Annotated in this window: 58 protein-coding genes and 1 tRNA gene (2 of these 59 only partly in view); 31 read left to right on the plus strand and 28 right to left on the minus strand. The window is 68.6% G+C overall.

Translation table 11 applies throughout. The features are described from left to right. A protein-coding gene (locus ABD235_RS11720; RefSeq protein ID WP_344173707.1) for a sulfite exporter TauE/SafE family protein crosses the window boundary here: on the plus strand, positions 1-364 show its 3' portion. 362 nt of this gene lie to the left of the window's left edge; only the last 364 of its 726 coding nucleotides appear in the window; its start codon lies off the left edge, out of view; its stop codon occupies positions 362-364. Positions 365-435: 71 nt separating this feature from the next. Here the strand turns inward: ABD235_RS11720 and ABD235_RS11725 are convergent, their stop codons facing one another. Together ABD235_RS11725 and ABD235_RS11730 are read right to left on the minus strand one after the other, a co-directional pair. Next, positions 436-1431, minus strand: coding sequence for a GNAT family N-acetyltransferase (locus ABD235_RS11725; protein ID WP_344173015.1), 996 nt, complete (start codon positions 1429-1431; stop codon positions 436-438). Positions 1432-1455: 24 nt separating this feature from the next. Then, positions 1456-2226, minus strand: a complete 771-nt coding sequence (locus ABD235_RS11730) for an SDR family NAD(P)-dependent oxidoreductase (RefSeq protein WP_344173017.1) — start codon at positions 2224-2226, stop codon at positions 1456-1458. A gap of 173 nt (positions 2227-2399) precedes the next feature. Between ABD235_RS11730 and ABD235_RS11735 the strand changes: the two genes are divergently transcribed. From ABD235_RS11735 to ABD235_RS11745, 3 genes are all read left to right on the plus strand, one after another. Beyond that, a complete protein-coding gene (locus ABD235_RS11735) occupies positions 2400-2768 on the plus strand; it encodes a GNAT family N-acetyltransferase (protein WP_344173019.1) in 369 nt (122 codons plus the stop codon). Positions 2769-3014: 246 nt separating this feature from the next. After that, entirely contained in the window at positions 3015-3434 is a 420-nt protein-coding gene (locus tag ABD235_RS11740; RefSeq protein ID WP_344173021.1) for a GNAT family N-acetyltransferase, read from the plus strand. Between the two features lie 39 nt (positions 3435-3473). Further along, positions 3474-4118: a TetR/AcrR family transcriptional regulator gene (locus tag ABD235_RS11745; protein ID WP_344173023.1), complete on the plus strand. Its 645-nt coding sequence runs from the start codon at positions 3474-3476 to the stop codon at positions 4116-4118. Between the two features lie 78 nt (positions 4119-4196). On the opposite strand, the gene ABD235_RS11750 is transcribed toward ABD235_RS11745, so the two are convergent. Together ABD235_RS11750 and ABD235_RS11755 are read right to left on the minus strand one after the other, a co-directional pair. Then, positions 4197-4916, minus strand: a complete 720-nt coding sequence (locus ABD235_RS11750) for an SDR family NAD(P)-dependent oxidoreductase (RefSeq protein ID WP_344173025.1) — start codon at positions 4914-4916, stop codon at positions 4197-4199. Positions 4917-5001: 85 nt separating this feature from the next. Continuing rightward, positions 5002-5637: a TetR/AcrR family transcriptional regulator gene (locus ABD235_RS11755; RefSeq protein WP_344173028.1), complete on the minus strand. Its 636-nt coding sequence runs from the start codon at positions 5635-5637 to the stop codon at positions 5002-5004. A gap of 166 nt (positions 5638-5803) precedes the next feature. Here ABD235_RS11755 and ABD235_RS11760 point away from each other — a divergent pair, with 166 nt between their 5' ends. From ABD235_RS11760 to ABD235_RS11770, 3 genes are all read left to right on the plus strand, one after another. Beyond that, positions 5804-6244 carry a DUF5709 domain-containing protein gene (locus ABD235_RS11760; RefSeq protein ID WP_344173030.1) on the plus strand — a complete coding sequence of 147 codons (441 nt, stop codon included), beginning with the start codon at positions 5804-5806 and terminating at the stop codon, positions 6242-6244. Positions 6245-6312: 68 nt separating this feature from the next. Beyond that, on the plus strand, positions 6313-7176 hold the full coding sequence (locus tag ABD235_RS11765) for an alpha/beta fold hydrolase (protein WP_344173032.1): 864 nt from the start codon (positions 6313-6315) through the stop codon (positions 7174-7176). Continuing rightward, positions 7122-7367 carry a DUF427 domain-containing protein gene (locus ABD235_RS11770; protein WP_344173710.1) on the plus strand — a complete coding sequence of 82 codons (246 nt, stop codon included), beginning with the start codon at positions 7122-7124 and terminating at the stop codon, positions 7365-7367. Before ABD235_RS11765 ends, ABD235_RS11770 begins: the two co-directional genes overlap by 55 nt. 22 nt (positions 7368-7389) lie before the next feature. Here the strand turns inward: ABD235_RS11770 and ABD235_RS11775 are convergent, their stop codons facing one another. Further along, positions 7390-7989 (minus strand): sulfite oxidase-like oxidoreductase, encoded by a 600-nt coding sequence (locus tag ABD235_RS11775; protein ID WP_344173034.1) that lies wholly within the window; start codon positions 7987-7989, stop codon positions 7390-7392. A 51-nt stretch (positions 7990-8040) separates the two neighbouring features. Then, positions 8041-8709, minus strand: a complete 669-nt coding sequence (locus ABD235_RS11780) for a sigma-70 family RNA polymerase sigma factor (protein ID WP_344173036.1) — start codon at positions 8707-8709, stop codon at positions 8041-8043. 184 nt (positions 8710-8893) lie between these two features. On the opposite strand from ABD235_RS11780, the gene ABD235_RS11785 reads away from it, so the two are divergent. Then, positions 8894-9505, plus strand: a complete 612-nt coding sequence (locus ABD235_RS11785) for a uracil-DNA glycosylase family protein (RefSeq protein ID WP_344173038.1) — start codon at positions 8894-8896, stop codon at positions 9503-9505. On the opposite strand, the gene ABD235_RS11790 is transcribed toward ABD235_RS11785, so the two are convergent. From ABD235_RS11790 to ABD235_RS11805, 4 genes are read right to left on the minus strand one after another with little or no spacing between them, the layout of a single operon-like run. After that, positions 9502-10092: a hypothetical protein gene (locus ABD235_RS11790; protein ID WP_344173040.1), complete on the minus strand. Its 591-nt coding sequence runs from the start codon at positions 10090-10092 to the stop codon at positions 9502-9504. The two genes, ABD235_RS11785 and ABD235_RS11790, sit on opposite strands and share 4 nt — an antisense overlap. 14 nt (positions 10093-10106) lie before the next feature. Beyond that, positions 10107-10490: a nuclear transport factor 2 family protein gene (locus ABD235_RS11795; protein ID WP_344173042.1), complete on the minus strand. Its 384-nt coding sequence runs from the start codon at positions 10488-10490 to the stop codon at positions 10107-10109. A gap of 46 nt (positions 10491-10536) precedes the next feature. Continuing rightward, positions 10537-11133 carry a sulfite oxidase-like oxidoreductase gene (locus ABD235_RS11800; RefSeq protein WP_344173044.1) on the minus strand — a complete coding sequence of 199 codons (597 nt, stop codon included), beginning with the start codon at positions 11131-11133 and terminating at the stop codon, positions 10537-10539. Then, positions 11133-11327 (minus strand): hypothetical protein, encoded by a 195-nt coding sequence (locus tag ABD235_RS11805; protein ID WP_344173049.1) that lies wholly within the window; start codon positions 11325-11327, stop codon positions 11133-11135. The genes ABD235_RS11800 and ABD235_RS11805 overlap by 1 nt, the downstream gene beginning before the upstream one ends. Before the next feature lie 176 nt (positions 11328-11503). On the opposite strand from ABD235_RS11805, the gene ABD235_RS11810 reads away from it, so the two are divergent. From ABD235_RS11810 to ABD235_RS11830, 5 genes are all read left to right on the plus strand, one after another. Next, positions 11504-12052, plus strand: a complete 549-nt coding sequence (locus ABD235_RS11810) for a carboxymuconolactone decarboxylase family protein (protein ID WP_344173051.1) — start codon at positions 11504-11506, stop codon at positions 12050-12052. 95 nt (positions 12053-12147) lie between these two features. Then, a complete protein-coding gene (locus ABD235_RS11815) occupies positions 12148-12942 on the plus strand; it encodes an isocitrate lyase/PEP mutase family protein (RefSeq protein WP_344173053.1) in 795 nt (264 codons plus the stop codon). 60 nt (positions 12943-13002) lie between these two features. Next, positions 13003-13650 (plus strand): nitroreductase family protein, encoded by a 648-nt coding sequence (locus ABD235_RS11820; RefSeq protein WP_344173056.1) that lies wholly within the window; start codon positions 13003-13005, stop codon positions 13648-13650. A gap of 14 nt (positions 13651-13664) precedes the next feature. After that, on the plus strand, positions 13665-14582 hold the full coding sequence (locus ABD235_RS11825) for an NADP-dependent oxidoreductase (protein ID WP_344173059.1): 918 nt from the start codon (positions 13665-13667) through the stop codon (positions 14580-14582). Between the two features lie 76 nt (positions 14583-14658). After that, positions 14659-15894, plus strand: coding sequence for an MFS transporter (locus ABD235_RS11830; protein ID WP_344173061.1), 1236 nt, complete (start codon positions 14659-14661; stop codon positions 15892-15894). A gap of 79 nt (positions 15895-15973) precedes the next feature. Here the strand turns inward: ABD235_RS11830 and ABD235_RS11835 are convergent, their stop codons facing one another. Together ABD235_RS11835 and ABD235_RS11840 are read right to left on the minus strand one after the other, a co-directional pair. Then, positions 15974-16894 (minus strand): alpha/beta fold hydrolase, encoded by a 921-nt coding sequence (locus tag ABD235_RS11835; RefSeq protein ID WP_344173063.1) that lies wholly within the window; start codon positions 16892-16894, stop codon positions 15974-15976. Positions 16895-17144: 250 nt separating this feature from the next. Then, a complete protein-coding gene (locus ABD235_RS11840; RefSeq protein ID WP_344173065.1) occupies positions 17145-17948 on the minus strand; it encodes an NAD(P)H-binding protein in 804 nt (267 codons plus the stop codon). Between the two features lie 82 nt (positions 17949-18030). Here ABD235_RS11840 and ABD235_RS11845 point away from each other — a divergent pair, with 82 nt between their 5' ends. Then, the gene (locus tag ABD235_RS11845; RefSeq protein ID WP_344173067.1) at positions 18031-18936 is read left to right on the plus strand and encodes an AraC family transcriptional regulator; all 906 of its coding nucleotides are present in this window, start codon (positions 18031-18033) and stop codon (positions 18934-18936) included. 175 nt (positions 18937-19111) lie between these two features. Then, the gene (locus tag ABD235_RS11850; RefSeq protein WP_344173069.1) at positions 19112-19570 is read left to right on the plus strand and encodes a hypothetical protein; all 459 of its coding nucleotides are present in this window, start codon (positions 19112-19114) and stop codon (positions 19568-19570) included. A 51-nt stretch (positions 19571-19621) separates the two neighbouring features. Here ABD235_RS11850 and ABD235_RS11855 read toward each other — a convergent pair whose 3' ends face one another. Beyond that, entirely contained in the window at positions 19622-20086 is a 465-nt protein-coding gene (locus ABD235_RS11855; protein WP_344173072.1) for a hypothetical protein, read from the minus strand. 265 nt (positions 20087-20351) lie between these two features. Between ABD235_RS11855 and ABD235_RS11860 the strand changes: the two genes are divergently transcribed. After that, positions 20352-21605, plus strand: coding sequence for an amidohydrolase (locus tag ABD235_RS11860; protein WP_344173075.1), 1254 nt, complete (start codon positions 20352-20354; stop codon positions 21603-21605). 160 nt (positions 21606-21765) lie between these two features. Here ABD235_RS11860 and ABD235_RS11865 read toward each other — a convergent pair whose 3' ends face one another. Together ABD235_RS11865 and ABD235_RS11870 are read right to left on the minus strand one after the other, a co-directional pair. Beyond that, positions 21766-22323 (minus strand): hypothetical protein, encoded by a 558-nt coding sequence (locus ABD235_RS11865; protein ID WP_344173077.1) that lies wholly within the window; start codon positions 22321-22323, stop codon positions 21766-21768. Between the two features lie 139 nt (positions 22324-22462). Beyond that, on the minus strand, positions 22463-22648 hold the full coding sequence (locus ABD235_RS11870; RefSeq protein WP_344173079.1) for a hypothetical protein: 186 nt from the start codon (positions 22646-22648) through the stop codon (positions 22463-22465). 294 nt (positions 22649-22942) lie between these two features. On the opposite strand from ABD235_RS11870, the gene ABD235_RS11875 reads away from it, so the two are divergent. Further along, positions 22943-23359 (plus strand): carboxymuconolactone decarboxylase family protein, encoded by a 417-nt coding sequence (locus ABD235_RS11875; protein WP_344173081.1) that lies wholly within the window; start codon positions 22943-22945, stop codon positions 23357-23359. A gap of 128 nt (positions 23360-23487) precedes the next feature. After that, positions 23488-23874: a hypothetical protein gene (locus ABD235_RS11880; RefSeq protein ID WP_344173083.1), complete on the plus strand. Its 387-nt coding sequence runs from the start codon at positions 23488-23490 to the stop codon at positions 23872-23874. Here the strand turns inward: ABD235_RS11880 and ABD235_RS11885 are convergent. From ABD235_RS11885 to ABD235_RS11895, 3 genes are all read right to left on the minus strand, one after another. Beyond that, positions 23856-23941 (minus strand) — tRNA-Leu (locus ABD235_RS11885). The genes ABD235_RS11880 and ABD235_RS11885 overlap by 19 nt on opposite strands. 145 nt (positions 23942-24086) lie before the next feature. Further along, a complete protein-coding gene (locus ABD235_RS11890; protein ID WP_344173085.1) occupies positions 24087-24965 on the minus strand; it encodes a serine hydrolase in 879 nt (292 codons plus the stop codon). Then, entirely contained in the window at positions 24962-25921 is a 960-nt protein-coding gene (locus tag ABD235_RS11895) for a LysR family transcriptional regulator (RefSeq protein WP_344173087.1), read from the minus strand. Before ABD235_RS11895 ends, ABD235_RS11890 begins: the two co-directional genes overlap by 4 nt. Positions 25922-25988: 67 nt before the next feature. Between ABD235_RS11895 and bla the strand changes: the two genes are divergently transcribed. Continuing rightward, positions 25989-26954 (plus strand): class A beta-lactamase, encoded by a 966-nt coding sequence (bla, locus tag ABD235_RS11900; protein ID WP_425553108.1) that lies wholly within the window; start codon positions 25989-25991, stop codon positions 26952-26954. Positions 26955-27133: 179 nt separating this feature from the next. Continuing rightward, complete coding sequence (locus ABD235_RS11905) at positions 27134-27337, plus strand: antitoxin (RefSeq protein WP_344173091.1); 204 nt, start codon at positions 27134-27136, stop codon at positions 27335-27337. Positions 27338-27403: 66 nt separating this feature from the next. Here ABD235_RS11905 and ABD235_RS11910 read toward each other — a convergent pair whose 3' ends face one another. After that, positions 27404-27709 carry an NIPSNAP family protein gene (locus tag ABD235_RS11910; protein WP_344173093.1) on the minus strand — a complete coding sequence of 102 codons (306 nt, stop codon included), beginning with the start codon at positions 27707-27709 and terminating at the stop codon, positions 27404-27406. A 26-nt stretch (positions 27710-27735) separates the two neighbouring features. On the opposite strand from ABD235_RS11910, the gene ABD235_RS11915 reads away from it, so the two are divergent. After that, complete coding sequence (locus ABD235_RS11915) at positions 27736-28083, plus strand: TraR/DksA family transcriptional regulator (RefSeq protein ID WP_344173096.1); 348 nt, start codon at positions 27736-27738, stop codon at positions 28081-28083. Between the two features lie 167 nt (positions 28084-28250). On the opposite strand, the gene ABD235_RS11920 is transcribed toward ABD235_RS11915, so the two are convergent. Continuing rightward, positions 28251-29027, minus strand: coding sequence for a phytanoyl-CoA dioxygenase family protein (locus ABD235_RS11920; protein WP_344173099.1), 777 nt, complete (start codon positions 29025-29027; stop codon positions 28251-28253). 123 nt (positions 29028-29150) lie between these two features. Then, positions 29151-32090, minus strand: a complete 2940-nt coding sequence (locus ABD235_RS11925) for a S8 family serine peptidase (RefSeq protein ID WP_344173101.1) — start codon at positions 32088-32090, stop codon at positions 29151-29153. A 221-nt stretch (positions 32091-32311) separates the two neighbouring features. On the opposite strand from ABD235_RS11925, the gene ABD235_RS11930 reads away from it, so the two are divergent. Next, a complete protein-coding gene (locus tag ABD235_RS11930) occupies positions 32312-35161 on the plus strand; it encodes a helix-turn-helix transcriptional regulator (RefSeq protein ID WP_344173103.1) in 2850 nt (949 codons plus the stop codon). Positions 35162-35165: 4 nt separating this feature from the next. Here ABD235_RS11930 and ABD235_RS11935 read toward each other — a convergent pair whose 3' ends face one another. After that, complete coding sequence (locus ABD235_RS11935) at positions 35166-37511, minus strand: polysaccharide lyase 8 family protein (protein ID WP_344173105.1); 2346 nt, start codon at positions 37509-37511, stop codon at positions 35166-35168. A gap of 115 nt (positions 37512-37626) precedes the next feature. Between ABD235_RS11935 and ABD235_RS11940 the strand changes: the two genes are divergently transcribed. Further along, on the plus strand, positions 37627-38652 hold the full coding sequence (locus ABD235_RS11940) for a GntR family transcriptional regulator (protein ID WP_344173107.1): 1026 nt from the start codon (positions 37627-37629) through the stop codon (positions 38650-38652). Here the strand turns inward: ABD235_RS11940 and ABD235_RS11945 are convergent. Together ABD235_RS11945 and ABD235_RS11950 are read right to left on the minus strand one after the other, a co-directional pair. After that, positions 38649-39698: a LacI family DNA-binding transcriptional regulator gene (locus ABD235_RS11945; RefSeq protein ID WP_344173109.1), complete on the minus strand. Its 1050-nt coding sequence runs from the start codon at positions 39696-39698 to the stop codon at positions 38649-38651. The two genes, ABD235_RS11940 and ABD235_RS11945, sit on opposite strands and share 4 nt — an antisense overlap. Positions 39699-39702: 4 nt before the next feature. Continuing rightward, on the minus strand, positions 39703-42108 hold the full coding sequence (locus ABD235_RS11950; RefSeq protein ID WP_344173111.1) for a beta-glucosidase family protein: 2406 nt from the start codon (positions 42106-42108) through the stop codon (positions 39703-39705). Between the two features lie 207 nt (positions 42109-42315). On the opposite strand from ABD235_RS11950, the gene ABD235_RS11955 reads away from it, so the two are divergent. The 4 genes from ABD235_RS11955 (at position 42316) to xylA (ending at position 46681) form a co-directional block, all read left to right on the plus strand. Then, positions 42316-43665 carry an extracellular solute-binding protein gene (locus tag ABD235_RS11955; protein WP_344173114.1) on the plus strand — a complete coding sequence of 450 codons (1350 nt, stop codon included), beginning with the start codon at positions 42316-42318 and terminating at the stop codon, positions 43663-43665. A gap of 83 nt (positions 43666-43748) precedes the next feature. Continuing rightward, positions 43749-44591, plus strand: a complete 843-nt coding sequence (locus ABD235_RS11960) for a carbohydrate ABC transporter permease (protein WP_344173116.1) — start codon at positions 43749-43751, stop codon at positions 44589-44591. A gap of 1 nt (position 44592) precedes the next feature. Beyond that, on the plus strand, positions 44593-45483 hold the full coding sequence (locus tag ABD235_RS11965; protein WP_344173118.1) for a carbohydrate ABC transporter permease: 891 nt from the start codon (positions 44593-44595) through the stop codon (positions 45481-45483). Between the two features lie 31 nt (positions 45484-45514). Beyond that, positions 45515-46681: a xylose isomerase gene (gene xylA / locus ABD235_RS11970; RefSeq protein ID WP_344173120.1), complete on the plus strand. Its 1167-nt coding sequence runs from the start codon at positions 45515-45517 to the stop codon at positions 46679-46681. A 70-nt stretch (positions 46682-46751) separates the two neighbouring features. Here the strand turns inward: xylA and ABD235_RS11975 are convergent, their stop codons facing one another. Then, on the minus strand, positions 46752-47483 hold the full coding sequence (locus ABD235_RS11975; RefSeq protein WP_344173122.1) for a hypothetical protein: 732 nt from the start codon (positions 47481-47483) through the stop codon (positions 46752-46754). 2 nt (positions 47484-47485) lie between these two features. Further along, positions 47486-48094 carry a papain-like cysteine protease family protein gene (locus ABD235_RS11980; RefSeq protein ID WP_344173124.1) on the minus strand — a complete coding sequence of 203 codons (609 nt, stop codon included), beginning with the start codon at positions 48092-48094 and terminating at the stop codon, positions 47486-47488. Positions 48095-48280: 186 nt separating this feature from the next. Here ABD235_RS11980 and ABD235_RS11985 point away from each other — a divergent pair, with 186 nt between their 5' ends. Both ABD235_RS11985 and ABD235_RS11990 read left to right on the plus strand, forming a co-directional pair. Next, complete coding sequence (locus ABD235_RS11985; protein ID WP_344173127.1) at positions 48281-49183, plus strand: hypothetical protein; 903 nt, start codon at positions 48281-48283, stop codon at positions 49181-49183. Between the two features lie 162 nt (positions 49184-49345). Continuing rightward, on the plus strand, positions 49346-50512 hold the full coding sequence (locus tag ABD235_RS11990) for an MFS transporter (RefSeq protein WP_344173129.1): 1167 nt from the start codon (positions 49346-49348) through the stop codon (positions 50510-50512). Here ABD235_RS11990 and ABD235_RS11995 read toward each other — a convergent pair. Then, positions 50509-51357, minus strand: a complete 849-nt coding sequence (locus tag ABD235_RS11995) for a phosphotransferase (protein WP_344173131.1) — start codon at positions 51355-51357, stop codon at positions 50509-50511. The genes ABD235_RS11990 and ABD235_RS11995 overlap by 4 nt on opposite strands. A gap of 131 nt (positions 51358-51488) precedes the next feature. Then, on the minus strand, positions 51489-52847 hold the full coding sequence (locus ABD235_RS12000; protein WP_344173133.1) for an NAD-dependent succinate-semialdehyde dehydrogenase: 1359 nt from the start codon (positions 52845-52847) through the stop codon (positions 51489-51491). A gap of 164 nt (positions 52848-53011) precedes the next feature. Between ABD235_RS12000 and ABD235_RS12005 the strand changes: the two genes are divergently transcribed. After that, entirely contained in the window at positions 53012-54052 is a 1041-nt protein-coding gene (locus tag ABD235_RS12005) for a beta family protein (protein WP_344173135.1), read from the plus strand. Positions 54053-54183: 131 nt separating this feature from the next. Then, a protein-coding gene (locus tag ABD235_RS12010) for a M6 family metalloprotease domain-containing protein (protein WP_344173137.1) crosses the window boundary here: on the plus strand, positions 54184-55666 show its 5' portion. The gene runs 650 nt beyond the window's last position; only the first 1483 of its 2133 coding nucleotides appear in the window; its start codon is at positions 54184-54186; the stop codon falls past the right edge of the window.

Here is a 55666-nt window from a genome sequence, read left to right on the forward strand (position 1 = left end):
CAAACCCTCCGATCACAGCTTCGCCGGTGTCGGCGCCGCGTCCGGACTCGGCTCAGCTCTGCTCGGCTCGGTCGGTCCGCTGACCGCCCCGTTCTTCCTCGCCTACGGCCTGACCCGGGCCGCCTACATCGGCACCGAGGCCGCCGGCGCACTCACCCTGCACCTGTCAAAGATCGCCGCCTACGGCGCCGGCGACCTCCTCACCCACACGGTGCTCATCTACGGCGCCGCGCTCACCCCCGCCACCCTCGCCGGCGCCTGGGTCGGCAAGAAACTCGTGAATCGCCTCAGCGACCGTGTCTTCGTCGCACTCGTCGAGCTCGGCCTCGTCGCCGCCGGAGCGCTCTTCCTCATCGGGGTATGAACTCCACGGAACTCACCGCGATCGCCTGGCATCCGCACCACGACAGAGCATCCAGCGCGTCCCGCAACGGCTCATCCTTCCGTCTGATCATCGATCCGGCTGCCGCGCAAATAGTGAGAGAAAGCGCTGTCGTACTTCGGGTGCCGCCGATAGCGCGACGGAACCACCCGTCCTTCGAGGTCGTCCGCGGTACTGTCCGCGAACCGCCACATCCGCCGGGCGATCCGGCCTGCAACGCCGACGTGCGGCGAGTTGGGGTGCGTACGCGTCGGCGAGCTGTCCTGCGTCGTCAACAGGTCCTCCGCGACGGCCGCCAGAGTGTTCCAGTCGGAGTCCGCCGCGATCCGGGCGGCGATCACGCTCTCGAGCTGCTCGTGCTCCGACAGCAGCCGATCGATCACCACCCACACCTCGTCGTGTCCCAGGTCCAGATAGCGCTGGTCGCCGTACTGACGGCCTTTCAGTACCCGCAGCGACTGCTCGAGTTTCCGCAAGTTGCCCAGATACCGGGAGACTTCGTCCGACGGCCAGTTCCTGGCCTGGTGCAGCAGGACCTCGGCCGATGCCGCGAGGTGCTGAGCGGTGTACGCCGTGAACAGGTCCGCGCCGTGCCGGCGGTGATGCGGAGCAGCCAAGTGACTCCGCGGCACCGCCGCCAGGTCCTGCAGCCGGGCGTGTTCGGAACGCAAGGCCGCATCGAGCCGTGACTCCGGGGTCTCGGTTCGCTTCAACGCGTCCCGATCAGACATCCCTGGATGCACCGCGTCGATCAGGTGGTGATGCTCCGGATGCTTCCTCAGGTAACGGTCGATGGCAGGGCAGTAGTTGGTGACCTGCCCACCCCAGGTGTCGAGGTCGTTGAACACCGTCCGGATCAGCAGCGTTGCATGCCCTCGACCGCGAAGGTCCGAGCGAATCTCGGTGAGCCCGAAGACCCGTCGGTCGTCCACATCGCGATAGTCGAGGGTGCCGGCGGTCTCCCGGCCGAGGCGCAGCTCGTAGTAGCCGAGTTCCGAATTCTCGATGACTTCGAGGTGTGCGGCGTGGTCGTCCACGAGGATCTTCACAGCTCACTCCAAACGGTTCCTTGGTCAGCTTCGTCCGGCCATCACTCCGCCGTCGACGTTCAGGATCGCGCCGGTGATCCAGCTCGCTTGGTCCGACAGCAGGAAGGTGATCGCCGACGCGATGTCGCCCGCGGTGCCCACGCGGCCCAGCGGATGGAACGGGTTGAACTCCTGGATCGCCTGTTCGAGCTGGTCCTTCGGGATGAAGCCCTCGTACAGCGGTGTGGCCACCACCGCGGGCGCGACCGCGTTCACGCGGATGCCGTCCGCGGCCAGTTCCATCGCCAGGTTGTGCGTCAAGGCGTGCAGCCCCGCCTTCGCCATCGAGTACCCGGTGGCCGGAGTAGCCGCGACGGCCTGGTGCGCCCACATCGAGCCGATGTTGACAATCGCGCCGCCACGTCCGGCGGCCTTCATGCCCCGGACAACGGTCTGGGTGAGGAAGAACGTCGCGCGGCTGAGCTCGAGGTAGGCGTCGTAGTCCGCGCCGTCGTAGTCGAGGAATCCCCTCGGGATGAAGAAGCCGGCCGCGTTGACCAGCAGGGTCGCGTCCGAGTGATCGGCCGCCAGCCGCTTCTGGACCTCCTCGACCTGGCCACGGTCGGCCAGGTCCGCGGTGATTCCCCACGCCCTGCCCTCACCGAGCTCAGCGACGGTGTCGTCCACCTTGGCCTCGTTACGGCCGACGATCACCGCGCTGGCCCCCAGCCCGACGATGTCCACGGCAGTCTGACGGCCCATACCGCTGCTCCCGCCGACCACCACGATCTTGCGTCCTTCGAAGTTTCCGGTCATGACGTACTCCCTTCAGATTGAACTGGCCGCGATGTCGCGCCCCAGTAATCTGTGTCGGTACGCCGCGCCGTCTTACCGCCGCCGGTGATCTGTCCGGTCAGCCGGGTAAGACACCGCAACGCATCGACACTCACCTTCATGGACGAGTCCACCGAGCAGGACGAGGAGATCCGGTGAGCCAGCAAGAACCTTCGTCGGTAGCCGAGCAACTGGTCGACAACAGTGGCGGAGGTCGCTTCGAGTTCCACCGCGGCGAAGACCTCGTCGGCTGGCTCTACTACACGCGCTTGAGGCCCAACCGGTACGCCCTCCGGCACACCGAAGTCGAGCCGAGTCATCAACACCAGGGCGTCGCCGGCGCGATGGTACGGCGGGTGCTGGCCGAGATCCGCCTCCGCGAGGGCACGATCACCGCCATCTGCCCCTTTGTGGCCGATTTCCTCTCGCGTACGTCGACGTACGACGACCTGATCGATCCCCAGCACCCGGGCTACCCCGACCGCGCCACCGCCGAAGCAGCACAGCGGAATCCGACCAGCTGAGGTCCGACGGGCCGGGACGCCCGGCCAATGACGCGGTGGACAGGGGGTGATCACTGCCGACCCTCCAAAGAGGCCGATATGGTCCGTTTTGACCAGACGACCGAGCCACTGTCCAGATCCTGCTTGAACGAACCCGATACATTTTCCGCTGCGATGGACGATATAGTCCAGTCTCCGAGTGCAACCACGCGCCCCCCGGTCTCCAGTCCCCCTGTGGGATCCGGACAGCGCAACAGGAGGGTGGCAATGACCAACCACGTCCTCGAACCCGATGGAACGGGCTTCTACCTGAGCATCGACAGCGCAGACTCCGAGACCTCCGACCAGGCAGCCTCGTCCTCAACCGCTCCAGCAGCCGGACCACGCGAGACGCCGGCAGCCACCGTGACCCACCATGCGGACGAGGAGTCCTACGAGCTACTCGTCGGCGGACAACGCGCCGGGATCCTCGTGTATCACGTGATCGGCTCGCACCTGTCGATCACCCACACCGTCATCGACCAGCCCTACCGCGGGAAAGGACTCTCCTGGGTGCTCATCCGGCACGCTCTCGACGACCTGCGCACGAGGTCGGTGACGGTGTCGAACTACTGCGCGGTCGTACACCAATTCGTCAAGAACAATCCCGAGTACGGCGAGCTGCTCGGCCTGCCGCAGTCGGCTTGATTCGCCTCTCGGGCAACGAACAGACAGGACGGTGAAGCCATGGCGGACCACAGCGCGGTAGACAGCCCTGCGGCCGAGACGACGCTGAACGTGCCCGATCTCGAGATCCGGGCGCGGATCCTCGAGTCAGCCGCCGCGCTCTTCTACACCAAGGGCGTCGCCTCGACCTCGCTCACCGACATCCGGAAGGCCAGCAGCACCAGCGAATCGCAGCTGTCCAACCACTTCCCGGACAAGACGTCCCTCGTCCACGCTGTGATCGACATCCAGTCCCGGCACGTTCTCGCCCGGGAGGAAGATCGCCTGGCGGAGGTGACGAGCTTCTCCGGCCTGCGACGCTGGCGTGACGCGCTCATCCGGTCCAACACCCTCCAGGACGGATCCTACGGGTGCGCCCTCGGCTCGATGTCGACCGAACTGTCCGACAAGGACGAACGATCCCGTACGGCCCTTGCGCTGGCCTTCAGGAGTTGGCAACAGCTCCTCGTCGATGCCCTGGAACGCCTGCGTCAACAGGGAGTTCTCTCGCCCGACGTCGACACGCGCAAGCTCGGAACCGGTCTACTGGCTGCCTTGCAAGGCGGATACGTCCTCGCCCAGAACGCGCACAGCTCCCAGCCGATGGCCGACGCGCTGGACATGGCCCTGGACCGCATCAGCTCCTTCGCGACCCACGCAGGCTGACAAGTCCAGCATCTGTTCGGTCTGCACGACTTCGCCCTGGACGACGCGCAGGCATCGCATCAACCCCAAGGTCGAGCGCTACTGGTCGCTCCAGACGCGACCCGTTTGGGTCGAGAGCAGATGATCGACGATGTCCACGGCCGGTTGCTCCGGGCCGGTCGTCCCGGGACCGGTGAGGTCGAGAACGAAGCGGCGAATCAAGGGATCGTCGACCTCCGCGGGATCTATTCCGGCGAGCCAGGCCTGTAGAGCCGCATCCGCTCTTCGCGCTCGCAGGACATTGACGGTGACTCCGGTGCCGCTGAGCTCCGCGGCCAGGTTGACGGTGTGCGCTTCCAGCGCGGCCACGCACGCCGCGTAGATGTTGCCGCCGGGCCAGGAGACCAGGTTGCCGACCACGGCGCACACGTTGACGATCCGGCCCCAGCCCTGGTGGACCATCGACGGGATGACCGCCCCGGCGAGCACCGCCACGCTGGCGACGTTCATGGCCAGCGAACGAAGGATCTCCGCCGGGTCGAGCGTGCTCACGCCGCCGAGCGGCGCCACAGTAGCAGCGTGGCTGACCAGGATGTCGACCTGGCCGAACACTTGCTCGACACCCCGTACGAGTCCGGGGACGGACTCGGGATCCGACAGGTCGGCGGTGAACCCGTCCGCCTCACCGCCGGCAGCGCGGATTGCTGCCACTGTGGCGGCCACCCGAGCTGCCGACCTGGCGACGACCGCGACCGCAGCACCGGCCGCACCCAGCTGCTCAGCAATCGCTCGCTCGACACCACCGCCCGCTCCGGACACCAAAGCGACTCGGCCGTTGAACGGCTTTCCCGGATTCGCGCCTGACAACATGTCTGTTGGAGGCCGTACGGGAACCGCTTCTTACCTACTCGCCAGGTAACTTTGCGTGCGCACGGACCGAATCCATCGCCAGTTCGAGTGCGATCTGCATCGGTCCGGGATCCCGGGCCGCTTGAGCGAGAACGTAACCGCCCTGAATCGCGGCCATGATCCCGGTGGCCAGCCGCTGGGAATCTGCCTCCTGAGACAGCGTGTCGTTGGCCTTCATCCGCTCGAGCACAGCGACCAGCAGGGAGATCCAGGTGGTCAGGTGGGCGTCGAGATCGATGCGGGCGGCCTCGTCGTGGTCGGAGAGCTCGGTCGACAGCGCCCCCAGCTCGCAGCCCAGCGCTCCGCGCCGTACCGTGACGCGTTGGAGAATGGCCCTGCACCAGCGGTCGAGACCGCTGAAGGAGTCGACCCTGCGGAGGTACTGCTCCTCCCGCTCGAGCACCCGGCTGCCGCGCAGTTCGATCACCGCCTGGACCAGGGCACTCTTGTCCGCGAAATGCCGGTAGAGCTGTGACTTGCTGGTCCCGCTCGCCGCCGTCACCTCGTCGAGGGTGGTCGCCGCGGCGCCCTTGAGGGATATCAGCTCGTCGGCCGACGCGACGATCCGGGCTCTCGTGGCCGCGCCGCGCGCGGTCAGGCGGCGGTCGACGTCGTTTGCTGTCTCGGGCACGCAAAGAGCTTATCCGGCCGTGCCACGATCGCTGCCGCTTGATGGACACGCTCGACGGACCGTGATCAGCCGACCAGGCCATGGGACAGGTAAGTCTCCGCTCCAAGCCGACACCAACTCTCCTGAGAGGCCGGCACGCAGTCGGCCCGTTGACAGGAGGACGCACGTGAGCGAGGTCAGCCGGGAGTACTACGGCACCTACAGCGTGGACGACGAGGACCAGCTTCAGTTCTCGGACACGCTCGACGAGCGGGGGGTCTCCGACCTTCTCGACGAAGGCTACTCACCTCCGGAGAAGTGGTCGGCCGGGGAAGGCTTCGGTACCACCGCGACCGAGGCACTGCAGGGCGAGACCTTCGAACAGCGCCTGGCCCAGGAAGAGCCGGACATCGACCCGTACGCCGTACCGCCGGAGTCTGTCGACGGCCCCGAGGTGGGCCACGAACGCGCCGGCCGTCTCGTCGCTCCCGACGAAGGATCACACTACGACCTCGAGGAAGAGCTGATCGCGACCGACGTCGGGATCGACGGAGGTGCCGCGAGCGCCGAAGAGGCGGCGATCCACGTCGTGGACGACGAACCGTCCGAACTCGACGACCTCGACTGAGGGACCGACTGACGATCAAGAAGCGGTCAGACGTTGCTCACAGCCCGTGGAATGAGTGTGGAGTGCCCATGACGAGATTTCGGACCGTGTCTGCCGGCGGACTGGAGGTCTTCTACCGCGAAGCGGGCAGACCCGGAGCACCGAAGCTCCTCCTGCTCGGCGGATCCGCTGCGTCGTCGCATCAGTTCCGGAACCTGATGCCTGCACTTGCCGACCGGTTCCACCTCCTCGCGCTCGACTACCCCGGCTTCGGAAACTCCGAGAGCCCCGACCCGGCCGTCTGGGACTACACCTTCGACAGCCTCGCCGAGATCGTCGACGAGACCCTGCTCGCGATCGGCTTCACCGGGCCGATGGGTCTGTACCTGCAGGCCCACGGGGGCCCGATCGGGAACCGGCTGATCTCGCTTCATCCCGACTGGCTGCAGTGGCAGGTCATCCAGAACGCCAACAGCTATGAGGAGGGGCTCACGAACATCTGGGACGACATCCGCCGGGTCTTCTGGAGCGACCGCGACTCCCGGACCGAAGCCGCGCTCGAGGCGTTGTTCGAACCGGAAACAGTGAAGGAGATCCACCTCACGGGTCATCCCGACCCGACGAAGATCAGTCCGGACAGCTGGAACCTCGACCTGCACTTCCTGACTCGCCCGCGGGCACGCAAGGTGCAGCTGGACCTGCTCCTCGACTACCGCACGAACGCGGCCAAGTATCCGGACTGGCAGCGCCGGCTGCGCCGCGACCAGCCCAAGACCCTGATCTTCTGGGGCCAGGGCGACTTCTTCTTCACCCCGGCCGGCGGGGAGGCGTATCTGCGCGACCTCCCCGACGCGAAGCTGATTCGCCTCGACTCCGGCCACTTCGCGCTGGAGGACTGCTGGCAGGAAATCGTTGCCGGTATCAACAGCTTCTACGACGACACCGTCAGCTAGGTGCGGACCCGGCCGGTAAGTACGCCGGCCCGACGGGACGTGCTCGCTACTACAGCGTGGAGACTCCACACGACGAGTACACCGATGCCGCGTGGTGCTACCCGCACCCCAAGCAGTCAGCGATCGAAACGGTCGGGCACAACTTCACCGGGTACGTCGCGTTCGACACCACCCGAGTGGTCATCGAGTAGATCGAGGCGGCCGGCAAGCCCGTCAGTCGAACTCGTAGCGCTGCTCCCGCCATGGATCGCCGTGGTTGTGATATCCGGCGCTCTCCCAGAACCCGGGCTCGTCCCGCAGCAACAACCGCAGGCCGTTCAGCCACTTGGCTGACTTCCAGAAGTACAGGTGCGGGACGAGCAGGCGGACGGGACCGCCGTGCAGAGCTCCGAGTTCCTGTCCGTCGTACCGGTAGACGATCCAGGCCTTCCCGCCGCGGAGCTCGGCGAGCGGCAGATTCGTCGTGTAGCCGCCGTACGAGGTGGCAAGGACGTGGGTCGCCTCGGTGGTCATCTCGGCGAGCACGGTATCGAGGGAGACCCCTTCCCAGCGAGTGCCGAGCTTCGACCACCTGGTGACGCAATGGATGTCAGCGACGATGTGCTCGGCCGGGAGAGCCATCAGTTCGTCCCAGGTCAGGTGCTGTTGCTCTCGGGTCTCCGACGTGATCGTCAGCTCCCACTTGTCCTTGGGAATCAGCGGGGTGACGCTCGCCGACAGCACCGGGAAGTCGTCGGTCAGATGCTGACCCGGCGGGAGCCTGCGATCGCTGGCTTCGCCTCGGCCTTCGAATCCGCGATTGACGACTGCCATCTGCACCTCCAGGCGGAGCGCTCCGTTCGTACCTGCGTCGTTGCGATGCTCTCACGCGAGCTGCTGCTCCGGCAGGTAGCCGGCATCGACCAGCGCCGTCCGCAATTTGCGGCGGGCGTCGAACATCATCTTGTAGATCGCGTTGTGGGTCGCGCCGAGCTGATCCGCGAGCACATCGGTGGGCATCCCGTTCAGGACCAAGGCGACGAACACGGTCCGCTGCTTTGCCGTCAGCTTCTCGTCGACGGCACGGCGTACGGCTTGCATCAGATCCCGGCTCTCGGCGTGAGCCTCCGGCTCGATCCCCAGACGCGCGGGAAGGCGTTCCCAGTCCTCGTCGTCGAAGGCGACACCCGCCCGCTGCCAGAAGTGCCGGTTGACCTTGGCCGCCACATCGAAGATCACGAACTTGTACGCCCACGTGGTGAACTTGCAGTCCCCCCGGAACGTCTCGACCTTGCCGCAGATCGCCAGCAAGGCGTCCGCGGCCGCCTGGTGGGCGATGTCGTCCAGTTCGGGGCCGGCGAGTCGCAGCCTCGTGGCCCGCCGTCCTACCTCCGACCGAGCCGCCCGCAGCAGGACCTCGTACAGACGTCGGCTTGCCAGCTCACGCTGCTCACCACAACTGCTCAAATCGCGAACCCAGGCGCGGTTCTCGGCCGCCGACTCCGCAGAGACGACCCGCACCTGAGGCAGGGATTCGGGGACTTCGCTTTTCATGGATCTCCGGCGATCAACGCGACGTAGTGACCACGGGTCCGGCCTGACTTCGCCGACCAGCACAGCAACATGATGGACGATACCGTCCTTTTTGCTCGTCGTCCACTCCAGCTATAAGCTCGGAACTGGTCGACTTCGTCCGGTTTCGACCCGTACAGGCATCATTGACGAAAGGAGGATCCTCATGCGTGAACTCGCCGGGCTGCGGACCGAGATCAGGAACCACGCCTCGAACGCCTGGGCCACCGAACGCGGCTACGAGCCGATCTACGCCGCGTCACCGAGGTCGAGGATCGTCGTCATCGGCCAAGCGCCCGGCCGGCGCGCCCAGGAAAGCCAGATCCCGTGGAACGACGCCAGCGGGATCAAGCTGCGGGAGTGGCTGGCCGTCACCGACGCCCAGTTCTACGACCCGGACACGATCGCCCTGCTACCGATGGACTTCTACTACCCGGGTCAGGGCACACACGGGGATCTGCCGCCACACCCCGGCTTTGCGCCACTGTGGCATCCGAGGATCCTGCGGTTGATGCCTGAACTCCGTCTGACGGTTCTCATCGGCACCTACGCCCAGAAGCACTATCTCGGCCGCAGCGCGAAGGAGAATGTGACCGAGACCGTGCACGCCTACCGCGACTACGGTCCGGACCGGATCCCGCTGGTGCACCCGTCCCCGCTCAACTTCCGGTGGCAGGCGAAGAACCCGTGGTTCGAGGCCGAGGTGATTCCGGCTCTGCAAGCCCTGGTCGCGGCGGCCATCTCGGAACCTACGACCACGGATCGCTCCGAGAGCTAGGCGTAGCGCCCTTCGAACGTCACACCATCGGCGAGCCCGGTGAATCTGAGCCCGACGATCCGTGAACCTTCGACGAGCCAGCGGAGCGCGTAGCACGCCCGGTACGACGGCGGCCAGAAAGAGCAGAAGCGCCCGTCGTCATCGACGTACCACTCCCCCGCGCTGTCGCCGCCTCGCTCGGAGTAGGTGGTTCGACCATCGATCGTGAAGATCTGGCTCGCTCCGTCGGCGTACAGCAGGCGGCCGGCCGTCACTGCCTTCGGAATGTCGGCGGCGGAGACGGCTGCACCGTCCTCGGCCTGGACTCCCCGCAACTTCTCGGTCATGGCGACCATCTCCTCGTTGTGTTCGTGCCGGTGGTGCTGCGGGTCTTCGTTCTGAACAGCGGCCAGGAGCCCCCGAGCATCCTCCCCACACGCATCGCACGCGGCGAGGTGCGACGCCACGCCGGGATACTGCGCGGCCGCGTCGACACCGGCCGCCTGAAGCTCGACGTAGAGGTGCAGAACAGCCATCACCTCGTCACATCCGACGTCACGGGGGTCTGTGGCCAGGAATCGCTCGAGCGCCTCCCTCCACTCGGTCAAGCTGTTCACCTCTGTCAGGGAGCGATTTCGAGACGCTGGATCAGATCGTCGGCCAGGGCGAACCGGTAGATGACGTCGACGACTCCGCCAGGAAAGTCTCCCTCGAGGCGAGTGGTGACCACGTACCGGGTGTCGTCGAGCGCTTCGACGTGGGTGATCTGGACCGTGTACGTGTACTCGCTCCCCTCGGCGGAGCGCCAGCGGTGGATCTCGTCGTGACCCGTGTAGGTCCTGCCGTCGTCGTCGACCACGGTGGCGTCGATCGCAAAAGCTGACAGCAGGTCGTGCGCGTTCGCCTTGTGCTGAGGATCGGCCTCGCGGAGAAACCGCACTATCGCCGCAGGCAGGTGTTCGGCCAGCTCCGCGGCGGTCGGGTCGGGCGGGGTCTGGATGGTCATCAGGAACCTTTCACGGTGACGTGTTGAGTAAGCACGGTCTGCCAGGTCAGTCGCCGTAGTAGCGCTGCTCTTTCCACGGGTCTCCATAGTTGTGATAGCCGTACCTCTCCCAGAAACCGGGTTGGTCCTCAGTCAGCAGCTCCAGGCCGCGGATCCACTTCGCGCTCTTCCAGAAGTACAGGTGCGGCACCAGCAGCCGGGCCGGCCCGCCGTGCTCCGGATCGAGCGGCTTCCCGTCGTACTCGTCGACGATCCAGGCCTTTCCACCGCGCAGGTCCGCCAGCGGCACGTTCGTCGTGTAGCCGCCGTCGGAGAAGGCCAGTGCATGAGTCGCCGTGGTTGCCACCGCATCCAGGAAGGTGTCGAGAGACACGCCCGACCACGGCATGTCCAGCTTCGTCCACTTCGTCACGCAGTGGATGTCGACGGTGAACTTCTCGCGAGGCAATGCCTGGAACTCTGCCCACGACCACGACGCCGGACTGTCCACCGATCCACGAACAGTGAAATCCCAGTCCTCCAGCCGCGTGAACGGCGTGGGTCCCGCGGACAGCACCGGGAAGTCGCGGGTGACGTACTGCCCCGGCGGCACTCTCGAGGAGTCCGCGGGACGACGACCGGAGAACCCTCTGGTGACGGCCATCAGGCCTTCTCCCCCACCTGCACGCGCAGAAGCCACTGCTGCTTCTCCAAGGTGCCGACCACCCTGATCAGCACCTCTTGCGTCACCAGATCAATCAGATCGTGCAGCGCGGCCTGCAGCTCAGCACCAACAGCCGCTCGCTCGTTCGGGTTGTCGAGCGGCGGCAACTGCACCGAATTCGCAACTGTTTCCATAGGCATGTCTCCCCTGTGTCACGCCACGCCCTGGACCTTTCCTCACCACGGAGGAGATGTGACCAACTGCTCTGTCGATTCGAAACGCCGTGATGCTCACGCACCACCGCGGCGGTAAGAACCGGATCCAGGTCGACGCTAACGAGTCACAAACCCTTACTGGAGGTGGATTCGCTGTGTCACGCCTGAACACGCCGTCCTTGGAGGACGTCCCCGCCGGCCCGCGGCAGATCCTCGACAAGGTGGGCGGGACGCTCGGGTTCGTCCCGGCCATGTTCACGACGATCGCGTCCAACCCGGCCGTTCTCGAGGCGGTCACGACCCTGCAAAGCACCATGAGCCGGGTTCTGGACGCGAAGACCCGGCACGTCATCGCGCTGGCTGTGTCGCAGGCCAACGAGTGCGCCTACTGCCTGGCGATGCACACCTACGTGTCGTCCGAGTACGGCGGAATGTCCGGCGAGGAGATCGAGCTCGCCCGGGCCGGAAGCTCGACCGATCCCCGGCGAGCGGCAGCCGCCAGGTTCGCTCGCCGGGTGGTCGACACCCGCGGACAGGTCAGCGACGGCGACCTCGCGGCCGTACGAGACGCCGGCTACACCGACCCGGACGTGTTGGCCATCATCACGGTCGCGGTGCAGGCCCTGCTCACCAACTTCATCAACAACGTCAACCAGCCCGAGATCGACATCCCCGCTGTCGACTCGGTCGGCTCCTCGAGCTGACCTGAGCGCCGCACCCGCGGCCCCCAGACCGTCCACCGCCCACACGACCCGAGGAAAGATGCGACATGCCGGGCTCAGAACTCTTCGAGAAGTTCATGGCACTGCACACCCGCGACGGTGGATTCGTCATGCCCAACGCCTGGGACGGACTCTCGGCATTGATGCTGGCCGATGCCGGTTTCGAAGCGATTGCGACGTCGTCAGCGGCCCTGGCCGCCACGCTCGGCGTGGCCGACGGACGTCATGCAGTCAGCCGTGAGACACACCTCGAGCACGCGCGACTGCTCGCCACCGTCAGCGGACTGCCTGTCAACGGGGACTTCGAGGACGGGTACGGCGACTCCCCCGAGGACGTCGCCGCGACGGTGCAGGCCGCCGTCGAGTCCGGCCTTGCCGGGATCGGCATCGAGGACACGTCGGGCGATCCCGACCAGCCCATCCGCGATTTCGACGACGCCGTCGCTCGTGTACGCCGTGCCGTCGAAGCGGCCAAGGGCCGCATCGTGATCACCGGCCGCACCGACAACTTCATCCAGGGCCGGCCCGATCTCGACGACACCATCCGGCGCCTGACGGCCTTCGCCGAGGCCGGCGCCGACGTGCTCTACGCCCCGTACCCACCCGACCTCGAGGCACTGGGCGCGATCGTCTCCGCGGTCGCACCGAAACCGGTCAACGTCCTTGTGTCGCCTGCCGACGAAGTACTGACCGTTGCCGAGTTGCAGAAGGCCGGTGTCAAACGCATCAGCTTGGGCCCTTGGCTCTACACGCACTCGATGGGCGCCTTGGCAGAGGCCACCGATGCGCTCGTCGCGGGCAACCTCGCCGCCGCGGCGACAGGACTCAGCTTCGAGCGCATAGGTGAACTCCTTGCCCGCGGCAAGAACTAGCACGCACCCCGACCAACCAACCATTCGCCGTACTGGTTGCCCGAAAGAAAGCAGACCGCCATGGACCTCGACAAGCTCATGAGCAAGCACCTCACCAGGTACTTCGACCCGACCAGGACCGTCCCGGAGGAGACCCTTCAGCAGCTCTTGAGGTTCCTCCGGTCGACGCCCTCGTCGACCAACGTGCAGCCGAACCACTTCTACGTCATCGCCACGCCCGAAGGTAAGAGGCAGCTCGCGGACAACCTGGGCGAACGCTTCCAGGACAACGCCGGCAAGATCCTGAACTCCTCGCACACCATCATCCTGACTACTCGGGCACATCTGCCGGAGAGCCACATCGAGGCGGTGTTCAGCAAGGAAAGGGCCGACGGCCGGTTCCCGGAGCCGGCCAAGCAGGAGCTGTGGGAGTCCATGACCCGCGACTTCCTCGACCTGCGCAACTTCGGCTACAAGGACGTGAACCACTGGATGGAGAAGCAGACCTACCTGGCGCTGGGTCTGACCATGATGGCGGCCGCTGAACTCGGTGTCGAAGCCATGCCACTCGAGGGATTCGACCCGGCCAGCGTCGACAAGGCGTTCAAGATCCGCGAGACCGGACACGCCACGACCGTGTTGCTGGCGCTCGGCTATCCCGACCCCAGCAAGCAGTACAGCAACCCCATCTCGCGGTTCGACACCGACGAGTTGTTCACTTTCGTCTAGAGAGGAGAAACCTGATGAAAGCAATCATCGTGAACGACGAGGCCGCCGGAGCGGCCGGCCTGACGCTGACCGAGCGTCCGGAGCCCACAGCAGCCATCAACGACGTCATCGTCGAGGTGCATGCGTCGGGGTGGATCTCCACCGAGCTGGAGTGGCCGTCGACCTGGGTCGACCGGGCCGGCCGTAGCCGGGCCCCCTCGATCCCCGGCCACGAGCTGGCCGGAGTGGTCAGCGCCCTCGGCTACGGTACGACGGGGCTGTCGGTGGGCCAGCGAGTGTTCGGTATCGCCGACTGGCACCGCGACGGCACCTTGGCGGAGTACACGGCGATCGAGGCCCGCAACGTCGCGCCGCTGCCCGGCGACCTTGACTTCGCCGTCGGCGCCAGCCTTCCGATCTCGGGGCTGACCGCGTGGCAGGGACTGTTCCAGCACGGCCGCCTGCAGGCGGGGCAAAGCGTCCTCGCGCACGGCGCGGCCGGTGCGGTCGGAACGATGGTGACGCAGCTGGCCCGCGAAGCCGGCGCCTACGTCATCGGCACCGGCCGGGCGGCCGATCGTGAGAAGGTGCTCGATTTCGGCGCCCACGAGTTCGTCGACCTCGAGAACGACGCGCTGGACGACGTCGGCCCGGTCGATCTGGTCTTCGACGTCATCGGCGGCGAGATCCAGAAGACGTCCGTGGCGAGGATCAAGCCTGGCGGATCGCTGGTGTCGATCACCGGCGTGATCGAGGCCCGGCCGACCGACGGCCTGGTGGTGGACTTCGTCGTCGAGGCCGACCGCTCCCAGCTCGCCGAGATCGCGCGGCGGGTGCAGGAAGGAAGGCTGCGCACCAACATCGGAACGACCACGACGCTCGACGATGCCGTCGCCGCTTTCAACTCCGGTGAGCGAGCCAAGGGCAAGACCGTCATTCGCGTCCGGCCCTGAGAACACGGGCAGAAGTGGTCGGGCCTCGGGGCAGTCAGCCCGACGGCCCGACCTTGCAGCAGAAGGGCACAGCTCGATGCGACAGCTGACAGGATCGAGCGACCCGACCCGCCAAGACAGACGGCTCCGGTTCGCGTTTTTCTCCGCCGTTGTGTCGTTGCTGGCCGTGTTTGCGGCGGTGGGTTCGACCATCCCTTTGTTCAACATCTACCGCGCCGAGGAAGGGTTCACGAACGCGGGTATCTCATTGACGGTCGTCGCCTACTCCGCCGCCACCCTCGGCACGCTCCTGGTGGCGGGCAGACTCTCCACCTACGTGGGTCGACGACCGACCGCGATCGCCAGCCTCGCGCTGCTCGTACTGGGCTGTCTGCTGCTCTTGAAGGTGCACGACATCGGCATTCTGATCGCCGGCCGGTTCCTGATGGGCCTCGGTGCCGGCCTGGCCAGCAGCAGTCTCACCGCGTACGTCGTCGACGCCGCCCCCACCAGGCCGGCCTGGCTGGCTTCCGTCGCGTCAAGCCAAACGGTCATGCTCGGTCTGGCCGTCGGAGCCGTTGCCTCCGGCGCCTTCGTTCAGTTCGGCCCGTGGCCACGTGATCTCATCTACCTGATCCTGATCGTCGTGCTCCTGCTGTGTGCTGTGCTCGTCGTCATCAGCCCGGAGACCGTGGCCCTGGCGCGGGGCGGTTGGCGATCATTACGACCGAGCGTTCGTGTACCAGCCCGGCTCAGGCGCCTGCTCCCAGCTGCGGCCGCGGTGTTTCTGGCCACCTGGGCCACCGGAGCCTTCTACCAGGCTTTTGTTCCCGCGCTGGTCGCCGATCGACTTCACACCAACAACTCGCTCGTGATCGGACTGGTCTTCGCGGCGTACATGGGTCCCAGCGCCCTGGGCGCTCCCCTCGGCGGACGTTTCTCGCCGGCAGCCGCCCAGCGCATCGGCATGACCGCTTTCCTTGCCGGATGGATCGGGCTGCTCTCCGCGATCGCGAACGGTGCATTGCCGTTGTTCCTCGCTGCATCCGTCGTCGCCGGAGCCGCTCAAGGCATCGCGATCAGCGCCGCCATCCGCGGCCTGTTGTTCAGTAGTGCGCCGTCCGACCGGGCACCGATCTTCTCCGTGGTCTATCTCCTCAGCTACAGCAGCGCGACCATCCCCAGTCTGATCTCCGCCCGACTCTCCACCACCCATCCATTGCCGCACATCGCGCTCGGATACGGCGCTCTCGCGCTCCTCTGCACCGTGTTCACCGTCCTCCTCGCCCGTGGCCCGAAGCAACAACAGAACCAAGAACGGCGTTTGGTGTGAGCTCGCATCCCGTCCATCAGTCGCAGCAGCTCTGCGGCAACCGCCGATCATCTTCCGCGGTCACCTGAACTGCCTTCGCCTACGGTTCCGCCGTCGTCGACTTCAAGAATGCGTGCAGGTCCAGTACTGCGAGAGCAGTGGCCGCGGGTGCGTCGAACGGCTGGTTGTGTCCGCTCTCGATCCGCCGGTAGTCGAGGAGTCGCGGAAACCGAGCGGCGTGTTGCTCGCGCGGTCGGGGCTTGAGCGCGGGGTCCTCCGTGGGGTCCAGAACGATCGCGGGCACCTCCACGGGCGGGAGGGCGGCCAGGAGCCGCTCGTCGTCCTCGTACTGCTCGGCACCAGGTACGAGACCGAAGCGGTGCCGGTAGGAGTGGATGGCGACCTCCACGAAATCGGGATTGTCGAACGACGGCGCCGTTCGTTCGAAGTCCGCGTCGGCGATCGGGCGCGCCGGCGACCACTCGCGCCACAACTGGGCGGTCAACTCGCGGCGGTAGCGAGCGAGGCCGGCCCGGCCGCGCTCGCTGTGGAAGTAGTACTGGTACCAGTCGACGCTTTCCTCCTGCGGCGGTGCCGGCTCGGCGGACGCGGCGGCGATGTCCTGGATGGAGTAGCCACCGAGAGCCACGACACCTCCGACGAGGTCCGGCCGGAGAACCGCCGCGACGCACGCCGCACGGCCGCCCCAGTCGTAGCCGACCAGGATCGGCGCCCGCAGTTCGAGCGTCTCGACAAGGTTCAGCACGTCCCGGCCGATCGCAGCCTGCTGCCCCGACCGGGGCGTCGAGTCCGAGACGAAGCGGGTCGCGCCGAAGCCACGCAGGTACGGCGCCAGCACGCGCGCCCCCTCGGTCGCGAGCGTGGCCGCGGCTACCTCGAAGCACTGCGGATCGTAGGGAAACCCATGCAGGAGCACGACGGGCCAGCCGTCCTCGGGTCCTGTCGTTTCGACAGCCATGTCCAGCGGGCCGCAGCGCACGGAGACCTGGGTGAAAGTCACGACCACAACCTTAATCGCGCCGCGGAGCCGAAGTTCATGGCACGTTCGAGAACCTCTGGCTGGTCACTTTGGATCCCCAGGGCCGCTGCACGATGTTCCGGATGTGGAACAACGAGACGAAATCCGACCCACGCTGACCAGCTGAAACGTGCGCGGTCGACGCACGGGAAGATCTGCCGCCAGAGTGACTTCGCCGTCGAACTCCAGCCGCCGCGCTCGAGTGGCTGCGAATGCAGGCAGCAAACCATGCTCAGGCGGCATCGGCTTCGCGTGCTGCCCACGCCGCGAAGTCCGTCGCGGGACGGCCCAGCACGCGGTCCACGCCGTCGCTCAGGTAGGCGTCGTCGCCGCGGCGGATTCCGCCGAGCATGGCCAGTCTCCAGCGGATGTACTCCTCGGGAGTCCCGGTCACCCGGAGTGCGTTGGCGTGTTCTGCCTCGTTCTCGTCGTGGAACTCGACCGGTCGACCGGTGGCCTCGGTCAGGATGCGCGCGGCGTCGTGGAAGGTGATCGCGCGCGGTCCGGACAACTCGATCGTCTCCCCCTTCCCCGTACCGGTCGTGAGCAGGCGGGCCGCGACCTCGGCGATGTCCGCGACGTCGACGAACGGCTGCGCGCCTTCGCCGACAGGAGCGACGATGCGACCGTCGACCGGGGTGAACATGGCCTCGGTGAAGTTCTGCGCGAAGTGCGTCGGGCGCAGAATCGTCCACGGCAGCGGGCCCGTACGCAGGGCCTGCTCGGCGCGCGCGACGTTGCCGTCGGGCAGGAACTCCACGCCGCGAGCAGACAGCAGTACGGCGTGACTGACTCCGGACGCGGTCTCGAGCAACTCGGTCAGCCGAGGGTTCCAGTCGGTCGCGGAGCCGGGGCCGACGACGAAGATCCCGTCCGCACCGGTTGTCGCCGGTTCCCAGGTGGCCGGTGAATTCCAGTCGAACGGCAGCGGGGTCGAGCGGCCGACGGCTCGGCTGATGTGTCCGTCCTGTTCGAGCAGGCGGGACAGGCGGCGGCCGACCTTGCCGGTACCGCCGAGGATGAGAAACGTAGCCATGCCCTTGACGGTAGGGCTCGGTGGCTGGACGGACAATTAGTGTTTGTCCTGGTTTCCTTTGTGTTCGTCTACGCTGGTCAGCATGGACATCCTGGCCGACGAGCTGGCGCAGGCCCGGGCCAGCGGGGCTGTGTTCTCCGTACTGACCCGGAACGCGCCGTGGGGCCTGGAGTTCAGCGGCACGCGGCCGCTCACGGCGCATCTGCTGCTGAAGGGCAGCGGATGGCTGGAACTGTCCGACGGCCCGCCGATCTCAGTGCGAGCGCGCGACGTCGTACTGGTGACAGCCGGTACGCCGTACCGGCTGGTGAGCGCGCCCGGGACACCGGCTGAGCCGATCTCCGAGGCCCGGTCGGCAGGTTCGACAGCATGCGAGCCGGAGGCCGTGATCCTCTGCGGCGCCTACGTCATCGAGGGCAGCATCGGCGACTCCCTCCTCCGCGCCCTGCCTCGCGCCGCCGTCCTCGAAGCCGCGCAGCTCGCCCCGCGCCACGCGGCGGCGATCGACCTGCTGGCCGCCGAAGCCGCGACCGAAGGACCCGGCCAGCAGGCGCTGCTCGACCGCTTGCTCGATCTCAACCTCGTCTACACCTTGCGCGCCTGGTGGTCACGCCCGGACGCCGAACCGCCAGGCTGGTACCGCGCCGGCGCGGATCCGAACCTCGAGCGCGTCCTCCAGTCGATGCACGCCAACCCCGCCGACGCGTGGACCGTCACCACGATGGCCGCCGTCGCCGGCATGTCCCGCGCCGCGTTCTCCGCGCACTTCACCGCCGTCGTCGGCCAGTCCCCCGCCCGCTACCTCACCGCCCTGCGCATGCGCCGCGCCGAAGACGCACTCACCCGCACGAACGCACCCCTGTCCCGCATCGCCGCCGACGCCGGCTACCGCAACGAATACGCCTTCGCCACCGCCTTCCGCCGCCTCCACGGCGTACCGCCAGGTCGCTGGCGATGCCAAACCCGAGACCTGCCTGTCAGCCGCTGATTCCTCCGAGAACGGACCCGAATCGAGGGCCGGGATCCCGATCCCAGCTCGGTTCTGCGAACCGGCGTTCAACTCAGAAGTCCTGGGCGCCGGGTGGGTCGCGTTTGACAGCACTTTGAAAGCGCCGGCTTCTACGGTTCCTCAAGATCACACCGACTCGAACCGAGGAGCGCGCATGCACCACCGAATGATGATGCTGTCGGCAACTACCATCCTGCTCGGAGCCGGCTTCTTCGGCACCGCTGCCCAAGCGGTGCCGGGACAGCCGGACCGGATCGAAACAGCTCGGGCAACTGCTGCCGCTCCCGCCGAGCAGAGCTCGTCGCCGACCAACTGGTTCGGCCCGGCGGCCTTGAGTCAGTGTTACACCAACGGCGTCATGTGTTTCTGGACCAGCCCGAACTACACCTCGCCGAACAACTCCATCCTCGTCGGCCAGCCCATCCGGTCCGGAGACTGCCGGAAGGTCCAGCCGAACGAGAACTACCTCGGCAGCCGTTCCTTCTGGAACAAGACCAGCATCACCCAGCGCGTCTGGAGCAGCGACCGCTGCACGGGTCAGAACTTCCTGGTCGGCACCAACGGCAAGAACGCCAACTCGCCCTTCATCGTCAACAGTCGCGGCGGCTACTGACGCACCGACGTCGGCGCAGGCCACGCCGACGTCGGCAGGCACTTGCTCGCCTCAGCACAGATCGGTCTTGAAGAAGTCGTACGTCGCGTAGTCCTCGATCAGGTGAATCGTGCGGTCCGGGGGAACATGGCGGTAGTAGTTGTTTCCCCAGAACTCGATGCTGACCCCGCCGGTCTGGTTGTTGTAGACGGCGAGCGCATTGATGAACGAGAACAGGTTCCGCGTTTCGCACCTGTACAGGCGGAAGATGGTGTGCCGGCCGTCACCTTGACCGACCGAGAAGCAGGCGTACTCACTGCGGCACTTCCGAAGCTCGTCGTTGCGGGAAGCGCTCGACACGTCCCGGATGACGTACTCGTTCGGGAACATGGGATCGACCCTCGGCGCCCACGCCGTCGGTCCGGCCGTGACGTCCGGTGCCGCCTGCGCCCGTGCCGCCTCAGGAACGAGAACTGTCGCGGCGATCATCGTCACGGCCGTCGCAGCCGCCCACTTTCTGATTCTTCCCAACGCCATCTGATCTCCTCCGTAGTCGCGATCGATGCAGCTAGTGCTGACGCGTCACTGATTTCCCTCCTCAATCACACGGGCGACGCTTTCAGATCGCTTTCAGGCACCGCCGGAGAGCGCTAGGGAGATCTCCTGAAGCCCGCTTTCGAGTAAAGGCGTCTCCGTTTCGGTCGCATGCCCGTTGCGGTCGACGATTCGGTGCTCTGACGACCGTCGCTGGCGGGGAACTCGGGAGTATCGTGCACGTGACGGTTCCAGAGGAGGTCGCGTCATGATCGAGGCTGTCGTCGGGGAGTTCTCGGAGCTTCGGGAGGAACTGGCCGAGTTCTATCGGGACCTGCATCAGAATCCCGAGCTGTCACTTCAGGAGAAGCGCTCGGCCGGCGTACTGGCGCAGCGCCTGCGCGATGCCGGCTTCGACGACGTCACGGAGCAAGTGGGTGTCACCGGCGTCGTGGGTGTACTGCGCAACGGCGAGGGTCCCGTGGTGATGATGCGAGCCGATTTCGACGCGCTGCCGGTGGAGGAGAAGACCGGCCTGCCGTACGCCAGCACGCTCCGCGCGGTGGACCGCGATGGCCAAGACGTTCCGGTGATGCACGCGTGCGGTCACGACATGCACGCGGCCTGCCTGGTCGGCGCCGCCACACTGCTGATGCGGGCGCGGGCGCAGTGGCGGGGAACGCTGCTGGTGGTGTTCCAGCCCGCCGAGGAATTAGCCGTCGGCGCACGCGGAATGATCGACGACGGACTGTTCGACCGTTTTCCCCGACCGGAGATCGTGCTCGGCCAGCACGTCGCACCGCTGCCCGCCGGCTTCATCGGGTACGGCACAGGACCGGTCATGGCGGCAGCGGACTCCCTCAACATCACGCTGCACGGCCAGGGCGGCCACGGGTCACGCCCCGAGGCGGCAATCGACCCGGTGCTGATGGCAGCGAACCTCGTCACCCGCCTGCAGGGCATCGTCGCCCGTGAGGTGGCACCGGCCGAGTCGGCCGTCCTCACCGTCGGCCGTCTGCACGCAGGCACCAAAGACAACATCATCCCGGACAAAGCCGAGCTCGGCGTCAACATCCGCACCTACACCCCACAGACGCGCGACCTCGTCCGCGGCGCCATCGAGCGCATCGCCCGCGCCGAGTCCACGGCCAGCGCCGCCGTCGCCGAACCAGATCTCGAATGGTTCTCCAGCGTGCCCGCGCTCGTGAGCGACCCAAGGGCGACAGAAACCACCATCGGCGCGTTCATCGAGCACTTCGGTGCGGAGCGAGTTCAGCAGATGCCACAGGTCAACGCCAGCGAGGACGTCGGCGTGTTCGGCGAGGTGCTACAGGTCCCCACCGTGTTCTGGTTCTGGGGCGGTCTCGAGACCGAGCCCACCCTCGCCGCCTGGGCCGAGGGCCGCATCGATCAACTACCGGGCAACCACTCGCCGTACTTCGCCCCAGTCATCGAGCCAACCCTGACCACAGGCGTCGAAGCACTCGTCGTCGCGGCCCTCACGTGGCTCGGCAAGCCATGACGGAAACGGACAGGCTCTCGCCGGCAACCTGACCTTTGGCGCCCTGGGCGTCTCCTCCAACGGAAACACGCGGGTGGCTGATGTCTCGATCAGTCCTATTCGCGTGTGGTCCGGGCGCGAACATGTCGGTGCTTCATCCTCGGCGTCTGAGCGGTTCAGGCTAGTGATGACCGCGGCGGTCGTCGGACGTTTTGCCCGAGTGGGATCCGTGATGTCCGCCTTTGTCGTCGCCTGGTTCGGTGGTCGAGCGGTGGTGGTCGCCGTGGTGGTCGCCGTGGTCGTCGCCCGGCTCAGCCGACCGGTGCCCGGACGGGCGCCGGAGGCCGCCCTTGTCGTCACCTCGCTCGGATGTCGTACGAGAGGACGAGGGGCGCAGTCCGCCCTTGTCGTCGCCTGGCTCCTTCGAGCGGGACGACGACGGACGCAGGCCGCCCTTGTCGTGGCCTGGCTCGGCTGTCGTGCGCGACGACGAGGGCCGGAGCCCGCCCTTGTCGTCGCCGGCCTCGGGCGTCGTCCGGGATGACGCCGGGCGGAGGCCGCCCCTGTCGTCCGTGGGGTGGGTGGTGGGCGTGGGCTGAGGGCGCTTGTCGTCGGTGGGGTTCGCGACCGACCAGGCGACCGTTCCGCCTGCGGTTACCGCAGCGGTGGCTGCGAGGGCGATCAAGCCTGTCCGCAGGCGGCCGAAGGACTTGTGGGGTGAGGTCTCTTTCTGCTTCATGGGTCGATCGTTGCCCGAGGGCGCGGGCAGCGGCTATCGGACCATGGTCGTAGTACGGATGGTCCGTCAGGCCAGAGGAGCCACGACCTGGGTGAGGCCGAAGGAGATGCTGAGTACCGAGGTGAAGGCGCCTGTTTCGCTAGCGGGACAGCATCCCGAGCCAGGCCTCCGCCACGGCGACGAGGTCGACGACGGCAACTGCCGTCACCAGGACCATCCCCGCCCCGAGCGCGACCATGCCCGTGAGCCCGTACCACCGGCTCGTCGGCTGATCCGGCGACCTACCGCCGATCCCGGCGATTCGTGCCGGACCAGGTGTCTTCATCCTGCAGACGGAGCGAGTCCGTCCCGGTGACGTGTTCGCAGGCGACGGCGAACGGTTCGAGGTTGGACCAGAGATCAACTAAGGGAAGAGATCAGGCAATCCGGCGAGTTGCACCTGACATAAGACCGATGTCGCGAACTGGGCCTGCCCCATGGACCGCCGTACCGACTGGCAACTGCGCCGCCGATGGCTCCCCCTCAACGGCAGCCACAGCGCACTCCGCGACTGCCAGGCGGCGTACGAACTCCTCCAGGCGCCCGGAGACCCGTAAAACACCACGAAAGGACACCGACCATGAACGACACCAGCACGCCGGCACCCGAACCCGAATTCGCGCGAGCTCTCGACACGGCCGAGCAGATGCTCGGCATCCGGCTCGAACAGTTCCTTCAGGCCGGCCCTGACGAACCGGCCAACGGTGCGGACTTCAAGCGGATCGCGACCATGCACGCCTTCGGCGACGCCTGGCCCCGAACCGAGCACCTCGACACCCGCACCCGTGCCTTGGTGTCGGTGACCATCGCCGCCAGCCTCGGCATCCTCGAACCGCTCCGCGGGCAGTTGCGCATCGCCCTCCATCAAGGCGTCACCCCGGAGGAGATCGTCGAAGCCTTTGTCCAGATCGCCGTCTACGCAGGCGTTGCACGCGCTTTCGACAGCTACGCGATCGCCCAGCAGGTCTTTGCCGAAGCCGCAGCGAACGCCGGGTAGAGGACCTGGCTTTAATCCGGAGCCTCGGCGACGTCGTCGTCGCTGATCCCATGGATCCAGGTCACGGCGCTCCCCGGGCCTACCAACTTCTCGAAGCGGGACCGCAACAGGGTCGCCGAGAAGCGGGCGTGCGTCCTGCGGTCGACGATTCGGTGTTCCCGGTGCAGGCGGAAGATAAGGCCGCTCCGCGGAAGCAAGCGATCTTCTACCGCTGCGCTGCGCGGACCCTGCTGCCCAGCCGCGGTGATCGCGCTCGAGCATCCCCCGACGGTGTAGAGGCCGAGGCTGCGCTCGCAGCGATCGAACCGACCCAACGGCTGACTGGCGACGACATCCGGAAGATGATCACCGAACTCGGCGACATGGCACGCGTTTTGGACAGTGCTAGCCGGGAGGACCTGGCCGAACTCTACAGGGCTCTTGGGCTGGCGATCACGTACGACGACGCACAAACGCGGGCCGATGTCTCCATCAGCCCGCGTGTGGTTAAGGTCTGTGTCCGAGGGGGGACTTGAACCCCCACGCCCCGTAAAGGGCACTAGCACCTCAAGCTAGCGCGTCTGCCTATTCCGCCACCCGGACGGGTGGTCTGCGCACTTCTCAGTGGCGCCGACCGGAGAACAGTAGCAAAGGTTCTGGGGGAAATTCACATCGGGGGGTTGGGGGTGTCGTGGGGAGGGCGGTGGGGCTGGTGGGACTGGTGGGGTGGGGCCACGGGAGGGCGGGGTCAGAGCTGGCGGAGGTGGTCGTGGAGGGTGCGGGCGGCGGTGGACATCAGGGACTCGGCGGCGGGTTGGGTGGCGGCGGGGACGGTGCTGCGGGTGAGGACGGCGACGGCGTACGACGTGCCGTCGGAGTGTTCGGCGACGCCGATCTCGTGGCGGAGGTTGAGGAGGGTGCCGGTCTTGGAGGACCAGGTGGTGGCGTCGGAGGAGAAATCGGGGGTCAGGCGTTGGCGGTGGAGGTTGTGGGCCATCAAGCCGCGAACGGCTGCCGCGATCGGGGCGGGGATGGCGGACGGGGTCCAGAGGGCTTCGAGGAGATTGGTGTAGGCGCGGGCGGTGCCGGAGCTGGCGCGGGTGGGGTCGAGCTGGGGGATGTTGCTGGCGGCATCTATTGCGAGGGTGTGGGCGAGGTGGGTCTCGTCGAGGCGGTCGGCGGGGGTGTCGGTGAGCTCGCGCATCGGGTGACGGACGGAGATGCCGTCCAGGCCCCAGGTGTGCAGGAGGTCGGCGACGTACGACGGTGGGGTGAGGGCGAAGAGCGCGTCGGCCGCCGTACCGTCGCTGAGGCAGGTGTTGAGGTAGATCAGGTCGTCGACGGCGATCCAGGACGGGTGGCGGAACCGGCTCAGGCCGGTCGGGCCGCGGGCGGTGAGGCGGCCGGGTGGTACCTCGATCGCCTGGGCGCCGTCGAGGTCGCCGCGATGGATGCGTTCGAGAGTCGCCAGGGCCAGCGGGATCTTGACGAGGGAGGCCGACGGGAGCTGTACGTCGGGGTCGAGGCCTAGCTCGTCGCCGGTCTGCAGGTTGCGGACGAGGAGGCTGGCTTGGAGGCCGCCGTCGGTGAGGTCCTGGCGGACGGCGCGCAGGAGGCTTTCGGTCACTGCTGTACTCCGAGGCAGCGGGCTACGGCGTCGGACAGGTGGGTGCGGAGGAAGTCGGCGTCGACCGCGGGGGCGGCGGTGAGCGCGAAGCCTCGGGCGAGGGTGAGATCGCCGATCGGGCGCCAGGTGAGGCCCAGGTCATGGGCCTGGTCGGGTGAGCAGAGCAGGAGGTCGCCGGAGCAGAGGGTCTCGGCGGCGGCCGTCGTGAGGTCCGGGGCGATCGCGACCTGGGAGGGGCGGAGGCCGGCGGCGTCGCGGAGGCGGGTGAGCGGGTCTCGGATGTGCGGTACGTCGTCCTCGGGCTGGATCCAGATCCGCCGGGCCGCCGCGCCCGTCGGCGGGGAGAACACTCGCGCAGCGGCCGTCTCCGGCGCGGAGGTCGCTCGGGCTCGCGCAGCCGGCCTACGGGATGGGCGGAGGGTGGCTACGTAGACGCGAGTGACGTTGAGGTCGCCGGCCAGCCCCAGAGGGACTGACCAGTGGGACTCGTCGGGCGGTGCGGGGAGGAGGGCCGCCCGGACTTGTTGGGAGTGCAGGAGGTCGGCTCGTTCCGAGGCGGTGGCGACACAGACTTCCAGTACTACGTCGTGGCGGCGGGCCTCGGCGATCAGGTGGGCCAGGGACGCGGTGGAGCAGGAACCCGGTACGGCGAGGCGCCACGGGCGGCGCTGGGCGACTTCGGCCTCGTGGTCGAGGACGTCGGCGGCGCGGACGACCTGGCGGGCCGCCGGCAGCAGTTCGCGGCCGAACGGGGTGAGGACGGCTCGGCGGGCGGTGCGTTCGAAAAGGCGTTCGCCGTACCGCTCCTCGAGGGCGGCGACGCGGCGGGACGCCACCGACTGGGACATCCGCAGTGCGGCGGCGCCGACGGTGAAGCTTCCCCGTTCGCTCACGCTGACGAAGGCGCGACATGCTCCGACCAGATCCACCCGCGCCATGCTATGCCGGTTCAGCATCAGTTCGAGCGTTTGCGCATTGGACCTGCATGGGTGCGGGCGGGTGGAGTAGGAGGACAGCTCGCCGCTGGGGACGAGCCGGAGCAGGAGGTTGATCATTCAGCAGCAGAGGATCCTCGCGACGGTGATCGCGCTCGTCGTCGCGCCGCTGGCCGCGTGCGGGAGCGGCGGTGCGGCCGAGGGCGACTCCCCCGCGCCGCCGAGCGCGAGCTCGTCGGAGTCACACACCACACCGAGCACAACCACCACCACAACGCCGTACGCCGAAAGCTTCCGCCAACTGGAGAAGCAGTTCGCCGCACGCCTCGGCGTGTACGCCGTGGACACCGGCACCGGCCGCGAGATCGCCTACAACCCCGACGCCCGCTTCGCCTACGCGTCGACCTTCAAAGCGTTCGTCGCGGGCGCCGTTCTGCGGAAGAACAAGCTCGCCGGCATGACCAAGGTGGTCAAGTACTCGAAGGCCGACCACGTCCCGAACTCCCCCGTCACCGAGAAGCACACCGCGATGACGCTCGCCGCCCTCTGCGACGCGACCGTTCGCTACAGCGACAACACCGCCGCCAATCTCCTCCTCGCCGAGCTCGGCGGCCCCAAGGCTCTCGACACGATCCTGCGGCAACTCGGCGACGACACGACGAGGATGGAGCGGATCGAGCCGGACATGAGCGTCTGGGACCCGAAGGACCCCCGCGACACGAGTACGCCGCGTGCCTTCGCCAACAATCTCAAGACGTTCGTGCTCGGCAACGCGCTCGCCACGCCGGAGCGCCAACAGCTCACCAACTGGTTGAAGACCAACACCACCGGCGACGAACTGATCCGCGCCGGCTTCCCGAAGGGGTGGGCAATCGGCGACAAGACCGGCAGCACGTCCACGTACGGCGGCCGCAACGACCTCGCTGTCATCTGGCCGCCGGGCCGGGCGCCGATCGTCGTCGCGGTGTTCACCAACCGCCACGAGGCCGGGGCGGAGTACGACAACCGGCTGGTCGCCGGAGCGGCGAAGGTTGTCGCGTCCACCCTGTCGTGACCGGCAAATGCCTGATGCCGCAGGCAACAGCACCGTGACGAGCCGCTTGCGTTTGGCAACGGACGCGATGGGCACCAGAGCCTCGTACGACCTGTCAGAAAGTGCCTCGGTCACGTGCCCTGCGGAGGGGGCGATGGACCGCCAGGCGCGACAACCTTCAGGAAAGGAAGTCCGGCGACATGGGCGTTTTCGACAACCTCAAGGACAAGGCCACCGGCGCGGTCGACGACCACGGCGACAAGGTCAGCGACGGGCTCGACAAGGCCGGTGACATGGCCAACGAGCGGACCGGCGGCGAGCACGGCGACAAGATCGACCAGGGCACGGACTTCGCCAAGGACAAGCTCGACGGGCTGGACGGTCAGGACGACGACATCCAGTAGGGAAAGCCACCTCTCGGACGGGCCGCGGGCGTTCAGCTCGCGGCCCGTCCGCGGGTCCGGGCAAGATCAGGACAGCAACGGCCGCATGAACGACCGGTCGTAGCGCAGCACGCAGCCGGACTCGTCGCGGATCCGGTCCGCGGCGACGAAGTCGGGGTCGACACCGAAGAGCTTCCGGTACTCCTCGTACGCCGCCAGGCTCGGGAAGCTGAACAGGGCGAGTGCCTTGTCCGACGCGCCTTCCGAGGGTAAGAAGTAGCCGTGATGGGTCCCGCCGTGGCGGTTGACCAGCTCGATCCAGCGCTGCGCGAACTCCTCGAAGGCGGCGACCTTCGCCGGGTCGATGACGTACTCGACAACACAGGTGATCATGGGCGCACAGTACTGAAGGAGACCCGATGACGCCCTCCGACGACGCCCTGCGCGACCTGCTCACCACCGAGCGCGCCCGTACGGCGGAACGCGTGAACGCGCTCTCCCGCGATCTCGAGGTGATCGTCGAGGCGTCCCGGCTGGTGTCGACCGACGACGAGCACGATCCCGAGGGGGCGACGATCGCGTTCGAGCGGTCGCAGACCGGGACGTTCCTGGAGGACGCCCGCCGGCGGCTGGACGAGCTGGACGGCGCGTTGGAGCGGTTGGAGGCCGGCGGGTACGGCGTGTGCGCGAACTGTGGGCGCCCGATCGCGATCGAGCGGCTCCGGGCCCGGCCGACGGCGACCACGTGCATCGAGTGCGCGACGTGACCGCCGCGCCGCTCGGGCCTAGAAACGGTCCGCGTCGCGAACCGCTGGACGCGCGCAGCAAGCCGCTCACCGACGTACTGGGTCTCCCGGCCCCGCCCCGGTGACTTTGAGCACCGGCCAGCCAGAAATTCGCCGTTCGGGCGGCTGAGCGGTGCTCAAAGTTGGCCTCAGATCGGCAGCGGCTCGTAGTTCGCGCCGAACGGCGCGTCCGGCCGGGCGAACTCCCCCATCAGCGCGCGCCGCAGCGGTGTGGTGCGCTCGAGGAACTCGGGGTCGTTGCCGAAGCGGTCGGCGGCGCGGACCCAGGGCGGGCTGTACACGTAGTGCGTGGTGAAGCGGTCGTAGTCGCCGTCGTGGCGGAAGGTCCGGTGCCAGACGCCGTTGTGGAAGACCAGAGCGGCTCCGGCCTCGGCACAGATGACATGGCCGATCGAGATGTCGCCCTTGCTCTCACGGATCGAATCGGGCAGAGCGACGCGCGAGCGGTGACTGCCGGGGATCAGCTCCATGTTGCCCATGCCCGGCACCGTCTGGTCGGTGAGCAGGTACGACACGCGCAGCTGGAGCAGCGGCACCGGGTAGCCGAGGTCCTTGAAGTCGAAGGCCGACGATCCGTCCTGGTGCCAGCCACCGTTGCCGGCGTGCGCGGGTTGCATGGTGTTCCATCCGGCCTGCAGCACGAATCGATCGCCGAGCAGCCCCTGCACCTTCGGAAGCACGTCCGGATGGTCGATCAGCCGCTCGAGCACCGGCTCGCTCTCGTAGGTCCGGCCGATCTGCCCGAACTCGCGGTCCCGGCTCTCGTGCAGCCGCTGCGAAACGTCGTAGGCCTCGGCGGCCTCCTCCTTGGTCAGGACGCCGGGGATGACGAAGTACCCCCACGACTCGAAGATGAAGCGGTCGGTCTCGGTCAGCTGACCCTTGCCGACGACGGGCTCGAGCATCAGTCGGTCCTCTCTTCACGGATCGGAAAAGGATTTCCCAGCTCCAAGCTTGCCCGTACGACGCCGCCCGCGCGACCTGAGCGCCGACCACCGAGACGGTGACCCGGCGCCCAGGTGGGACCGTCAGCCGGTGACGGTCAGCGTGTACCGCGTGGTCCCCGTCTTCCCGTCCGCCGACCGCGCGGTGAGCGTGATCGGGTAGCTCCCGGCCGGCGTCTGGAAGTTCGTGAAGAACCAGACGTTGCTCGACCCGTTCTGCCCGATCGTCGGCGGGTTGAAGAACACCTGCGTCCCGGCCGGCGCCCCGGTCGCGGTCAGCGTCAGGTTGCCCGTGCCACCAGCGGCCTTGACGGTCGTCTGCGCCAACTGACCCCGGGCGACCGATCCGCTGGACGGCGTAGCAGTGACCTGTACGTCGCCGGCCGGCGGCTGACCGCCCTCGACGGTCAGCGTGAGCGTTGCCGTCGACGTCTTGCCGGCCGCGTTCGTGCCGCTGACCGTGACCGAGTAGCTGCCCGCGGCCGCCGTACCGGCTTCCAGCGTGAGCTTGGCGGCTGCGCCGGTGCTGATCGACGGGGGCTGGAAGGTTGCCGACGCCCCCGAAGGCAGGCCGGACGCGGTCAGGTTGACGTTCTCGGCACCGCCCTGCCCCGCCGTACTGGTCACCGTGGTCGAGATGTACTTGCCGTTAGCAACCTTCACCGCGCTCGGCTGGACGCCGATCCGGAAGTCGGCCTGCGGCGGCGCGTCGCCGACCTGCTGCTTGACCCAGTCGCCCATCTCGTTGGTCAGCCGCCCGTACACGCTGTACCAGCGGAAGTCCGACCGGCTCCAGGACGCGACGCCGATGACCTTGCCTTGGACGATCAGCGGACCGCCGCTGTCGCCGGGCAGGATCGTCGTGCGGCCGTCGGCGTACCCGGCGCAGACCATCGTCGCGGGCTTGAACCCGGCGCCGACCCCGTTGCAGACCTGTGCCCCGTCGACCACCGGCAGCGTGGCCTTGTCGAGCGTGACGTCGCGGGTGGTGTCGTCGAAGTCCTTCTTGCCGTACCCGAAGCCGAGCCCGCTACCGCCCGGCCGCTCCAGCCCGGCGTCGGCCGAGGTCGCGAACTGGGCGTACCGACCACCGGCGACCGGGATGTCGGTGGCGGTCGTGACCACCGCGACGTCGTACCCCTGGTCGAAGTTCACGTACTTCGGGTGCTTCTTGTAGTCGACCACCGCGACCCGCGTCCCGCCGCCGGCGTTCAGGTCGTCGAGCCCGTACAGGAAGCTCTTCTCGCCCGCCGCGTCGGCGCAGTGCGCGGCGATCAGGATCTTGCGCGGGGCAATCACCGCGCCGGTGCAGGTCTGGCCCTGCGGTCGCGTCCCACCCGCGCGCAAGCCGGCGATGATGGCGGGAAACTCGCTCACGGTCGCGTCCTGCCCGTTGTAGAACGCCGCCCCCGCACCACGCCGAGCCGGTACGACGTCGCCCTCGTAGCTGAGCGCGCTGGGCTGGAAGTTGATCGACCAGCCGTCGAGCGTGCCGGTGTCGAAGCGGTAGACGTCCTTGACCTGCAGCTTCCAGGTGCCGTTGCGCGTCTCCCCCGACGTGTTGACGGTGAAGGTCTGGTGCAACCCGTCGGCCGAGCCGACGCCGCCGGGACGACGCAGGTTCAGTACGGCGCCCGACGGCGCGACCAGGTCGACCTGGAGATCGCCGGTGTAGGTGTGGTTGATGTCCACCTTGACGCTGGTCGAGCTGGTGCCGTTTCCGTCGCAACCGGTGATCGTGGTCGCCGTCGACACGGCCGCGCCGGCGTCCGGGACGACCGCGTCCTCGGTGCTCGTACCGCCCGCGCAGGTCGGCGGTTCGGGGTCGCCGCTGCCGATGAAGGTCGTGTTCAGCAGCTTGTTCGGCGAACCGCTGCCCGGGTTCTTGACCACGTTCGGCGTCGCGTTGCCGGTCAGCGCCGACGCCACTGCGGCCGGGGTCGCGCCCGGGTTGCCGGCCAGGTACAGCGCGGCCGCGCCGCTGACGTGCGGGGTGGCCATCGACGTACCGCTGATCGAGTTGGTCCCGCCGTTGTTCCAGGTCGAGGTGATCCCCGAGCCGGGCGCGAACAGGTCCAGGCACGAGCCGAGGTTGGAGAAGCTGGACCGGTTGTCCTGGTTGTCGGTCGAGCCGACGGTGATCGCCTCCGGCGTCCGGGCCGGAGTGGTGTTGCAGGCGTTGGCGCCGTTGTCGTTGCCGGCAGCAACCGAGAACGTGACGCCGGCCGCGACCGCACGCCGGACCGCGTCGTCGACCGACGAGTTCGCCTCACCGCCGAGGCTCGTGTTCGCGACGGCGGGCTTCTTGGCGTTCTTCGCCACCCAGTCGATGCCGCCGATCACCTGCGACCACTCGCCCTGCCCCTGGCAGTTGAGCACCCGGACACCGACCAGCGCGACTCCCTTGGCCACGCCATACGTCGTGCTGCCGACCGTCCCGGCAACGTGGGTGCCGTGACCGTTGCAGTCCTGGGCGACGGCGTCGTTGTCGATGAAGTCGTAGCCGTCGGTCGCCCGGCCGCCGAAGTCGGAGTGCGTCTTGTAGATCCCGGTGTCGACGATGTACGCCGTGACGTTCGAGGCCTTCGTCGGGTAGGTGTAGGACTGGTCGAGCGGCAGCTTGGCCTGGTCGATCCGGTCCAGGCCCCAGGTGGGGTTGCGCTGGGTCTCGACGGCCTTGGCGACGCCGTCCTGCTCGACGTACTTCACGTCGGGATCCGCTGCGAGGCGGAGTGCCTCGGCCTCGGACAGCTGGGCGGAGAAGCCGCGCAGCGCGGTGGTGTAGGTGAGCTTCACCCGGCCGCCGTACCGGGTGGCGAGCGTCGACGCGGTGCTGCGGGCGCCGTCCTTCAGCACGACGATGTACTGGCCGCGGATCGTGCCCGGCGCTCCCGCGCCGCGGATCGAGGGACTCGGGGTTTCGGGCGCAACAGCGGCGCCGGCGGTGGGTGGGCCGAGCAGCGCCAGGCCGAGGCACGCGATCGCACCGTAGGCGCCGTGGCGCACAGACAGATGGGCGGTCATGTCATCTCCGTTCGTTCCCCCGGGCGGCGGGCGGCCGCCGGGGCGCGGCCGCCGGGGACGAGAGGGGCGGGGCGACCGGTCCGGACACTGTTGCCCGCGGCCCGCAGCGGAACAATCCGGGCGGCACTAGGTAGGGGTACGCGACTTTTGGACACGCGCGGCCGGTTTCCCCTTCCGGCGCGGGGGTCTAGGCTCACCTCCACCTGGACGGGGAGCTGCCCATGGCCCGCGCGGTCGATCGGTTGGTCCGAACGAGTTCACCGGTGCTGGTCGGCCGGGAGGCCGAGCTGCGCCTGCTCAGCGGCACGGTCGGCCGGGGCGCGTCGGTCGCGCTGATCGAGGGCGAGGCCGGGATCGGCAAGAGCCGCCTGGTCCGTGAGCTGCTGCAGCAGCCGGAAGTCACCGCGTTGCACCGGATGATCGGCTACTGCCAGCCGCTGCGCGAACCGTTCCCGTACGGCGCGGTGATCGAGGCCTTGAGAAACTTCCCGGAGCGCACAGAGAGCGCTTTCTCGCCGCTCACCGGCGTACTCCGGCCGCTGCTGCCGGAGCTCGCCGACCGGTTCCCGCCGGCGCTCAAGCCTGCCGGTGATCCGGCCACCGAGCGGCACCAGGTCTTCCGTGCGATCCGCGAACTGCTCGCAGCGGCCGGCCCGGCGTTGCTGGTGATCGAGGACCTGCACTGGGCCGACGACGGGTCGCGCCAGTTGCTGCGCTTCTTGATGACCGACCCGCCGGACAACCTCTCCGTCGTGGTCACCTACCGCCGCGAGGACCTGACCACCGGCCCCCCGCTCGGTACGGCGTACCGGCCGCCGGTCGGGCTGCCCAACGCGATCATCGCCCTCGAACCGTTGGACGTCGCCGGCGTCCGGGCGCTGACCGCCGCGATCCTCGGCGCGGAGACGATCGGAACCGACCTGGCCACGCTGCTCCACCAGCGGACCGCGGGCATCCCGTTCGTGGTCGAGGAAGCGGTGCGGACTCTCCCGCAGCCGATCGACGGCCGGACGACGCGTCGGCTGCTTGACCACGTGGAGGTGCCGGCGCTGCTCCGGGACGCGATGGCCGAGCGCCTGGCGAGCCTCGCCCCACAGGCCCGAGCCGTCAGCTGCGCGACCGCGGTGCTCGGCGTACCGATCACGACCGAGTTGCTCGGCGGGATCACCGAGCTGCCGCCCGATCGCGTCGAGAGAGCGCTCACCGAAGCGCTCTCGGCCGGCGTACTGCGGGAGTCTGGCGACGGGCGGTACGCGTACCGGAACGCGCTCGGCCGGCAGGCCGTGTACGACAGCCTCCCGGGTCCGCGCAGACAGGGCCTGCACCGCCGGATCGCCGATCTGCTCGCCACCGCGCATCCCCAGCCGCAGCTGCAGTTGGCCGAGCACAGCCGGCGCGCCGGGCGGACCGAGGACTGGCGCCGGTACGCCGAGTCCGCCGCGGACCGCGGGACCGAGATCGGCGACACCGCGACCGCGACCCGGTTGCTCCAGCGCCTGCTCGCGGAGCCGGACCTGCCCAGCACCGCGGTCGACCGGCTCGCCGCCAAGCTCGGCTTGGCGGCGTACACGGGGCTTGATCAGCAGGACCCGATGGACACGCTGCGCCGCCTGCTCACCGACCACCGCCTCTCCCCCGCCGTACGAGGTGAAGTCCGCCTGTACGCCGGCCTGCTGCTGATCCGTGCCGACGGCGGAGTCGCCGCCGGACGCGCCGAGATCGAGCGCGCGATCCCGGACCTCGGCGCCCGTCCCGACCTGGTGACCAAGGGCGTCGCGGTCCTCGCGCAACCGTGGCTCGGCACCGCGTCGCTCGATCAGACTCGGCGTTGGTCCGTGCGGGCCGACGCAGGCCTGCGCACGACCACGGATCTCGTCCTCACCACGTCGCTGCAGGCCAACCTGCTGGCATCGCGGCTGCACACCGGTGACGGGCGGGTCTGGGAGGAGTTCGCCGTACTGAACAAGCCGAGCGAAGACCCGGCCGAGCAGCGCCAGCTCGCCCGGCTGCACTGCAACCTGGCCGATGCCTGCGCGGCGATCGGGAATCTGGCGACGGCCGGTGAGCTGCTGCGGAGTGGGATGCAGTTCGCGACGGACTCAGGGGCGCCCTTCGTCGTCAGTACGGCGCGATCGACGCAGGCGCGGATCGACTGGATCACCGGGCAGTGGGCGGGCCTGGACGAGCGGGCCGGGCAGTTGCTCGACGAGTACCGGGACCTGTTCCCGGTGACCAGCGAGGTGTCGCTCGCACTGGCCGGGCTGGCGGTGGCGCGCGGTGAGTGGACTGAGGCGGAGGAACATCTGGCCGCGACCGGCGTACCCAATCCGCCGGATGCGATCGCGCCGGTGGCGCTGAGCGGGTTCGCGTTGCAGACCTGGATGGAGCTCACCCGCGGCCACCTCCCCGCCGCGTTGGACTCGGCCGGCCGTGGGCTGAAACTCCTTCGCCGCAAGCAGGTCTGGGCCTGGGCCGGCGAGATCACGCCGGCCGCGGTGGCCGCGCTGCTCGCCGACGGGCAGCGCGACGAGGCGCAGCGGGTGCTGGACGAGCTGGATCTCGAGGTCGACGGGTTGGACGCGCCACTGAGCCTGATCGCGGTGCAGTGCGTGCGTGCCCAACTGGCCGAGGCCGCGGGTGAGCACGAGGCGGCGATCGCGCTCTATCGCGGGACTCAGCGCCAGTACGCCGAACTGCTGGCGCCGTACTTCGCCGCGTTGGTCGCGGAGCGTGCGGCGCACTGCGAGCTGGTGCTGGACGAGTCGGCCGGGTTGGCAGCGCTCGCAACGGTGGCCGACTCCTTCGATCAGCTCGGAGCGACGTACGACGCCGCTCGCTGCCGGCACGAGTTGCGCGGCCGGGGCGCGACGGCGCCGTCGCGGCGAGGGCGCAAGGGCTACGGCACGGAACTGTCGCCGCGCGAGCGGGAGGTCGCGCGACTCCTCGGCAGCGGGCACACGAACCGGGAGATCGCCGAGGTGCTGTTCCTCTCGCCGCGCACGGTCGAGCAACACGTCGCGAAGGTGCTGCGCAAGCTCGGCGTCAGTTCGCGCGCCGAGCTTGCGCGCTGATCCCCTACCCCACGCGCAGCTTCACCACCCGGCTCGCGCCGGCCGCGCCTCGGACGTCCACGGTGATCTCCACGCCCCGCGGCGTACGGCGGGTGGTCACACCTTCGTCGGCCTGGACCACCCGCGCTCCCGGCAGGTCCGCCCGGAGGCTGATCGTGGTCGCCAGTTGGGTCGGGTCGGAGAGCGCGATCTCGATGTCTCGGCCGCGCTGCCGCTGGATGACGGACAGCGGATGACCGGCGAACAGGTTGCCGACGTGGCCGGGACGCCAGAAGTTGGCGAGGGTCAGGCCGGAGTGTGCGACCGCCTGGACGTCCGCCGTGTTCGCCAGCACACGGAGTGCGGACGAGCGCGCGAGCTGCTGCGTTCGCTCGACGCTCGCTCCTGGAGCAACGAGATAGGCGTACGACGCGTTGGCGGGATCGACGCCGTGGTCGAACCACAGCGTGAGGTACCGACGAGTGATGGGGGTCGGTGAACCACCGGTGTTGATGTCCCGCCAGGAGCCCGTCCGCGCTTCCCGCAACGCGCGCACCGTCGTCGCAGCGCCCGGAGAAGAGAGGAACACGTAACCGGCGACGCCTTCCACGTGGGCCCAACGCACTCGGGCGACATCGGCGGTGTCGCCCAGAGCGGGGACCTTCAGAGCGCCGTCGACGACCAGTTTGTTGGTGCCACCGGCGTGCAGGTTGCGGTTCTCGATCACCGTCTCGACCGCGTGCCCGCTGGTCCCCGTGATTCCGGCGCCGAGGGCAACGACGTACTCGTCGAAGCAGAACCAGGACTTCCGGGCGCGCATCGGCGACGAAGGCGCTTCGAGGTCCTGGCCGACAGCGGCGTAGCCGGCCAGCGTCGAGCCGCCGACCCAGGTCGCGGTGGCAGGCCGGGCGGCACCCCACTCCCCACCGGCCTTCGGCGGCAAGGGCAGCTTGTCGACGGTGGTGCCGGGCAGCCGATAGCGGTCGACCGTCGGCCAGAACGCGTCGGCGTACTGGCCGTTGTCGCGGTCGTACAGGTACGTCATGCCCGAGCCGGTGTGGTAGCCGTGGTCGTTCTCGCCGTTGCCGGCTTCGTAGTACGCGATCCGCCGGCTCGCCATCGAGATCGCGTACGCCCAGCCGCCGCGCCGGTGGATCGACCGGTCCATGCTCGCGAACAGCGTGTGCCCGTCGGGCTCGGCCGCGGGCGTGACCCCGGCCAGCGACTTCACCAGCGCCACCCGCGGGATCGTTGCCCCGGTCAACATGTTCCCGTACGTGTCCCGGCGTACCCAGCCGGCCACCGCCGACCGCCAGCGCGCGGCCAGTGCCGCGTCGACGCCACCGGCGAGCCTGAGGATGGCTTCGGCGGCGGTGTACCCGTCGTCGTGGTCGGACGCGTTCGAGCGCGACACCGCCCGCCCGCGCACGAAGTCCGTCATCCGCAGGTCGTGCACCACCGGCAGGTACGCCTTCGCGACCGAGTCGAACAGGATCTGCCGCTTGGGGTCCGTCACCTCCCACGGCGATCCGGCCAGGAGAGCGAGCAGCTTGCCGATCCCGCTGAGCAGGACGTGCCCGTACGTTCCGGTGTAGGCGACCCACGTGTGCTGCACGAACGAGCCGTCGCGGTAGAACCCGTCGCCGGTCGTCACGTACTGCCAGGTGTCGCTCAGGCCGTCGCGCGCGTGCACCAGCTTGGCCTCGTCGTCGGTGACCAGCGCGCGGACGATGATCGCCTGGCACAGGTCGACGCGGTTCGCTCCGGTCGAGAGAGCGCGGCGCGCGGGCGGAAACATGTAATACGGGTCGGGGACGAAGTGGTCGATCGCGGCGCAGTAGCGGTCCCGCGCCTCGGCCGGGATCTCGTCGTACAGCAGGACCATCGTCGACGCGAGCGGCCGCGTCGCGCCGATCTCCCACGACCACCAGTTGCCGAACTCAACGGTTCCCGCCTGGTAGATCAGCGTGTTCATCGACTCCAGAGCCGCCAGTACGTCGGCCAGCAGCGCCGGCGCCTGGTGGTACGCCGAGCCGGGCGTCGACCAGGCGGTCGCCATCTGCTCGAGCCGGACGTAGGTGTTCGCGACGGACGGGTCGGCGGTCAGCGGCTGGTCCGTGAAGACGAGCGTGCGCGTCGTGGACCGGTCGAGCTTGGTGAGCGAGGACGCGACGGCGGCGTCGATCCGGCCGAGGGCGGCCTTGAAGTCCGGGTCGGCGGGGTCGATCACGTCCCGGCCGGTGAGGTCGGCGGCCCACTTGGCGCGCAGCGCGGCGAAGTCGGCGGGCGCCGCGGCGGAGGCGGTGGGCAGGTTGAGCGTCGTGGCCGCGGCGGCCGCGGTCGAGAGGGTCAGGAAGGTCCGGCGTCGCACAGTGTCTCCTCGGGGTCGGCGGGATCACTGTCGACCGAGTCTGGCCCTGGTCATACTCTTTGGCAAGAGATTCATTCTAATGACTTTGCCGCAAGCCACCGCTAGGCTCTGCTCCGTGAGCACAGAGCCGGTCGCGCGCGGGCAGAAGGCGCGTCATCTCGCCGACGAACTACGCCGCGGCATCGCCGGGCTGCGATGGCCGGGCGGGAAGCTGCCGACCGAGCAGCAACTGGCCGACGAGCAGGGCGTCAGTCTCAACACCGTACGGCGCGCGGTCGACCTGCTCGTCCAGGACGGGCTGGTCTACCGGCGGCAGGGCTCGGGCATGTACATCGCCGACCAGGTCGTCGGGCCGCTGGTCGGCGTCGCCGTACCGTCGATGACCTACTACTACCCGCGCATCATCGTCGGCATCGAGCGCGAGCTCGCCGAGCACGGCGGCCAGATGATGCTCCGCAGCACGGAGTGGGACAAGACCGAGGAGGAGCGCGCCGTCGAGGCCCTGATCGGCGCCGGCGTCGCCGGGCTGATCGTCGCACCGGACCAACCCGGTGGAGGAAGCGCGGCCGGGGAGCTCGGTCTGCCGGTGGTGCTGGTCGAGCGTGGTCTCGAAGACCCGGCGACCGTGCACGAGTTCGTCGGCTCCAACCACGCGGCCGGGGCGCGGGCTGCCGTCAACCACCTGAAAAGCCTGGGGCACACGAGGATCGGCTACCTCGAGCGGACCGGCCCGCACACCGCGCCCCAGGTTCGCGCGGGACTCGAGAACGACGTGGTGATGACCAGGGCCGCCGACAGGTGGACCAGCGCGGACGCCGATCGCTTCCTGGAGGATCTGCTCGGAGAGCGCGTCACCGGCGTGATCTGCTTCGCCGACCGGGAAGCGAACCTCCTGCTCACCGCAGCGCTCGCCCGCGGGATCGAGGTCCCCGAGCAGCTGTCGGTGATCAGCTACGACGACGAGGTCGCCGACCTGTCCGACGTACCGCTCACCGCCGTGTCCCCCGCCAAGTCCGAGGTCGGCCGGCTCGCGGTCAACGTCCTCCGTGCACGACTGAAGGACCCCGAAGCACCGCGGCAACAGATCTCGCTGGTTCCGCGACTGATCGTTCGCGAGTCCACCGGACCCGCGCCGGACTAGGAGTTGACCCGCGCCGGTTCGGTCGCCGAGTCGCGCACGATCAACTGGGTCGCCAGCTCCACGTGGTGCGAGTCGACCTTCTCCCCCGCCGCCAGCTGCAACGCCGTACGCAGCGCCACCGCACCCATCTCCCGGATCGGCTGCCGCACGGTCGTCAACTGCGGCGAAGCCAGCCGCGCGACCTGGGTGTCGTCGAACCCGACCACACTCAGATCCTCAGGCACCCGCAGCCCGCGCGCCCGCGCCGCCTCCATCGCGCCCAGCGCAACCTCGTCGCTCCCGGCGAAGATCGCCGTCGGCGGATCCGGCAGGTCGAGCAGCGCGGCCCCACCCGCCAGCCCGTCGTCGTACAAGAACTCCCGCATCCACACGTAGTCCTTCGGCACCGGCGCCCCGGCGGCCTCCATCGCGCCGCGATACCCGTTCATCCGCGCCTGGTTGCAGCCCGACGTCGGCGGCCCACCCAGGTAGGCGATCCGCCGGTGCCCGAGCGACAGCAGATGCTGCGTCGCCGCCATCCCGCCGGCGAAGTTCGTCGACCCGACGCTCGTGACATCAGGCTGTACGACGTTCATCGGGTCGACCACGACCAGCGGCAGCCGGGCCCGCGAGAGCGCGGCCACGTCGGCGGCAGTCAGCTCGGAGGTGATCCCGATCGCCGCGCGCCGCCCGTTGCCGGTCAGCTCCCGGATCCACGGCGCGGCCCGGCCGGGTGTCGAGGACGACCGCCCCTGCGCCCGGTGCGGGTGCGCGCTGACCACCACGTCGACGTCAGCCGCCTGACCGGCCTCGACCACGCCCTGGATCACCTCGACCGAGTAGCTGTTGAGGACGCCCTGGTAGAACAGCTCGACGGCGGCGCGCTCGACGACGGGCTCCGGCCGGCGGCCGACGTACTCGTGCTCACGCAGGATCGCCTGGACCCGCGCACGGGTCGACTCCGACACGTCGCTGCGTCCGTTGAGCACCTTGGAGACCGTCGCGACCGACACCCCGGCGGACGCCGCGACGGTGGCCAACGTGACCCGGCCTCTCAACGACGGCACCTGCTCACTCTCCTCCTGCTGCGCTGACGGGCGTCAGGCCGACGGGGGTCACCATCGTACGATCGTGCCCCACCACCCGAGTCGCCCCCGTGATCCGCACCGTACCCCGCGCGGGCAGGTCGATCGAGGAAGTTCCCGCGAGCAGCTCGATGTCGCCCGCCTCCACGATCCGGCGCAGGTCGGGTCCCGTGTACGCCGTCCGGTCGGCGTCGACGCCGAACGCCACGTCGACGGCCGCGCCCGGTTCCAGCGACACCCGCGCGAACCCGATCAGCAGCTTCAGCGGCCGCGCGACCTGCGCCACGACGTCGTGCAGGTAGAGCTGCACGACCTCGTCACCGGCCCGCTCGCCGGTGTTCCGCACCCGCACCGTCGCGGTGAACTCGCCGTCGGTCGGGATCTCGGTCTCGCTCAGCCGCAGCCCCCCGACCTCGAAGGTCGTGTACGACGCCCCGAACCCGAACGGGTACAGCGGCACGGTCTCCAGCCCGCTGATCCCAGCGCTCTCCGCACTCCCGAGCGCCGGCTGCAGGTACGTACCGGGCTGCCCACCGACGTGCCGCGGGATCTGCACCGGCAGCTTGCCGCCCGGCACCACCCGTCCGCTGAGTACTCCCGCGATCGCCGCGCCGCCTTCCTGGCCGGGCATGAACGCCTGGACCAGTCCGGCGACCCGATCCGCGACCTCGCCCAACGCGTAGGGGCGACCGGAGACGACCACCAGCACCACCGGGGTACCGGTGTCGAGCAGCTCCTTCACCAACTCCTCCTGCACACCCGGCAGGCGCAGGTCCTCGGCGTCGCACCCTTCACCGGACGATCCGTGCCCGAACAGACCGGACAGGTCGCCGACGTACGCGACGCACAGGTCGGCGTCGCGCGCAGCCTCGACCGCCGCGGCGAAGCCGGAGCGGTCGGTGCCGAGCACCGCACACCCCGCTTCGTGAACGACCTCGACGTCCGGCAGTTCGTTGCGCAGGGCATCAATTGCCGACGGCACCTCGATGCCGAGGGGACGGTCCGGGTAGCGCGGAAGCACATGGTTGGGGAAGGCGTAGCACCCCATGAACGACTTGGGCTCGCCGGCACACGGGCCGACGGCAGCGATCCGCCGCAACGGCGACCGGCTGCCGTCGGTCCGGTGCTCGTCGAGCAGCGGCAACGCCGTACCGGCGTCCAGCAGCACGATCGAGCGCTCGGCGACCGCGCGCGCCAGTTCACGATTCTCGGGCGAGTTCAGGTCGACCGGCCGGACCGAGTCCTCCGGAGTCCACTCGGCATCGAGCAGCCCGAGCTTCACCTTCTGCTCCAGCAACCGTCGCGCGGCGCGATCGACCAGGTCCTCCGGCAGCTCACCGGACTCGACCAGCTTGACCAGTCCGTCCCCGAAGCCGATCGTGTCCGGCAGCTCGACGTCGGTGCCCGCGGTCAGCGCGAGCGCGCCCGCGGCATCGGTGTCCGCGGCGACCCGGTGCATCGTGGCCAGGAAGGGAACGGCCCAGTAGTCCGAGACGACCGTCCCGTCGAAACCCCACTCGTCCCGCAGCAGCTGCGTGAACAGCCACGGGTCCGCACCCGCCGGCAGCCCGTCGAGATCGGAGTACGACGTCATCACCGACCCCGCGCCGCCGATCGCGATCGCGGCCTCGAACGTCGGCAGCACGATGTCGAGCAGCTCGCGCCGCCCGATCGAGACCGGTCCGTGGTTGCGTCCGGCCCGCGACGCCGAGTACCCGGCGAAATGCTTGAGCGTGGCAACCACTCCGGAGCTCTGCAGCCCCTGGACGTACGCCGTACCGACCATCGCCACCAGGTAGGGATCCTCGCCGATGGTCTCCTCGACGCGGCCCCACCGGTAGTCGCGCACGACGTCGAGTACCGGCGACAAGCCCTGGTGCACACCGGACGCGGCCAGGTCACGCCCGATCGCGCCGGCCATCCGCTCCACCAGCGCGGGATCGAACGTCGCACCCCAGGCCAGCGCCGTCGGGTAGACGGTCGCGCCGTACGTCGTGAAGCCGGTCAGGCACTCCTCGTGGACCAGCGCCGGTACGCCGAGCCGCGATCCCGCGAGCACGATCTTGTGCTGGCGGACCACCTCGGCGACGCCCTCCTCGACGGTCAGCGGAACGCTGCCCCAGATGCGCGTGAGGTGGCCGAGCCCGTTCCGGCTCGCCTCCTCCAGCGAGATCGAGCCGCCCTGGGCGAACACGTCCTGCATCGGCGCGACGTTCAGCGTGTCCTCGCCCAGCGGTTCCTCGCTCTCCGAAGCCGCCATGTCGTTGCCGATCCAGCGGCTGCCGAGCTGCGCGACCTTCTCCGGCAGCGTCATCGCGTCCAGCAGCAGCCCGGCCCGCTCCTCCACCGTGAGCGACGTGTCCAGCCACGGCCGATCGTCTCGAGCTGCCACGAAAGTCTCCTTCTTGATCGATCAAAGTCACCGGCTGATATCGAAACATTTCGGTTCTTCTATCGCCATGTATCGCTAACAGTGCAGCCTGAAAGTCGAAAGTTTCAAGACCTTGACAGCAACATCACCGAAACCTACGTTACGAAACACAGTCTTAACCGCCGTGAAGTCTTCGCGGCCAGGATTTCGGAGATCAGGGTGGATCCCATGACGACTTCTCGGCGCACGTTCCTCCGTCTGACCGGTGCCGGTGCCGTCGCGGCCGGTCTGGCCGCCTGCGGCACATCCGGTCCACAGAGCTCGGGCAGCTCGACCGGTGGAAGCAGCACGGCCGCGGGCACGACGACGTACTGGTACCTCACCGGCCAGCCGCAGCAAGGCATTCGGGCCGCGCAGGTCAAGCGGTTCAACGAGGCGAACTCGGGCACGCAGATCAAGACCAACGAGTTCCAGAACGACGCGTTCAAGCAGAAGATCAAGACCGCGATCGGCGCCGGCCAGGGCCCGACGCTGATCTGGGGCTGGGGCGGCGGTGGCCTGAAGAGCTACGTCGACGCCAACCAGGTCGAGGACCTGACCAGCTGGTTCGGCCAGAACGCCGAGCTGAAGAGCTCGATCTTCCCGGCCGCGTTCGGCGCCGCGACCGTCGGCGGCAAGATCTACGCGATGCCGGTCGAGGCCACCACGCCGATCGTCCTGTTCTACAACAAGAGGGTGTTCGAGCGGGTCGGGGCCGAACCGCCGAAGTCGTGGGGCGACATCATGGAGCTCGTCCCCAAGTTCAACGAGGCCAAGGTCGCGCCGTTCTCGCTCGGTGGCCAGTCGCGCTGGACCAACATGATGTGGCTGGAGTTCCTGTACGACCGGATCGGCGGCAGCGAGGTGTTCCAGAACATCTTCGACGGCAAGGCCGGCGCCTGGTCCGACCCCTCGTCGATCAAGGCGCTGGAGGAGGTCCAGAAGCTGGTCAAGGCGAACGGGTTCATCAAGGGCTTCTCCTCGATCACCGCCGACTCCAACGCCGACCAGGCCCTGCTCTACACCGGCAAGGCCGCGATGATGCTGCACGGCGCCTGGACCTACGGCGGCATGAAGGCCGACGGCGGTGACTTCGTCTCCGGTGGCCACCTGGGCTACATGAACTTCCCGCCGGTCGAGGGCGGCAAGGGTGACCCGAGCAACTCCGTGGGCAACCCGGCGGCGTACCTGTCGATCTCCTCCAAGGCCAGTGACCAGGACAAGGAGACGGCCAAGAAGTTCCTGGCGAACAACACCCTCGACGCCGCCTCGGTCGACGCCTGGGTCGGCGCGGGCAACATCCCGGTGGTCAAGAGCGCCGAGGCCAAGCTGTCGGCGGTGTCGGACCCCAAGGACGCCGAGTGGCTGAAGTTCGTCTACGACACCTCCAGCAAGGCCAAGTACTTCGGGCAGTCGTGGGACCAGGCGCTCAGCCCGACCCAGGCCGAGGCGCTGCTGGACAACATCGCCAAGCTGTTCCAGCTGTCGATCAGCCCGCAGCAGTTCGCCGACAGCATGAACGCGGTGATCGGCAAGTGACGGCGGCCGCTCCCCCGGCTCCTGCGCGGGCCGGTGGACGGACCGGTCCCGGGCAGGTCGGGCGGAGCGGCCCGGTCGCCTGGATGGCCCTGCCCGCCCTGGCGTTCTTCCTGGTCTTCGGCATCGTCCCGCTGGTCGGCGTCCTGGTCCTGAGCTTCACCCAGTGGGACGGCCTCGGCGCGATCAACCCGGCCGGTTTCTCCAACTGGCGCAGCGTTCTGAGCGACCCCGGGCTGCCGCACGCGCTGTTCGTGACGTTCGAGATCATGATCTTGTCGTGGGCCGTGCAGACCCCGTTGAGCCTGCTGCTCGGCGTGTTCCTGGCCGGGCGCCAGCGGTACCGCGCGTTCCTGGCGGTGCTGTACTTCGTTCCGCTGCTGCTCAGCTCGGCCGCGATCGCGATCACCTACAAGGCGTTGCTCGACCCGAACTTCGGGCTCGGCGCCGGCCTGCACATCGGTTTCCTCACCCAGGACTGGCTGGGCCGGGACGGTCTCGCGCTCGGCGTCGTGATCTTCGTGGTGTCGTGGCAGTTCATCCCGTTCCACTCCCTGATCTACCAAGGCGGCGTCCGGCAGATCCCGACCACGATGTACGAGGCGGCCTCGATCGACGGCGCCGGCCGGGTGCGGCAGTTCTTCAGCATCACGCTGCCGCAGCTCAAGTACACGATCATCACGTCGTCGACGCTGATGGTGGTCGGGTCGCTGACGTTCTTCGACCTGATCTTCGTGCTCACCGCGGGTGGCCCAGGGGACGCCACCAGGGTGCTGGCACTCGACATGTACAAGCGGGGATTCCAGGCCAACCTGATGGGACCGGCCAGCGTCATCGCCGTCCTGCTGGTGCTGATCGGACTCGCGCTGGCCCTGATCCTGCGCCGCCTCGGCGGCAGCACGACGGCCAGCCAGCAGGAAGGTGCGTGAGATGGCAGTGGCGACCAGCGCCCAGGCGAGGACCGGCCACCAGGTTCGCGGCGGTACGTCGTACGGGCGCAAGCTGCTCCGGCTGAACTGGCTCGGCGGTGCGGCGGGCTGGCTGTGGCTGGGCATCGTGATCGTGCCGATCTACTGGATCGTGGTCTCGTCGTTCAAGGACCAGAGCCTGTTCTTCAGCCAGAACCCGTTCGCACTGCCGTCCGAGCCCACCCTGGGCAACTACCGGATGGTCATCGAGTCCGATTTCCCGCGGTACTTCCTGAACAGCGTGATCATCACGGCCGGGACGATCATCCCGGCGGTGACGATCGCGTTCATGGCGTCGTACGCGATCATCCGCGGCGCCGGCAGCCGGTTCCTGGCCGGGGTCAACGGGTTGTTCCTGATGGGCCTGGCGATCCCGCTGCAGGCGACGATCATCCCGGTCTACCTGCTGATCATCAAGATGCACCTGTACGACAGCCTGCTGGCGATCATCCTGCCGTCGATCGCGTTCTCGATCCCGCTGTCGGTGCTGGTGCTGACCAACTTCATCCGCGACGTGCCCAAGGAGCTGTTCGAGTCGATGCGGGTCGACGGCGCCAGCGAGTGGGGCATGCTGCGCAGCCTGGCGCTGCCGCTGACCCGGCCCGCGCTGGTCACGGTCAGCATCTACAACGGCCTCGGCGTCTGGAACGGCTTCCTGCTGCCCCTGATCCTGACCCAGAGCCCCGACAAGCGCCCCCTCCCCCTGGCGCTGTGGACCTTCCAGGGCCAGTACTCCGTCAACGTCCCGGCGGTCCTGGCGTCGGTCGTCCTGACAACGTTGCCTATCGTGATCCTGTACGCGATCGGCCGCCGGCAGCTGCTCAGCGGGCTCACCGCGGGCTTCAGCCGCTGACCACCACTCTTCCCCCTCGAGAGGATCTTCCATGACAGACGCCGACTACACGCCCACCCGTGAGGACAAGTTCTCCTTCGGTCTGTGGACGGTCGGCTGGCAGGGCGTCGACGTGTTCGGCGGCGAGGTGCGCCCGGTGCTGGACCCGGCCGAAGCGGTGCACAAGCTGAGCGAGCTCGGTGCCTACGGCATCACCTTCCACGACAACGACGTCTTCCCGTTCGGCAGTACGGCGGCCGAACGCGACGCGCACCTGAAGCCGTTCCGGGCCGCGCTGGAGGAGACCGGGCTCAAGGTCCCGATGGTGACCACGAACCTGTTCTCGCACCCGGTCTTCCGCGACGGCGGGTTCACCAACAACGACCGCGACGTCCGCCGGTACGCAATCCGCAAGACCGCCGACCAGCTGGACCTCGCCGCCGAGCTGGGCGCGGAGACCTTCGTCGCCTGGGGCGGTCGCGAGGGTGCGGAGTCGGGTGCGGCCAAGGACGTCCGGGCGGCGCTCGACCGGTACAAGGAAGCCTTCGACATCCTCGGCTCCTACGCGATCGAGCAGGGCTACGACATCCGCTTCGCGATCGAGCCGAAGCCGAACGAGCCGCGCGGCGACATCCTGCTGCCGACGATCGGGCACGCGCTGGCGTTCATCGAGTCGCTGGAGCACTCCGAGCGGGTCGGCCTCAACCCCGAGGTCGGTCACGAGGAGATGGCCGGGCTGAACTACGCGCACGGCATCGCGCAGGCGCTGTGGCACGGCAAGCTCTTCCACGCGGACCTGAACGGCCAGAACGGTCCCCGCTACGACCAGGACCTGCGCTTCGGCGCCGGCAACGCGCGCGGCGCGTTCTGGACGGTCGACGTACTGGAGAACGGCGGGTACGACGGGCCGCGGCACTTCGACTTCAAGCCGCCGCGCACCGAGGACATGGACGGCGTCTGGGCGTCGGCGGCCGGGTGCATGCGCAACTACCTGATCCTGCGCGCGAAGGTCCGGGCCTTCCGCAACGATCCCGAGGTCCAGCAGGCGCTGCTCGACGCGCGCCTCGACCAGCTCGCCCAGCCGACGCTGGCCGCCGGTGAGAACCTCGCGACGCTGCGCGCCGAGGACTTCGACCCCGAGGAGGCCGGCCGTCGCGGCATGGCCTTCGAGCAGCTCGACCAGCTCGCGATCGAGCACCTGTACGGCACTCGGTCCTGACCCGACAACTGGACCGAGTGCCGAGGTGGTGCAGGCAGCCTGTCCTGCCTGCACCACCTCGTTCGTTCCGCTAGGCGTGCTTCCTGCGGTAGAGCACCAGCGTGTACGCGCCGAGCAGGACCACTCCGCCGCCGGCCGCGACCTGCACGACCGGGAAGTTCGACTCGGCGGTCGCCGCGTTGACGTCGTATCCGCCCGCGGTGCCGTTGGCGTCGTACGCGCTCCCCGGCTGCTTGTCGGCGTACCGGGCGGTGACCTTGTCCTGGTACGCCGCGAGCGAGATCGGCCGGCTGCCGATCGCCTCGGTGGCCGACGCGTTCAGCGCGCGGACCTGATCACCGGACAGCGCGTACCAGGCGCTGATCTGCGGCTCGGTGAAGAGCTTGGCGCCCTTCGCCGCGCCGGCCATCCGCGCCTCCGTGTTGCCGCTGGCAACGTTCACCGCCTGCCACGCGCCGGACCGGTCGGGCACCGTGTAGACGGTCATCGCGGCCCCACCCTTCGACGCCGTCGTCGCGACGTACCAGAGCGACGCCACCTCGCCTGACTTCCCGGCCACGAAGTCGGGGTTCAGCGCGTACACCGGTACGGCGTCCTGCTGGACGACCGTGCCCGCCTTCGCCGCGGCCTGCGGCAGCCGCTGCGCCGCCTTCGCGATCAGTTGGCCGGCCTGCGCCGAGTGCGCCGCGGCCTTGGCCGCTGCGAGGTCCGGTCCAGGCGCTGCGGCTCCCGCCGAACCGGCTGCTGTTGCCGCGAGCAGTAGACCGCCGACCAGTCCACCTACCCATCGAAGCTTCCTCATGCTCAGGCTCCGATCCGGTAGAGGGAGTGGGTCCACTGGAACTGCGAGTTGTTCAGGTACCAGTTGTAGGTCGAGGTGTTGTAGCGCGGGTCCGCGCCCCACGGGTTGTAGTACTCGATCGTGGAGTTCGACGCGTCGTACCCGATGATGTCCATCATGTGACCGCCGCCGGCCTTCCAGCCGATCCGCGTCATCACCGGGCGGTAGGCGTTGACCTCGGTCTGCAGGGTGCCGAAGCTCAGCGTGCCGCTGATGTAGCTGCCCTGGCTGATCCCGATGCTGCGGAACGCGCGCTGGTCGTTGGCCAGCGTGGCCTGGTCGTTCGGGCAGGCGGCGTTCATGCTGTAGCCGAACGCCAGGTTGCAGAACTGGTTCTGCGAGTAGTTCTTGCCGTAGTACCTGGCGATGCTGTTGCCGGTGGCGGCCCAGCACCAGTTCGACTTCTCCTGGGCCTGGCCGGTCACGTTCAGGTAGAAGCTGGCGGCGACCTGCTGGGCGACGGGAGCGACCGGCGCCGGCGCGGCCGTCGCGGCGATCGGGACGAGCGGTGCCAACCCGATGATCGTTGCCACGAGCCATGACCAGGGGCGGTTCGTGCTGACCCTCCTCATGGGGCCTCCTTCTGTGGGGCGGGGTGAGGGCACTCATCGTGAGCACCCGCTCACACCGTCGCAAGCAGTCGGCCGCGGCCGTCGTCCACGGTGTGAACGCGCTCTCCGGGGTGAACACCATCCTGCGGGGTGCTGCCGTCGCCGCCTGTGAACGTTTACACTTCCTGGCCAGGAGGGTCGGACCGGATGCAGACGCGCTTTCACGTGCCGGACATCGGACCGGAGACGCCGTTCGCGGACGCGCTCCGGATCGCGATCGCGGACCGCGGCCTCGCCCTGAACCGGATCCAGGCCCGGCTGGCCGAACGCGGACTGCACGTCGGGATCGCGACGCTGAGCACCTGGCAGAGCGGCCGGCGACTCCCCCGCGCCACGTCATCGGCCGTCGTGACGGCGCTGGAGGAACTGCTCGAGCTGCCGACCGGCTGGCTCGCCGTACGGATTCCGCCCGCGCGTCCGGAGACCGCCGTCAGCCACCGGCCGTACGCCGTGGTCGACTACGCGGCGACGCTGACGCGACTGCTGGACGTCGTCCGGGGTGATGCTCACGGGAGGCTGCGCAGCGTCACGGTGGTCGAGGAGATTGTCATCGGCCCGGACCGCAGCCTGCGGTCGAAGCGCGTCGTACAGACGCTGGTCGCGGTCAAGGAGGTCGACCGCCAGATCGTCGTCCACCAAGGTGAACCCGGCTGCGACGTCACGCTGATCACGCCGAACGGGCTGACCGGTTGCCGGACCGGTCGCGTCGCGCGCGACCCCGAGGCGGGCGCGATCCTCGGCGAGCTGCTGCTCGACCGCACGCTGCATCCCGGCGACACCGCCGTCGTGCACTACGAGATCGACGACCGCAGCCGGATGCCGTCGACGCAGTACTACCGGTTCCACGAGTGGCCCGGGACGCATCACGTGCTCGAGGTCCAGTTCCACCGCGACGCGATGCCGGTCCGCGTCACCGAGTTCCGGCGCCGGCACTCCAGCGGGCCTGACCTGGTGCACCAGGACCTGATGATGAGCCCCGACGGGCGCGTGCACGTCGTCGCGCCGACGACGGATGCCGGGCTGATCGGCATCGCCTGGGAGTGGGACTAGGACGTCGGCCTTCGCCGTCGTTCTCGCGTGCTCTCCCGTCACTTCTTCCCTCCCCCGTTCTCAATTCCTTGCCTCCCGCGTTAGCCCGCGCTTGTTTTTAGTCCGCGTCTGCAAGTATTGTCGACGCCGGTAACAGTCGTACTGATTCATGGAGGCACAGTCATGCCGCTCGCTCTGCTCGCGCTGGCCATCGGCGCGTTCGGGATCGGCACCACCGAGTTCGTCATCGCCGGGCTGCTGCCGGAGGTCGCGACCGAGTTCGACGTCTCGATCCCCGCGGCCGGCTGGCTGATCACCGGGTACGCGCTGAGCGTTGCCGTCGGCGCGCTGCCGATGACCGCCCTGGGCAACCGGATGCGCCGCAAGCAACTCTTGCTGCTGCTGATGGCGATCTTCGTCGCGGGCAACATCCTGTCCGCGGTGGCGCCGTCGTACGGCGTGATGATGGCCGGCCGGATCGTCACCGCGCTGTGCCACGGCGCGTTCTTCGGCGTCGGCGCCGTGGTCGCCTCCGACCTGGTCAAGCCGGAGAAGAAGGCGAGCGCGATCGCGCTGATGTTCACCGGGCTGACCGTCGCGAACGTGCTCGGCGTCCCGCTGGGCACCTTCATCGGCCAGGGGCTGGGCTGGCGCGCGACGTTCTGGGTGGTCGCCGGGCTCGGCGTGCTGGGCCTGATCGGGATCGCGGCGCTGGTGCCCGAGATCGCGCGTCCCGCGGGCGGGAACCTGCGCGCGGAGCTCGCCGTGTTCCGCAGCCCCAAGGTCTGGCTCGCGGTCGGTACGACGGTGCTCGGGTTCGGCGGCGTCTTCGCGTCGTTCACCTACATCGCGCCGATGATGACGCAGGACGCGGGCCTGCCGGAGAGCGCGATCTCGTGGTTGCTGGTGCTGTTCGGAATCGGCATGGTCTTCGGCAACCTGCTCGGCGGACGCTTCGCCGACCGCGCGTTGATGCCGACGCTCTACACGTCGCTGGGCGCGCTCACGCTGATCCTGGTGGTCTTCGGGTTCACCGCGCACTGGGCGGTGCCCGCGATCATCACGCTGTTCCTGCTCGGCGGGTTCGCGTTCTCGACGACGCCCCCGCTGCAGCTCCGCACGCTGGCCAGTGCGTCGTCCGCGCCGACGGTCGCGTCGGCGGTCAACATCGGCGCCTTCAACCTGGGCAACGCGCTGGCCGCTTGGCTCGGCGGCCTGGTGATCGCGGCTGGGTACGGGTACGCGGCAACCAACTGGGCGGGCGCCGCGATGGCTGCCGGGGCGTTGGTGCTGGCGCTGATCTCGGGCGCACTCGACCGCCGGCACGCGCCTGAACTCGTCGCTGCCTAGATCCTTTGCCCGGCGAGGTCGACCCAGTAGTCGGCCTCGCCGGCCGGGAAGTGCCGGATCGCCCAGTCCACCATCCGCAAACTCATGTGCGCCCAGGCGGCCCGCAGTACGTCGTACGGCAGCTCGTCCAGGATCTGATCGAGCCGCTTGCTGATCGGCCCCCGGACGCCGAACCGCAGCGTCACCAGATCGAACCCGCGGTGCCCACGCCCGGCGCCGTCCCAGTCGATCACGCCGGTGAGCTTTCCGTTGGTGTGCAGCAGATTCCCGGGATGGAAGTCGACGTGCACGGCGTCGTCACCCGCGAGCGTCTCCAGCTCCACTGCGGCGATCCGCCCCTCCAACGCCGCCGTCCGCGCGTCGCGCTGCCTCAGCGGCTCGTGCAGACAGAAGCCTGGTCCGTCGGCCTGCAGATACAGCGGCAACGACGGCACCGTCGACCCCGCCAACCGGCCGGCCTGCAGCGCGTTGAGGTCGAGCACCTGATCGAGCAACTCGTCCGTGAGCTGCTCGACAGTTGCCCCCGGCATCAACTCCTGCACGGTCACCACCGCCGTACCGACCTGCACCGCCAACTCGGTCCGCGGCGCCGGATACCCCGCGGCCCGCAGTACGTCGACCACCGCCAGCGGCCCGCGCTCCAGATCCTCCAGCCGAGTCCCCGGCCGCCACTTCAGCACCGACCGATGCCCGTCCTCCCACCGCACGAACGCGGCTCCGACCTCACCCCCACCGCACGGACCCTCGACAACCAGCTTCACCCCGGCGAGCCGGTCGATCTCCCCCGCCGCCCACTCCGCATCCAGCCGCTGAACACGCTGCCACTCGCGCCCCTGATCGCTCACCCACCGATCATCCCCCGAAGCCCCTCCACCCCGCCCACTTTGAGCACCGGCCAGCCGTCCTGACACCCGAAAACCGGCTGAGCCGTGCTCAAAGTCGTGGCTGGGCGGGCGATTGGGGGTAGTCCGTCGGGCTACAAGCGGATCGACTTCTTGTTCATGAACTCCTCGATGCCCGCAGGCCCCAGCTCCCGGCCCATGCCGGAGCGTTTGATGCCGCCGAACGGCAGGTCGGCCTGGGAGCCGCCGGCGCTGTTCAGGTAGACCATGCCGGCCTCGAGCTGCCGCGCGACCCGGGTGTTGCGTTCGCGGTCGGTGCCCCAGACGCTGGCGCCCAGCCCGAACGGCGAGTCGTTCGCGATCGCGATCGCTTCCTCCTCGGTCTCGGCCTTGAAGACCAGCACCACCGGGCCGAAGATCTCGTCGCGGTAGGCGTCCATGTCCGGCGTGACGTCGGTCAGCACGGTCGCCTCCAGGTACGCGCCCGGGCCGGTCCGGTGCCCGCCGGTGCGCAGCGTCGCGCCCTGCTCGATCGCCGTGGCGACCTGTTCGGCGACCTCGTCGGCGGCCGCGACCGACGCCAGCGGCGGCAGCGTCGTCTTCGGGTCCGAAGGATCGCCCGCGACGTAGTACTCGGAGACCCGCTTGGTCAGCTTGTCGACGAACTCGTCGTACAGGTCGGCCAGCACGATCATCCGTTTCGGCGCGTTGCAGGACTGGCCGCAGTTGCGCATCCGGGCCGTCGCGGTCGCCTTGACGGTCTCGTCGAGGTCGTCGGTGTCGAGCACGATCAGCGGGTCGGACCCGCCGAGCTCGAGCACGGTCTTCTTCAAGTTCTTGCCCGCCTCGGCCGCCACCGAGATCCCGGCCGCCTCGCTGCCGGTCAGCGAGACGCCGACGATCCGCGGGTCGGCCAGGATCCACGGCACCTGCCGGCTGGAGGCGAACACGTTGACGTAGGCGTCGTCCGGTACGCCGGCGTCGTACAGGATCTGCTCGATCGCGACCGACGCGCGCGGGCAGATCGACGCGTGCTTGAGCAGGATGGTGTTGCCGAGCACCAGGTTGGGCGCGACGAAGCGGGCCACCTGGTAGACCGGGAAGTTCCACGGCATCACGCCGAGCAGCGCGCCGATCGGCTCCTTGGTGATCACCGCCTGGCCGCCCTTGATCGGCAGCGGCTCGTCGGCGAGCAGCGCCGGGCCCTGCTCCGCGTAGTACTTGAAGATGTCGACGACGATGCCGACCTCACCGCGGCCCTCGTTGATCCGTTTGCCCATCTCCAGCGTCATGATCGCCGCCAGTTCGTCCGCCCGCTCGGCGAACAGCTCCGCGGCCCGGGCGACGATCGCCGCCCGCTCGGCCACCGGCCGCCGCCGCCAGGCCGAGAACCCGGCGTGCACCCGCCCGATCGCGGCCCGGACCTGCTCGTCGCTGGCGTTCTCGATCTCCTCGACCAGTTCACCCGTCGCCGGGTCTGTGACTGAGTACATGGGAACGAGTCCTCCGTTCTCTACGACAGTGCGCAAGAGCACAGGCTAGTAGGCAATCTACATACTGTATACACGCATCTCATCTATGACCTGTGTCCCCTGCGAGGTTCGGCCACTCCCTCTACGCTGGGACATACTGACTCTGAGTGACGGGAGGCGGGTGGATGGCTCCGGCAGGTACGTTCCGAACGCTCGTCACACTGCGCGCCAAAGCCGGCGAGCTCGCCGCCCTCGGCCGTGCTCAGGAGCTGTCCCGAGTTCAGCCGTTGCTCTCACTCGACCACGACGGGACCGCCTCGACGGAGTACCTGCTCCACCGTGCGGTCGCTACGGCGCGGCACCTTCACACGATCGGTTGCTTGGTCATGCTCGACGCAGCCGGACTGTCGAACGCGCCGGAGATCACCGGCGGAGCCGCTGGCGCGCTGGGCGAACTTGCCGACCGCCTCAGCTTTCCGGCCGACCTCTTCCAGTCACCAGTGCCGTTCGTCCCCGTCGTTCACCTCGACGCACCGGACGGGCAGCTGGCTCAGATCGCCCGCCTGGCCGACGAGCTCGGCGCCGGGTACGCCGTACGGGTCACCACGCCCGACCGCCACTCGTTCGCCGAGCAACTGCCTCGACTTCGCGGCACCCCGGCGGACATCGACCTGATCCTCGACCTCGCCTACGTCAGCAACGCCGACAACAGGCTGGCCGACCTGGCGAGCGAACTTCTGGACGTTGCGCGCAGTCAGGCGACGTTCCGTTCGATGACCCTGCTCAGTGGTTCGATCCCGAAGGCTCTGGCGCAGACCGACCAGTGGGAGCAGCCGCGCTACGAGGAGTTGCTCTGGGGCGCCGTCGCCAGGGCCGGACTGAGCGAGGTCCGCCTCGGGGACTACGGCGTCGTTCATCCGGTCGTCGAACCGGGCCTACGCAGAAGCAAGCACCTCAGCGTCAAGTACACGTGCGGTGGCCACTGGCTGTACCTCCGGGAACGGATGCTCGAGCCGGACGAGGAGAGTTCCCGCGCCCGCACGCTACGAGTGGTCAGTCGGCACCTGGTTTCGTCCAGCAGCTTCGCCGGCCCTCACTACTCATGGGGCGACCAACAGTTCGTCGAGGCCGCGACCAATGGCGGGTCGGGATTGGGATCCACGTCCAAGCCGGTTGCCTTCGCGACGTCTCACCACCTGTCCTACCTCGCTAACTGGGCGGCCTGAGCAAGACAGGGGAAAACCGTCGGATCACTCCTGTTCGCAGCCGCGTCGAAGAGGGCATGCTTGGGCAGGAAATTGCCCGGCGGCGCGGCCGTCGGGGTAAGTCCCCGCCCATCGTCGATCGGATACCGCCCGTGCCCGTTCAACGGAAGTCCCGTCCTGTCCTGCGGCTGGTGACCGTGCTCGCCGCCGCGGCCGTCGCCGCGGTGGCCATTGCGTCTCCCGCGCCGGCCACCGTCGCCGACCACCCCGATCCCGCCAACGCCTGGCAGTTCGACCACTGGCCGCAGCAGCAGCCGTGGCAGCAGTCGCAGCCGGCGCCCGCGGCCAACCGCCTGGCCGGCCCGGCCAGCGGCACCGGCGCCTTCGGTGCCCCCATCGACCCGCAGAACTGGGAGAACCCCGACCACATGACGTGGTCGGACTACAAGAAGCCGCCCGGCACCAACTGGGCCGACCCCTCGAAGACCGGTTCGGACCGGACCTTCAAGGGCGCGCTCGTCCTGGTCGACTACCCGGACAAGGACTTCGTGGTCACCCAGACGAAGAACTCGACGCCGTTCGGCAACCCGAGCGCCGAGGCCAACGGCGTCCCCCGCGACCAGGTCGCGCAGTTCTACCACGACTTCCTCAACAAGCCCGGCACGCTCAACCGCGGCCACACCCTGCACGAGTACTGGATGGAGGACTCCGGCGGCCGGTACGGCGTCGAGCTGGACGCCTTCGGCCCGTACCGGATGCCCGGCAAGTCGTACGAGTACGCGATGGAGTTCCAGAGCGACGAGGACTGCCCGGCCGGCTCGGACTGCTCGAAGGACATCCGGGCCGACGGTCGCGCTGCCTGGCTCGCCGACCAGGGCCCCGAGGTCCCGGCCGGATTCGACTTCGTGTTCTTCCTCAGCGCCGGGCAGGACGAGTCGTCCACCTGGCAGGAGTTCGGGATGATGAAGTTCCCGACCAAGGAGGAGGTCACCGAGGAGTTCGGCGGACCGGTCCCGGAGCAGCGCAACTGGTCCGACACCCGGTACGTCGACTGGACGTCGTGGCAGGCCGGTTCGTCGATCTGGCCGAACGCCGGCGGCGGCTCGTCGACGCAGGCCGAGAGCTCCGGGATGGGCGTCTTCGCGCACGAGTTCAGCCACATCCTCGGCATCGGTGACAACTACAACAACCCGTACGGCGTACCGGCCCGCCGGGCGTACACCGGCATCTGGGAGATGCTCAGCCGCGGGAGTTTCAACGGCCCGGGCGGTCCCCACAGCCGGTGGATGATCCCCGCGACCGGCGGCGCGTCGATGGGCGCGCAACACATGCTGCGGAACAAGATCAAGCTGCAGATGGTCGACGAGCAGAACGTGCTCCGGCTCGACCGGGCCGCGCTCGCGCAGTCCGGCCTCGTCGTCGCGGACGTGACCGCACGCGTCGCCCAGCCGGGAGCGACGGGTCTGTCCGGCGTGAACATCACGCTCGGCGGCGGTGACCTCGCGCCGGCCTGCAACACCGCGACCGACCCGCTGTGCGACGGCCGCGGCTACCAGAACTACACGCTCGAGGTCGTCGACCGGATGGGCACGGACTCGTTCACGCCGGACTCCGGCGTACTGCTGGCGAAGACCA

Origin of the sequence: Kribbella lupini (genome assembly GCF_039529595.1) — a bacterium.
Classification (GTDB): domain Bacteria; phylum Actinomycetota; class Actinomycetes; order Propionibacteriales; family Kribbellaceae; genus Kribbella; species Kribbella lupini.

Excerpts from the sequence above, each read along its gene's own strand:
- ABD235_RS11730 (WP_344173017.1), bottom strand. The coding sequence starts at position 2,226 with ATGACCGGAAACTTCGAAGGACGCAAGATCGTGGTGGTCGGCGGGAGC.
- ABD235_RS11740 (WP_344173021.1), top strand. The coding sequence starts at position 3,015 with ATGACCAACCACGTCCTCGAACCCGATGGAACGGGCTTCTACCTGAGC.
- ABD235_RS11745 (WP_344173023.1), top strand. The coding sequence starts at position 3,474 with ATGGCGGACCACAGCGCGGTAGACAGCCCTGCGGCCGAGACGACGCTG.
- ABD235_RS11765 (WP_344173032.1), top strand. The coding sequence starts at position 6,313 with ATGACGAGATTTCGGACCGTGTCTGCCGGCGGACTGGAGGTCTTCTAC.
- ABD235_RS11775 (WP_344173034.1), bottom strand. The coding sequence starts at position 7,989 with ATGGCAGTCGTCAATCGCGGATTCGAAGGCCGAGGCGAAGCCAGCGAT.
- ABD235_RS11780 (WP_344173036.1), bottom strand. The coding sequence starts at position 8,709 with ATGAAAAGCGAAGTCCCCGAATCCCTGCCTCAGGTGCGGGTCGTCTCT.
- ABD235_RS11785 (WP_344173038.1), top strand. The coding sequence starts at position 8,894 with ATGCGTGAACTCGCCGGGCTGCGGACCGAGATCAGGAACCACGCCTCG.
- ABD235_RS11795 (WP_344173042.1), bottom strand. The coding sequence starts at position 10,490 with ATGACCATCCAGACCCCGCCCGACCCGACCGCCGCGGAGCTGGCCGAA.
- ABD235_RS11800 (WP_344173044.1), bottom strand. The coding sequence starts at position 11,133 with ATGGCCGTCACCAGAGGGTTCTCCGGTCGTCGTCCCGCGGACTCCTCG.
- ABD235_RS11805 (WP_344173049.1), bottom strand. The coding sequence starts at position 11,327 with ATGGAAACAGTTGCGAATTCGGTGCAGTTGCCGCCGCTCGACAACCCG.
- ABD235_RS11815 (WP_344173053.1), top strand. The coding sequence starts at position 12,148 with ATGGCACTGCACACCCGCGACGGTGGATTCGTCATGCCCAACGCCTGG.
- ABD235_RS11820 (WP_344173056.1), top strand. The coding sequence starts at position 13,003 with ATGGACCTCGACAAGCTCATGAGCAAGCACCTCACCAGGTACTTCGAC.
- ABD235_RS11825 (WP_344173059.1), top strand. The coding sequence starts at position 13,665 with ATGAAAGCAATCATCGTGAACGACGAGGCCGCCGGAGCGGCCGGCCTG.
- ABD235_RS11830 (WP_344173061.1), top strand. The coding sequence starts at position 14,659 with ATGCGACAGCTGACAGGATCGAGCGACCCGACCCGCCAAGACAGACGG.
- ABD235_RS11840 (WP_344173065.1), bottom strand. The coding sequence starts at position 17,948 with ATGGCTACGTTTCTCATCCTCGGCGGTACCGGCAAGGTCGGCCGCCGC.
- ABD235_RS11845 (WP_344173067.1), top strand. The coding sequence starts at position 18,031 with ATGGACATCCTGGCCGACGAGCTGGCGCAGGCCCGGGCCAGCGGGGCT.
- ABD235_RS11850 (WP_344173069.1), top strand. The coding sequence starts at position 19,112 with ATGCACCACCGAATGATGATGCTGTCGGCAACTACCATCCTGCTCGGA.
- ABD235_RS11855 (WP_344173072.1), bottom strand. The coding sequence starts at position 20,086 with ATGGCGTTGGGAAGAATCAGAAAGTGGGCGGCTGCGACGGCCGTGACG.
- ABD235_RS11860 (WP_344173075.1), top strand. The coding sequence starts at position 20,352 with ATGATCGAGGCTGTCGTCGGGGAGTTCTCGGAGCTTCGGGAGGAACTG.
- ABD235_RS11865 (WP_344173077.1), bottom strand. The coding sequence starts at position 22,323 with ATGAAGCAGAAAGAGACCTCACCCCACAAGTCCTTCGGCCGCCTGCGG.
- ABD235_RS11870 (WP_344173079.1), bottom strand. The coding sequence starts at position 22,648 with ATGAAGACACCTGGTCCGGCACGAATCGCCGGGATCGGCGGTAGGTCG.
- ABD235_RS11875 (WP_344173081.1), top strand. The coding sequence starts at position 22,943 with ATGAACGACACCAGCACGCCGGCACCCGAACCCGAATTCGCGCGAGCT.
- ABD235_RS11895 (WP_344173087.1), bottom strand. The coding sequence starts at position 25,921 with ATGCTGAACCGGCATAGCATGGCGCGGGTGGATCTGGTCGGAGCATGT.
- ABD235_RS11905 (WP_344173091.1), top strand. The coding sequence starts at position 27,134 with ATGGGCGTTTTCGACAACCTCAAGGACAAGGCCACCGGCGCGGTCGAC.
- ABD235_RS11910 (WP_344173093.1), bottom strand. The coding sequence starts at position 27,709 with ATGATCACCTGTGTTGTCGAGTACGTCATCGACCCGGCGAAGGTCGCC.
- ABD235_RS11915 (WP_344173096.1), top strand. The coding sequence starts at position 27,736 with ATGACGCCCTCCGACGACGCCCTGCGCGACCTGCTCACCACCGAGCGC.
- ABD235_RS11920 (WP_344173099.1), bottom strand. The coding sequence starts at position 29,027 with ATGCTCGAGCCCGTCGTCGGCAAGGGTCAGCTGACCGAGACCGACCGC.
- ABD235_RS11925 (WP_344173101.1), bottom strand. The coding sequence starts at position 32,090 with ATGACCGCCCATCTGTCTGTGCGCCACGGCGCCTACGGTGCGATCGCG.
- ABD235_RS11930 (WP_344173103.1), top strand. The coding sequence starts at position 32,312 with ATGGCCCGCGCGGTCGATCGGTTGGTCCGAACGAGTTCACCGGTGCTG.
- ABD235_RS11955 (WP_344173114.1), top strand. The coding sequence starts at position 42,316 with ATGACGACTTCTCGGCGCACGTTCCTCCGTCTGACCGGTGCCGGTGCC.
- ABD235_RS11960 (WP_344173116.1), top strand. The coding sequence starts at position 43,749 with ATGGCCCTGCCCGCCCTGGCGTTCTTCCTGGTCTTCGGCATCGTCCCG.
- ABD235_RS11965 (WP_344173118.1), top strand. The coding sequence starts at position 44,593 with ATGGCAGTGGCGACCAGCGCCCAGGCGAGGACCGGCCACCAGGTTCGC.
- xylA (WP_344173120.1), top strand. The coding sequence starts at position 45,515 with ATGACAGACGCCGACTACACGCCCACCCGTGAGGACAAGTTCTCCTTC.
- ABD235_RS11975 (WP_344173122.1), bottom strand. The coding sequence starts at position 47,483 with ATGAGGAAGCTTCGATGGGTAGGTGGACTGGTCGGCGGTCTACTGCTC.
- ABD235_RS11980 (WP_344173124.1), bottom strand. The coding sequence starts at position 48,094 with ATGAGGAGGGTCAGCACGAACCGCCCCTGGTCATGGCTCGTGGCAACG.
- ABD235_RS11985 (WP_344173127.1), top strand. The coding sequence starts at position 48,281 with ATGCAGACGCGCTTTCACGTGCCGGACATCGGACCGGAGACGCCGTTC.
- ABD235_RS11990 (WP_344173129.1), top strand. The coding sequence starts at position 49,346 with ATGCCGCTCGCTCTGCTCGCGCTGGCCATCGGCGCGTTCGGGATCGGC.
- ABD235_RS12000 (WP_344173133.1), bottom strand. The coding sequence starts at position 52,847 with ATGTACTCAGTCACAGACCCGGCGACGGGTGAACTGGTCGAGGAGATC.
- ABD235_RS12005 (WP_344173135.1), top strand. The coding sequence starts at position 53,012 with ATGGCTCCGGCAGGTACGTTCCGAACGCTCGTCACACTGCGCGCCAAA.